Source organism: Mycobacterium sp. E1214, assembly GCF_001666755.1.
Lineage (GTDB): Bacteria > Actinomycetota > Actinomycetes > Mycobacteriales > Mycobacteriaceae > Mycobacterium.
The window spans coordinates 1-56,819 of sequence record NZ_LZJC01000048.1 but is presented as its reverse complement, the minus strand read 5'-3'; the positions used below and the strand labels follow the sequence as shown (position 1 = coordinate 56,819).

General features: G+C 69.6%; 52 protein-coding genes. 29 read left to right on the top strand and 23 right to left on the bottom strand.

Features of this window, described 5'->3' with window-relative positions:
• Positions 1-16: 16 nt before the first annotated feature.
• Both A5700_RS05630 and A5700_RS05625 read right to left on the bottom strand, forming a co-directional pair.
• Complete coding sequence (locus tag A5700_RS05630; RefSeq protein WP_068070265.1) at positions 17-313, bottom strand: hypothetical protein; 297 nt, start codon at positions 311-313, stop codon at positions 17-19.
• A gap of 303 nt (positions 314-616) precedes the next feature.
• The gene (locus A5700_RS05625; RefSeq protein ID WP_068070264.1) at positions 617-1,063 is read right to left on the bottom strand and encodes an Hsp20/alpha crystallin family protein; all 447 of its coding nucleotides are present in this window, start codon (positions 1,061-1,063) and stop codon (positions 617-619) included.
• Positions 1,064-1,280: 217 nt separating this feature from the next.
• Here A5700_RS05625 and nirB point away from each other — a divergent pair, with 217 nt between their 5' ends.
• Positions 1,281-3,899 carry a nitrite reductase large subunit NirB gene (gene nirB, locus A5700_RS05620; protein ID WP_082960495.1) on the top strand — a complete coding sequence of 873 codons (2,619 nt, stop codon included), beginning with the start codon at positions 1,281-1,283 and terminating at the stop codon, positions 3,897-3,899.
• 13 nt (positions 3,900-3,912) lie between these two features.
• Positions 3,913-4,269, top strand: a complete 357-nt coding sequence (gene nirD, locus A5700_RS05615; protein ID WP_068070262.1) for a nitrite reductase small subunit NirD — start codon at positions 3,913-3,915, stop codon at positions 4,267-4,269.
• Here nirD and A5700_RS05610 read toward each other — a convergent pair.
• The 7 genes from A5700_RS05610 to A5700_RS05580 all read right to left on the bottom strand — a co-directional run bounded on the left by A5700_RS05610 (position 4,266) and on the right by A5700_RS05580 (position 11,386).
• Positions 4,266-4,718 carry a hypothetical protein gene (locus A5700_RS05610; protein WP_068070261.1) on the bottom strand — a complete coding sequence of 151 codons (453 nt, stop codon included), beginning with the start codon at positions 4,716-4,718 and terminating at the stop codon, positions 4,266-4,268. The two genes, nirD and A5700_RS05610, sit on opposite strands and share 4 nt — an antisense overlap.
• A 31-nt stretch (positions 4,719-4,749) precedes the next feature.
• The gene (locus tag A5700_RS05605) at positions 4,750-5,493 is read right to left on the bottom strand and encodes a sirohydrochlorin chelatase (RefSeq protein WP_068204517.1); all 744 of its coding nucleotides are present in this window, start codon (positions 5,491-5,493) and stop codon (positions 4,750-4,752) included.
• Positions 5,484-6,635 carry a uroporphyrinogen-III synthase gene (locus tag A5700_RS05600; RefSeq protein ID WP_156671095.1) on the bottom strand — a complete coding sequence of 384 codons (1,152 nt, stop codon included), beginning with the start codon at positions 6,633-6,635 and terminating at the stop codon, positions 5,484-5,486. Before A5700_RS05600 ends, A5700_RS05605 begins: the two co-directional genes overlap by 10 nt.
• Before the next feature lie 89 nt (positions 6,636-6,724).
• Positions 6,725-8,152 carry an MFS transporter gene (locus tag A5700_RS05595; protein ID WP_068070286.1) on the bottom strand — a complete coding sequence of 476 codons (1,428 nt, stop codon included), beginning with the start codon at positions 8,150-8,152 and terminating at the stop codon, positions 6,725-6,727.
• A gap of 516 nt (positions 8,153-8,668) precedes the next feature.
• Positions 8,669-9,580, bottom strand: coding sequence for a biotin-dependent carboxyltransferase family protein (locus A5700_RS05590; protein ID WP_068070258.1), 912 nt, complete (start codon positions 9,578-9,580; stop codon positions 8,669-8,671).
• Positions 9,581-9,595: 15 nt separating this feature from the next.
• On the bottom strand, positions 9,596-10,270 hold the full coding sequence (locus tag A5700_RS05585; RefSeq protein WP_068070257.1) for an allophanate hydrolase subunit 1: 675 nt from the start codon (positions 10,268-10,270) through the stop codon (positions 9,596-9,598).
• A 111-nt stretch (positions 10,271-10,381) separates the two neighbouring features.
• Positions 10,382-11,386, bottom strand: a complete 1,005-nt coding sequence (locus A5700_RS05580) for an ABC transporter substrate-binding protein (protein ID WP_068070256.1) — start codon at positions 11,384-11,386, stop codon at positions 10,382-10,384.
• Positions 11,387-11,633: 247 nt separating this feature from the next.
• Here A5700_RS05580 and A5700_RS05575 point away from each other — a divergent pair, with 247 nt between their 5' ends.
• Positions 11,634-13,037, top strand: a complete 1,404-nt coding sequence (locus A5700_RS05575; RefSeq protein ID WP_068070255.1) for a NarK family nitrate/nitrite MFS transporter — start codon at positions 11,634-11,636, stop codon at positions 13,035-13,037.
• Here the strand turns inward: A5700_RS05575 and A5700_RS05570 are convergent.
• Complete coding sequence (locus A5700_RS05570; RefSeq protein WP_068204514.1) at positions 13,034-14,314, bottom strand: DNA polymerase domain-containing protein; 1,281 nt, start codon at positions 14,312-14,314, stop codon at positions 13,034-13,036. The two genes, A5700_RS05575 and A5700_RS05570, sit on opposite strands and share 4 nt — an antisense overlap.
• 58 nt (positions 14,315-14,372) lie before the next feature.
• Between A5700_RS05570 and fadD2 the strand changes: the two genes are divergently transcribed.
• A complete protein-coding gene (gene fadD2, locus A5700_RS05565; protein WP_068070285.1) occupies positions 14,373-16,061 on the top strand; it encodes a long-chain-fatty-acid--CoA ligase FadD2 in 1,689 nt (562 codons plus the stop codon).
• 15 nt (positions 16,062-16,076) lie between these two features.
• On the opposite strand, the gene A5700_RS05560 is transcribed toward fadD2, so the two are convergent.
• Entirely contained in the window at positions 16,077-16,433 is a 357-nt protein-coding gene (locus A5700_RS05560) for an ATPase (RefSeq protein ID WP_068070253.1), read from the bottom strand.
• 585 nt (positions 16,434-17,018) lie between these two features.
• On the opposite strand from A5700_RS05560, the gene A5700_RS26525 reads away from it, so the two are divergent.
• Positions 17,019-17,339 (top strand): hypothetical protein, encoded by a 321-nt coding sequence (locus tag A5700_RS26525; RefSeq protein WP_197504143.1) that lies wholly within the window; start codon positions 17,019-17,021, stop codon positions 17,337-17,339.
• 154 nt (positions 17,340-17,493) lie between these two features.
• Here A5700_RS26525 and A5700_RS05555 read toward each other — a convergent pair whose 3' ends face one another.
• The 3 genes from A5700_RS05555 to A5700_RS05545 are packed head-to-tail and all read right to left on the bottom strand — an operon-like array spanning position 17,494 to position 21,844.
• Complete coding sequence (locus A5700_RS05555) at positions 17,494-19,701, bottom strand: acyl-CoA dehydrogenase (RefSeq protein WP_068070252.1); 2,208 nt, start codon at positions 19,699-19,701, stop codon at positions 17,494-17,496.
• A gap of 50 nt (positions 19,702-19,751) precedes the next feature.
• A complete protein-coding gene (locus tag A5700_RS05550) occupies positions 19,752-20,735 on the bottom strand; it encodes a 2-hydroxyacid dehydrogenase (protein WP_068070251.1) in 984 nt (327 codons plus the stop codon).
• On the bottom strand, positions 20,699-21,844 hold the full coding sequence (locus tag A5700_RS05545) for an alpha/beta hydrolase (RefSeq protein WP_068070250.1): 1,146 nt from the start codon (positions 21,842-21,844) through the stop codon (positions 20,699-20,701). Before A5700_RS05545 ends, A5700_RS05550 begins: the two co-directional genes overlap by 37 nt.
• 168 nt (positions 21,845-22,012) lie before the next feature.
• Between A5700_RS05545 and A5700_RS05540 the strand changes: the two genes are divergently transcribed.
• Positions 22,013-22,594 carry a VOC family protein gene (locus tag A5700_RS05540; protein ID WP_068070249.1) on the top strand — a complete coding sequence of 194 codons (582 nt, stop codon included), beginning with the start codon at positions 22,013-22,015 and terminating at the stop codon, positions 22,592-22,594.
• A 33-nt stretch (positions 22,595-22,627) separates the two neighbouring features.
• Positions 22,628-23,176: a hypothetical protein gene (locus tag A5700_RS05535; RefSeq protein ID WP_068070248.1), complete on the top strand. Its 549-nt coding sequence runs from the start codon at positions 22,628-22,630 to the stop codon at positions 23,174-23,176.
• Positions 23,177-23,225: 49 nt separating this feature from the next.
• Here A5700_RS05535 and A5700_RS25960 read toward each other — a convergent pair whose 3' ends face one another.
• The gene (locus tag A5700_RS25960) at positions 23,226-23,405 is read right to left on the bottom strand and encodes a hypothetical protein (protein WP_156671090.1); all 180 of its coding nucleotides are present in this window, start codon (positions 23,403-23,405) and stop codon (positions 23,226-23,228) included.
• Positions 23,406-23,726: 321 nt separating this feature from the next.
• Here A5700_RS25960 and A5700_RS05530 point away from each other — a divergent pair, with 321 nt between their 5' ends.
• Complete coding sequence (locus tag A5700_RS05530; RefSeq protein ID WP_068070247.1) at positions 23,727-25,145, top strand: condensation domain-containing protein; 1,419 nt, start codon at positions 23,727-23,729, stop codon at positions 25,143-25,145.
• A 50-nt stretch (positions 25,146-25,195) separates the two neighbouring features.
• Positions 25,196-26,554, top strand: coding sequence for a hypothetical protein (locus A5700_RS05525; protein WP_068070246.1), 1,359 nt, complete (start codon positions 25,196-25,198; stop codon positions 26,552-26,554).
• On the opposite strand, the gene A5700_RS05520 is transcribed toward A5700_RS05525, so the two are convergent.
• Positions 26,555-27,229, bottom strand: coding sequence for a TetR/AcrR family transcriptional regulator (locus A5700_RS05520; RefSeq protein ID WP_068070245.1), 675 nt, complete (start codon positions 27,227-27,229; stop codon positions 26,555-26,557).
• Positions 27,230-27,308: 79 nt separating this feature from the next.
• Here A5700_RS05520 and A5700_RS05515 point away from each other — a divergent pair, with 79 nt between their 5' ends.
• The 4 genes from A5700_RS05515 to A5700_RS05500 all read left to right on the top strand — a co-directional run bounded on the left by A5700_RS05515 (position 27,309) and on the right by A5700_RS05500 (position 31,679).
• Positions 27,309-28,223 carry an oxygenase MpaB family protein gene (locus A5700_RS05515; RefSeq protein ID WP_068204511.1) on the top strand — a complete coding sequence of 305 codons (915 nt, stop codon included), beginning with the start codon at positions 27,309-27,311 and terminating at the stop codon, positions 28,221-28,223.
• A 75-nt stretch (positions 28,224-28,298) separates the two neighbouring features.
• Positions 28,299-29,891, top strand: a complete 1,593-nt coding sequence (locus tag A5700_RS05510) for a PPE family protein (RefSeq protein WP_068070243.1) — start codon at positions 28,299-28,301, stop codon at positions 29,889-29,891.
• A 45-nt stretch (positions 29,892-29,936) separates the two neighbouring features.
• Entirely contained in the window at positions 29,937-30,929 is a 993-nt protein-coding gene (locus A5700_RS05505; protein WP_068070242.1) for a permease, read from the top strand.
• Positions 30,930-31,679: a TIGR03943 family protein gene (locus A5700_RS05500; RefSeq protein ID WP_068070241.1), complete on the top strand. Its 750-nt coding sequence runs from the start codon at positions 30,930-30,932 to the stop codon at positions 31,677-31,679.
• A gap of 385 nt (positions 31,680-32,064) precedes the next feature.
• On the opposite strand, the gene rpsR is transcribed toward A5700_RS05500, so the two are convergent.
• From rpsR to rpmB, 4 genes are read right to left on the bottom strand one after another with little or no spacing between them, the layout of a single operon-like run.
• Complete coding sequence (rpsR, locus tag A5700_RS05490; RefSeq protein WP_068070239.1) at positions 32,065-32,322, bottom strand: 30S ribosomal protein S18; 258 nt, start codon at positions 32,320-32,322, stop codon at positions 32,065-32,067.
• A complete protein-coding gene (gene rpsN / locus A5700_RS05485) occupies positions 32,322-32,627 on the bottom strand; it encodes a 30S ribosomal protein S14 (protein ID WP_068070238.1) in 306 nt (101 codons plus the stop codon). Before rpsN ends, rpsR begins: the two co-directional genes overlap by 1 nt.
• A gap of 2 nt (positions 32,628-32,629) precedes the next feature.
• Positions 32,630-32,794, bottom strand: coding sequence for a 50S ribosomal protein L33 (rpmG, locus tag A5700_RS05480; protein WP_003873955.1), 165 nt, complete (start codon positions 32,792-32,794; stop codon positions 32,630-32,632).
• A complete protein-coding gene (gene rpmB, locus A5700_RS05475; RefSeq protein ID WP_068070237.1) occupies positions 32,794-33,030 on the bottom strand; it encodes a 50S ribosomal protein L28 in 237 nt (78 codons plus the stop codon). Before rpmB ends, rpmG begins: the two co-directional genes overlap by 1 nt.
• A gap of 102 nt (positions 33,031-33,132) precedes the next feature.
• On the opposite strand from rpmB, the gene mrf reads away from it, so the two are divergent.
• Both mrf and A5700_RS05465 read left to right on the top strand, forming a co-directional pair.
• A complete protein-coding gene (gene mrf / locus A5700_RS05470) occupies positions 33,133-34,326 on the top strand; it encodes a ribosome hibernation factor-recruiting GTPase MRF (RefSeq protein WP_068070236.1) in 1,194 nt (397 codons plus the stop codon).
• A complete protein-coding gene (locus tag A5700_RS05465; protein WP_068070235.1) occupies positions 34,323-34,586 on the top strand; it encodes a type B 50S ribosomal protein L31 in 264 nt (87 codons plus the stop codon). The genes mrf and A5700_RS05465 overlap by 4 nt, the downstream gene beginning before the upstream one ends.
• Positions 34,587-34,602: 16 nt before the next feature.
• On the opposite strand, the gene A5700_RS05460 is transcribed toward A5700_RS05465, so the two are convergent.
• Complete coding sequence (locus A5700_RS05460) at positions 34,603-34,800, bottom strand: transcription antitermination regulator (RefSeq protein ID WP_231973798.1); 198 nt, start codon at positions 34,798-34,800, stop codon at positions 34,603-34,605.
• A 98-nt stretch (positions 34,801-34,898) separates the two neighbouring features.
• Complete coding sequence (locus tag A5700_RS05455; RefSeq protein WP_068070233.1) at positions 34,899-36,047, bottom strand: GTP-binding protein; 1,149 nt, start codon at positions 36,045-36,047, stop codon at positions 34,899-34,901.
• Positions 36,048-36,452: 405 nt separating this feature from the next.
• Between A5700_RS05455 and A5700_RS05450 the strand changes: the two genes are divergently transcribed.
• The 14 genes from A5700_RS05450 to A5700_RS05385 all read left to right on the top strand — a co-directional run bounded on the left by A5700_RS05450 (position 36,453) and on the right by A5700_RS05385 (position 55,295).
• Complete coding sequence (locus tag A5700_RS05450; RefSeq protein ID WP_068070232.1) at positions 36,453-37,358, top strand: class I SAM-dependent methyltransferase; 906 nt, start codon at positions 36,453-36,455, stop codon at positions 37,356-37,358.
• A gap of 216 nt (positions 37,359-37,574) precedes the next feature.
• Positions 37,575-39,029 carry a PPE family protein gene (locus A5700_RS05445; protein ID WP_068204508.1) on the top strand — a complete coding sequence of 485 codons (1,455 nt, stop codon included), beginning with the start codon at positions 37,575-37,577 and terminating at the stop codon, positions 39,027-39,029.
• 451 nt (positions 39,030-39,480) lie between these two features.
• On the top strand, positions 39,481-41,334 hold the full coding sequence (gene eccA / locus A5700_RS05440; RefSeq protein WP_068070230.1) for a type VII secretion AAA-ATPase EccA: 1,854 nt from the start codon (positions 39,481-39,483) through the stop codon (positions 41,332-41,334).
• Positions 41,331-42,947: a type VII secretion protein EccB gene (eccB, locus tag A5700_RS05435; RefSeq protein ID WP_068070229.1), complete on the top strand. Its 1,617-nt coding sequence runs from the start codon at positions 41,331-41,333 to the stop codon at positions 42,945-42,947. Before eccA ends, eccB begins: the two co-directional genes overlap by 4 nt.
• Positions 42,944-46,903 carry a type VII secretion protein EccCa gene (gene eccCa / locus A5700_RS05430; RefSeq protein ID WP_068070228.1) on the top strand — a complete coding sequence of 1,320 codons (3,960 nt, stop codon included), beginning with the start codon at positions 42,944-42,946 and terminating at the stop codon, positions 46,901-46,903. The genes eccB and eccCa overlap by 4 nt, the downstream gene beginning before the upstream one ends.
• Before the next feature lie 11 nt (positions 46,904-46,914).
• Complete coding sequence (locus tag A5700_RS05425) at positions 46,915-47,223, top strand: PE family protein (protein ID WP_068070227.1); 309 nt, start codon at positions 46,915-46,917, stop codon at positions 47,221-47,223.
• Between the two features lie 2 nt (positions 47,224-47,225).
• Positions 47,226-48,698 carry a PPE family protein gene (locus A5700_RS05420; protein ID WP_068070226.1) on the top strand — a complete coding sequence of 491 codons (1,473 nt, stop codon included), beginning with the start codon at positions 47,226-47,228 and terminating at the stop codon, positions 48,696-48,698.
• Positions 48,699-48,788: 90 nt separating this feature from the next.
• Positions 48,789-49,082, top strand: coding sequence for a type VII secretion protein EsxS (locus A5700_RS05415; protein WP_068070225.1), 294 nt, complete (start codon positions 48,789-48,791; stop codon positions 49,080-49,082).
• A 48-nt stretch (positions 49,083-49,130) separates the two neighbouring features.
• Positions 49,131-49,421, top strand: a complete 291-nt coding sequence (locus A5700_RS05410) for a WXG100 family type VII secretion target (RefSeq protein ID WP_068070284.1) — start codon at positions 49,131-49,133, stop codon at positions 49,419-49,421.
• Positions 49,422-49,431: 10 nt separating this feature from the next.
• Complete coding sequence (locus A5700_RS05405; protein WP_068070224.1) at positions 49,432-50,319, top strand: ESX secretion-associated protein EspG; 888 nt, start codon at positions 49,432-49,434, stop codon at positions 50,317-50,319.
• Between the two features lie 84 nt (positions 50,320-50,403).
• Positions 50,404-51,822 carry a type VII secretion integral membrane protein EccD gene (gene eccD / locus A5700_RS05400; RefSeq protein WP_156671093.1) on the top strand — a complete coding sequence of 473 codons (1,419 nt, stop codon included), beginning with the start codon at positions 50,404-50,406 and terminating at the stop codon, positions 51,820-51,822.
• Positions 51,819-53,222 (top strand): type VII secretion-associated serine protease mycosin, encoded by a 1,404-nt coding sequence (mycP, locus tag A5700_RS05395; RefSeq protein ID WP_068070222.1) that lies wholly within the window; start codon positions 51,819-51,821, stop codon positions 53,220-53,222. The genes eccD and mycP overlap by 4 nt, the downstream gene beginning before the upstream one ends.
• On the top strand, positions 53,219-54,211 hold the full coding sequence (gene eccE, locus A5700_RS05390; protein ID WP_068070221.1) for a type VII secretion protein EccE: 993 nt from the start codon (positions 53,219-53,221) through the stop codon (positions 54,209-54,211). The genes mycP and eccE overlap by 4 nt, the downstream gene beginning before the upstream one ends.
• Positions 54,212-54,509: 298 nt before the next feature.
• Complete coding sequence (locus A5700_RS05385; protein WP_068070220.1) at positions 54,510-55,295, top strand: trans-aconitate 2-methyltransferase; 786 nt, start codon at positions 54,510-54,512, stop codon at positions 55,293-55,295.
• 9 nt (positions 55,296-55,304) lie between these two features.
• Here the strand turns inward: A5700_RS05385 and A5700_RS05380 are convergent, their stop codons facing one another.
• Positions 55,305-56,726 (bottom strand): sulfatase, encoded by a 1,422-nt coding sequence (locus A5700_RS05380; RefSeq protein WP_068070219.1) that lies wholly within the window; start codon positions 56,724-56,726, stop codon positions 55,305-55,307.
• Between the last annotated feature and the right edge of the window lie 93 nt (positions 56,727-56,819).

The window sequence follows — 56,819 nt, the reverse complement described above, 5'->3', positions numbered from 1 at the left end:
TGTTGCCGGCCGCTTATCAGGCCCGGTTGTGACCCCCGACACCTTCGTCGTCGACGTCGCGCCAGAAGGCGCTGTCGTACGGGGTGTCGGGGATGGAGATCTTGTCGCCGGATTGCTGCACGGTGGCGCGCGCCAGGTCCAGTTCGGAGACATCGGTGTCGAGCAGCTGGACGTCGCTGAGGATGCGGTCGGCGTCGATCACGATGCGGCGCATCGCCGGGCTGTCGCCGTAGCGCGACCGCAATGAGGTCACACACCGCCGCAGGCCGCCGATGAGGTCGTGCAGCTCGGCGAGTTCAGTAGTGGTGGTCAACGTCGGTCTCCTCGCGGTAACAGTGTCATGGATCACACGGCTGCCTCGATACTAACCATGTCGCCCGCGTTGTGTGGGCCAGGTCACGTGCAACCGTGCGAGGAGCAAAGCCGGTCGGCACGTCGCCGACGCCGGGTGTGCGGGCGCGGGTGCCGCGGAACCACCCGTCGCGGCAAACCCCCGGAAAGACGCGTGTCACGCCCTGCGGCGGCCCGGCGGGCGACCGAGCCGGCGACGGGCCTGGTGTTTCGACAGCCGAAAGCCCGGCGCAGCGCGGCGCTGCGCCGGGCTCGGCTCCCGCTCTTACTTCGTGATGGCGATCCGCTGGGCCTGCTGCCCGGCGTAGGCGCCGGCGACCCGTACGGTCAGCACCCCGGCGTCGTACGACGCGGTGACGGCGTCCCCGGTGACGTGGGCCGGCAACCGGAACGACCGGCGGAATGATCCGTACCGGATCTCCCGCAGCGTGCGGCCGCTCGCCTCCTCCGCGTGCTCGTCGCGGTGCTCACCGTGAACCACCAGTCGGGTTGCCCCGTGGCTCGAGTCGACCTCGACGGTGACGTCCTTCTCGACGTCGACGCCGGGCAGCTCCAGCCGCACGACGGCGTCGTCGCCGTCGCGAATGACGTCTGCCGCCGGGCTGAACCCGTTCGCGACGGGCTTGTTCCAGTCCGCGGCCGGGCCGAAGACATCGCGCAACCACCGGTCGGTGTCCCAGGCCGGACGCGACCACAGTGCGAGACTGCTCATGACGATCTCCTTACGCTTGCGTGTGAGTTGGCTGTGACCGACGCGGTGTCGATCCGCTACATCTACAAACATGAGCCGACCACGCTTAAGTTCTACCTCGGCGTTCGCCCGCGGCGAACGAATATTCACAAGGGTGGCTGTGAAGTGTGAGATCCTCGTCATAGGTCGGTCACATTGTGCGAAGTGACCGTAATTTCCCGCCGCTACCCTCAAAGCCATGGCTGCAGACGGGATTTCGCGCGCGCACTGTGCGCCTCGTCACATCATCGTAGTTGGTCATGGCATGGTGGGGCACCGCTTCGTGGAGGCCCTGCGCGCCCGTGACACCGAGGGATTGTGGCGCATCACGGTTTTCGCCGAGGAGGCCGACGCGGCCTACGACCGCGTCGGATTGACGTCCTACACCGAGAGCTGGGACCGCACGCTGCTGGCGCTGCCCGGCAACGACTACGACGGTGACGAGCGAGTTCGGCTGGTCCTGAACCAGCGGGTGATTGAAATTGACCGCGGGACAGAGTCGGTCGTGACCGCCGACGGTCAGCGGCACGACTACGACGCGCTGGTGCTGGCGACGGGGTCCTACGCCTTCGTCCCGCCGGTGCCCGGTCACGACCTGGCCGCGTGTCACGTCTACCGGACGCTCGACGACCTCGACGCCATCCGCACCGACGCGCAGCGGGCGGCGCAGACCTCGCACGCCGCCGCCGGCGTCGTGATCGGCGGCGGCCTGTTGGGCCTGGAGGCCGCGAACGCGTTGCGTCAGTTCGGCTTACGGACCCACGTCGTCGAGATGATGCCCCGCCTGATGGCCCAGCAGATCGACGAGGCCGGCGGCGCGCTGCTGGCCAGGATGGTCGGCGACCTGGGCATCGAGGTGCACGTCGGCACCGGGACCGAGGCGATCGAACCCGTCGAGCACGACGACGGCACCGTGTCGGTGCGGGTGCGGCTCAGCGACGGTGAGGTGGTGCACGCCGGCGTAGTGATCTTTGCCGCCGGCGTCCGCCCCCGCGACGAGATCGCCAGGGCCGCGGGCCTGGAGCTCGGCGAGCGTGGCGGCGTCATGACCGATTTGGCTTGCCAGACAAGCGATCCCGACATTTACGCGATCGGTGAGGTCGCCGCGATCGGCGGGCGCTGCTACGGCCTGGTCGGCCCCGGCTACACGTCGGCTGAAGTGGTTGCCGACCGGTTGCTGGACGGCGTCGCGGAATTTGGCGAGGCCGATCTGTCGACGAAGCTGAAGCTGCTCGGCGTCGACGTCGCGAGCTTCGGTGACGCCATGGGCAGCACCGAGAACTGCCTCGAGGTCGCGATCAACGATGCGGTCAACCGGACCTACGCCAAGCTGGTGCTCTCCGACGACGCCAAGACTCTGCTGGGCGGCGTGCTGGTGGGTGACGCCTCGTCGTACGGCGTGCTGCGGCCCATGGTCGGCAGCGAGCTGCCGGGGGACCCGCTCGCGCTCATCGCGCCCGCCTCCGGTGAGGCCCCGGCGCTCGGTGTTGGGGCGCTGCCGGACTCGGCGCAGATCTGCTCGTGCAACAACGTCACCAAGGGCGACCTGAAGTGCGCGATCGCCGACGGCTGCGCCGACGTGCCCGCGCTGAAGTCGTGCACCGCGGCCGGAACCTCGTGCGGGTCCTGCGTGCCACTGCTCAAGCAGCTGCTCGAGGCCGAGGGCGTGGAGCAGTCCAAGGCGCTGTGCGAGCACTTCAGCCAGTCGCGGGCCGAGCTGTTCGAGATCATCTCGGCCACCGAGATCCGCACCTTCTCCGGCCTGCTGGAGCGCTTCGGCCGCGGCAGGGGCTGCGACATCTGCAAGCCGGTGGTCGCGTCGATCCTGGCGTCGACCGGCTCCGACCACATCCTGGAGGGCGAGCAGGCCGCGCTGCAGGACTCCAACGACCACTTCCTGGCCAACATCCAGAAGAACGGCAGCTACTCGGTGGTGCCGCGGGTGCCGGGCGGTGACATCAAACCCGAACACCTGGTGCTGATCGGCCAGATCGCCCAGGACTTCGGCCTGTACACCAAGATCACCGGCGGGCAGCGGATCGACATGTTCGGCGCCCGGGTGGACCAGCTGCCGGAGATCTGGAAGCGGCTGGTCGACGGTGGCATGGAGTCCGGCCACGCCTACGGCAAGTCGCTGCGCACGGTGAAGAGCTGCGTCGGCACCGACTGGTGCCGCTACGGGCAGCAGGATTCGGTGCAGTTGGCCATCGATTTGGAGCTGCGCTACCGCGGGTTGCGGGCTCCGCACAAGATCAAGATGGGCGTCTCGGGGTGCGCGCGCGAATGCGCCGAGGCCCGCGGCAAGGACGTCGGTGTCATCGCCACCGAGAAGGGTTGGAACCTTTATGTCGGCGGCAACGGCGGCATGACGCCCAAGCACGCCCAGCTGCTGGCCAGCGACCTCGACACCGAGACGTTGGTCCGCTACGTCGACCGGTTCCTCATGTACTACATCCGCACCGCGGACCGGCTGCAGCGCACCGCGCCGTGGGTCGACTCGTTGGAAGGCGGCCTGGACCACGTGCGTGAGGTCGTGTGCGAGGACTCGTTGGGCCTGGCCGCGGAATTCGAGGCGGCCATGGAGCGGCACGTCGACAACTACAAGTGCGAGTGGAAGGGCGTGCTCGAAGACCCGGACAAGCTGTCGCGGTTCGTGTCCTTCGTCAACGCCCCGGACGCCGTCGACCCGACGGTGACCTTCACCGAGCATGCCGGGCGCAAGATTCCCGTGTCCATCGGCATGCCGAAGATCCGAGCGCAGTCCGCCGCCGGCGACACGAACCAAGGCGTCGCCGTGATCGACGAGCCGCGCCACTGAATCGGAAGGAATCATGACGCTCCTCAACGACATTCAGGTGTGGACGACCGCCTGCGCCTACGACCGGCTGATCCCGGGCCGCGGCGTCGGTGTGCTGCTCGACGACGGCGCCCAGGCGGCGCTGTTCCGGCTGGACGACGGCTCGGTGTACGCCATCGGCAACGTCGACCCGTTCTCGGGTGCGGCGGTGCTCTCCCGCGGGATCGTCGGCGACCGGGGTGGCCGGATCGCGGTCCAGTCGCCGATTCTGAAGCAGGCGTTCTCGCTGGAAGACGGTGAGTGCCTTGACGATCCGAGCTATTCGGTGCCGGTGTACCCCGCGCGGGTCACGGCCGACGGCCTGGTGCAGGTCGGCCGCGTCGCCGGTTAGCGGGTGATGTCGCCGACCAGGTAGCGCTGCATCGTCGGCCCGATGGCGTCGACGATCTGGTCCACCGACATCGAGTGCAGTGGCTCCGAGCGGATGCCGTAACGCATGATGCCCAGGCCGACCAGCTGCGAGGCGCACAGCGATGCCCGCATCGCGACCTTGTCGGCGCCCAAGATCTTCAGCAGCGGGCCGAACACCGGACCGATGAACATGTTCTGCACGACTTCGGCGGTCTTGGCCATGCCGGTGGAGGCGATCGCGCTGGCGGCGAACGGGCCGCCACCGGCGGCGTCCCAGGTGGTGATCAGCGTCCGCAGCGTGCGGCGGCCCACCTGATTGACGCCCCCGGTGACCATGCGGTCGATGAATTCCGGTGTGCCGAACGGCAACCGCAGCATCTTGGCGACGGGGTCTAAGAGCCCGTGCGACGGCTCTTCGCGGCGCGGCATGGTGCCAGGATCGCCGCTATCGCGGCAAAGATCAAGCGACCGCGCGGCGCGGCTGCCCGGACGCGTGCCGGGCCGTCGGGGCGAGGGCGGGCGGCATGGCGCGGCGAAAGCGGCTCGCGACGAGCCTAGCCAGCCCGGGGTGGGTGCTCAGCGGCTCGCTGACCAGATCCGCGCCGCAGTCGCGCAGCCGCTGCTGAAACAGCCCGTCGGCCAGCAGGTAGGAGGCGACCGCGACGCGCCCGCCGTGGCGCCGGGCCTGCGCGCGGGCCGCGCGAACCGCGTCGGCGACCGTCGGCTCACCGGTGGCGACGAAGCCCAGGCTGACGCGCGTGCCGGTCAGCGCCGAAAGCAGCGTGGCGGTGGTGTGCAGGTCGGCCCGCGCCATGTCGTCCGACGTTCCGGCCGCCGCGAGTACCACCGAATCGCCTGGGCGCCAACCGGATTCGACAAGCTTATCGCTGACGATGCGCGCGATCTGTCCGCTGGGCCCCAAGGCGGGAGTGACGACGACGTTGGGGTGCCGGCTCGCCTCGACATGGGCGGGCAGGTCGGTGCGCACGTGGTAGCCGCGGGACAGAAACGCCGGTACGACAATGGCGGGGCCGCCGCTGTTCCGCACGGAGCCGAGCACCTGGCTGGGGTCCGGACCCAGCACGTCGACGAAGCAGACGTGGACGTCGCGGCCGAGCAACGAACCGACCTGCGTCGCAAGCCCCTCCATCATCGCGACACCGCCGGGGCGGCGGGTGCCGTGCGCGGCGAGAATCAGCGCCATGGTGCACTCCCCAGGTCGTCGACGGCCAACCGGTAGCCACGCTTGACGACGGTCGCCACGATGTTCTTGTCGCCCAACGCCGTCCGCAACCGCAGCACCGCAGTGTCCACGGCGTGCGGGTCGTTGCTGTTGCCGGGTAGCACCCGGAGCAGGTCGTTGCGGGCCACCACGTCGCCGGGTCGCTGCGCGAGCGCCCGCAGCGTCGCCATGCCGGAGCCGGACAGCGCCTTGACCGATCCGTCCACCAGCACGCAGGTCCCGCGGATCTCGAGCTCGTGGCCGGCCGCGTTGACGGTGCACGACCGCCGCGGCGGCAGCTCCTGGGCGATGTGTCTGGCCAACGCGCCCAACCGCATTCGTTCCGGCGATGACGTCGGGATGCCGGCGCGCACCAACGGCTGGGAGGTCACCGGGCCGACGCACATCGCGTGGACGTCGGTGCGAAGCGCTTGCAGGAGGCGGTCTTCGATTCCCAGCTCGCGGCTGCGCTCGAGGACGGCCGCTCCGGCGGGGGCGGACGTGAAGGTCACCGCGTCGAACTGGCGCCGGGCAATGGAGGCGACGAGTTGGTCGAAGTCGCCGCCTGGCGGCGCCGGCTTCCAGCGGTACACGTGGATGGGCATCACTTCGGCGCCGGCCGCGCGCAGGCCTTCGATGAACTCCGGGAACGGATCCCAGCCGTCGGCGGCGCCGTGCAACTGCACGGCGATGCGCTTGCCGGCCACTCCCGAGTCGAGCAGGTAATTGAGGACCTCGCGCGATGACTCGGACTTCGGTGACCATTCCTCGTGCAGGCCCGTGGCGCGCAGCGCCCCGGTCGCTTTGGGACCCCGCGCCACGATCCGCGACTCGCCCAGCGACGCCAGCAGCTGCGTGGCCAGACCCCACCCGTCGGCCGCGGCGATCCAGCCCCGGAAGCCGATTCCGGTGTGCGCGACCAAGATATCGGGCGGCTGGGCGATCACCGCTTGGGTGTGGCTCTGCAACTCGTCGTCGTCGGGCAGCGCGATGATGTTGATGGCCGCGGCGCTGAAGACCTCCGCGCCGTTACGGCGCAGCAGCGCGGACAACTCCTCGGCGCGGTTCGCCGACGTCACGGCGATCCGATAGCCGGTCAGCGGCGCCGAGTCGGGCGGGGCCAGTTGTGGGGCCATATGAACTGTGTATGCCTGTGACGTTTCCGTTGCGTTACCGAGTAATTGCTGCGTCATTGCTCTCATTGCGAATCCGCTCACACCTGTGCCGGTTCGACTTCCGGCGCCGCGCTTAGCAACTGCGCCACCGCGGGCCGCCGCACGTATACCGTCCAGGTCAGGTACGCCGACACCACGTAGGACGCCAAGAACGCCCAGTAGGCCGACGTCTCAGTGCCCGTGCTCAGGTACGACTGGCGTAGCGCCAAGTTTATTCCGACGCCGCCGAGTGCGCCCACCGCGGAGCAGATGCCGATCAACGCGCCCGACTTCGCTCGTGCCCACTGCCGGCGCGCGTCGTCGGTCAGCGCCAGGGCGCGGCTGCGGGCCTCGTACACCGACGGGATCAGCTTGAACACCGAACCGTTGCCCATTCCGGACAGCACGAACAGCACCATGAAACCGGTGACGTACCCGACCATGCTGGTCGAATGCGCGGCCGCGTGGTGATCGTCGATGGTGCCGATGGCGACGAGCAGACCGGCGGCCGCGGTCATGCCGGCCAGCACCCACAGGGTGACGCGGCTGCCGCCCCGACGATCGGCCAGCCTGCCGCCGTAGATGCGCGCGACGGAGCCCAGCAGCGGCCCGATGAAAGCCAGTTGCGCGGCGTGCAGGGCCGCGTGCTTGGCGCTCTCCCCGTTGTCCATGAAGTTGACCTGCATGACCTGTCCGAAGGCGAACGAAAACCCAATCCACGAGCCGAAGGTGGCGATGTAGAGCAGGGAGATCACATAGGTGTCGCGCTCGGCCAGGATCGAGCGCATGGTGGTCAGCTCGGTGCCGTGACCGATGTTGTCCATGAACACGGCCGCGAGGACGCCGACAACGGCCAGTAACACGAGGTACACCGCACACACCCAATAGGGCGCCTCGTGCCCGGCGGTGGCCAGCACCAGCAGGCCGACCAGCTGGACGACCGCGACTCCGAGGTTCGCGACACCGGCGTTGACGGCCATCGCCGCGCCCTTGAGCCGCTGCGGGTAGAACGCGTTGACGTTGGCCAGCGAAGCCGCGTAATTGCCGCCGCCCAGGCCGGTCAGCGCGGCGCACAATACGAAAGGCCACAGCGGCAGGCCGGGGTTGGCCAGCAGCACGATGGTCCCGACGGTGGGAATCAGCAACACGAAGGCCGAGAAGGTCGTCCAGTTGCGGCCGCCGAATTTCGCGATCCCGAGCGTGTAGGCGATGCGGGCGGCTCCGCCGACCAGGGTGGCGACGGCGCCGAGCAGCAGCTTGTCGCCCGCGGAGAAGCCGTACACGGACTGCGGCATGAACAACGCCATGACGGGCCACAGGGTCCAGATCGAGAAGGCCACGTGGTCACCCGCGATGGTGCACAACAGGTTGCGGCGCGCGATGCTCTTGTTGCCGCCATCCCAGGCTGCCGCGTCCTCGGGGTTCCAGTCCGCGATGCGTCGGGCCCGGGCCGCCCGCTGGGCACGAAGCGCCTGCGCGAGCGTCATGCGGAACAGACCGTCCAGCAAAACGCCAGTGGCCGTACAGTTCTCACACCGCCGTCGGCGCTCACCTCGTAGGCCCGCATCCTGTTCCTCTCGTCACGCCACCCCTCGTCCGCGCGTCCCGACGTCGTCCGGCGCGCGACGTCGGGCATCGTCAGGGGAAAAGCGGATGGACTCAGGCAGCGACGCCTGGATGGACATTGTGCGGGCCGCCATGTGAAGAGGCTTGTCGCGCCGCCAATTTCGATATTCACACTTACGACGTCACCGGGTCAACTCGACGTTGCGGAAAACGGCTGGGGGTTGTTTACGAGTTATCTGCAAGGAACCTGAGCGAGTTGACGGGTTGGCAACATGCCTGGTCAGCGCCGTCACGAGTGCCCAACGGCGTGATCCGCGGTTGCTACGACGAATTCGCAGTGGGCGTGACTCGGCGAATGCAAGCGCAGTTGTTGTGAGCTGCAATACATTCGGTTAAACCAAATAATGCAGCCTTGTCGTCTGCGCTGGCGCGCCCGCTCACCCCAGGCCGGCGCTGCCGGCGTGCGACGGCACCGGTGTCGCCGCCCGGGGCCGCGCCCAGTGCAGTCGCACGGTCTGGCCGGGGCGCACTTGGGCGAGCTTGTCGACGTCCCGGTCGATCACGACGCCGATGACCGGGTAGCCGCCGGTGACCGGATGATCGGGACCCAAGATCACGGGCAAGCCGTTCGGTGGCACCTGGATCGCGCCGCGGGTGGTGCCCTCGCTGGGCAGCTGCCGGTCCGGGTAGCAGTGCTGCAGCGGTCGCCCGACGAGCCGCGCCCCCACCCGGTCGCTGCGGTCGGAGACCACCCAATCGGTGTGCACCAGCGCGTCGGGCTCCACGAACCAGCCGTCGCGTGGGCCGGGCACGGCCAGCAACTCGACCACGTCGCCGGTGATCGCCGCCACCGGCGCCTGGTCCAGCTCGGGGTAGTCGTCGCTGGGGTCGCCGATCGGCAGCCGGTCACCGGCGCGCAGCGGCGCCGGGCCGATGGCCGAGAGCACATCGTGGCTGCGGGAGCCCAAGACCGGCTCGACGTCGATGCCGCCGCGCACGGCGAGGTAGCTCCGCACACCCCATCGCGGCGCCCCGAGCGTGATCACCTGTCCGTCGTGCACGCGATGAATGCTGTTGGTGCCGAACTTGATTCCGTTGACGGCGGGGTCCCCGTCGGCGCCGGTGACGGCGATGTCGGCGTCGCCGCCGCGGACCCGCGCCGAGAAGCCGCCCAGGGTCACTTCGACGGTGGCGCGGTCGTCGGGGTTGGCCACCAGCCGATTGGCCAGCCGGTGGGCGCCGCGGTCGGCCGCTCCGGAACGGCCGACGCCGAGGTGCGCCAAGCCGGGGCGGCCGAGGTCCTGCAGAACGGCGGACGGCCCGGGACTGAGTACTTCGAGGATGGGCACGGCGGTTCCCTTCGCTCAGATGGCCCGAAACCGGACCCAGCCGCCTTGCGTCAGCAACGCCGGGTCGGGTCGTTCCAAATCCCACAGCGTCGCGTCGGTGTGACCGATGAGTTGCCAACCGCCCGGCGAGCGGCGCGGGTACACGGCGCTGAATTCGCCCGCCAGGGCCACCGAGCCGGCCGGCACCGCGGTGCGGGGCTCGGCCCGCCGCGGCACCCGCAGGCGCGGATCGCCGTCGACGAGGTAGGCGAAACCCGGGGCGAACCCGCTGAAACCGACTCGCCACGGCATCGCGGTGTGCGCCTCGATCACCTGCGCGACGGTCAAGCCGGTGTGCTCGGCGACGGCGGCCAGGTCCGGCCCGTCGTAGACGACGTCGATCACGACGTCGACGTCGGTGGGCGGCGCTGACGCCGACGCGGCGTCGACGTGCATCGTGCGCAACCGCTGCCGGATCGCCCCCTGCCGGCGGGCGTCGGCCAGCTTGACCAGCACCGTGCGGGCGGCCGGCACCACGTCGAGCACCCCGGGCAGCGCGGCGCTGCACAACGCGGCGGTCCACGCCAAAACCTCTGCGGTGCTTCCACATTGCAGCATCAGCGCCTGGTCGCCGTAGTCGAAAACCGTGTTGCCCACCAGCTCGCTGGGCAGCTGCTTGGGCACGTCGCTCGCCACGTCCGTCACGCTCATTACTCGACGGTAACCCCGCGCGCGGGGGCTGGGCGAGGCCCAGGCCCGGGATTTTCGAGCACTGCCAGAGCTGCCTTAGCGAACGCTCACACAGCGGCCCGGCGGCACGCCTCAGCCCAGAATCTTGCCGATGAGCGGGGGCAATTGGTCGGCGACCAACGGGTAGCTCAACGGCGAGGCGAACGCGATGGCCCCCGCTTGCTCCTTGGTGGTGAACAGGTGCCGGTTCTGCGCGGTCGCCTGGGACGCGGCCACTTCGGGGTCGGCCAGCACCGCCTTTTGGTCGTCGGGACTTTGGGTCGTCCAGATCACCACGTCGGCCGAATCGAGCACGGTTTTGATGTGATCGCGGGGGATGACGGCGCGCTGGCCATTGGCGAACGGCTTGATGCTGTCGGCGATGACCAGTCCCATCTGGTTCAAGAAGTCGGTGCGCCAGCCCGCCGCCGTCGCGACGACGCTGCCCTGCCACAGCGTGCCCTGCACGAGCAACGCCTTCTTGCCGGTCCACTGGCTGTTCTTCTTGCCGATCTCGGTGAACTTCTGGTCGACGGCGTCGATCAGCGATTTCATCTGGCCGGACTGAAAGACGGCCTGTCCCACGGTGCTGGCCTGGTCCTTCCACGGCTCGAAGAAGGCGTCGCCGCCCGACTGCGCGATGGTCGGGGCGATCGCGATCAGCTTCTGGTAGGTGTCGGAGTCCAGGCCGGCGTTGATCGCCACGATCAGGTCCGGCTTGAGTCGGGCGATCTGGTCCACGGGGATGCCGTTGTCCAGGTTGAGCACCACCGGCTGCGCCCCGCCGAGTTTCTGAGCGGACCACGGCCACACAGCGAACGGCTGGTCGCCGAACCAATTGGTCACCGCGACCGGGACCACGCCGACGGCCAGCAGGTCGTCCTGCTCGGTGTAGCCGGCGCTGACCACGCGCTTGGGCGGCTCCTTGATGACGGTCTCACCGAAGAGGTGGGTGATGGTGACCGACCCGGCGCCGGCGTTGTTCGCTGCCGGTTGCCGCGAGGAACATGCCGCCAAGCCCGTCGTTCCGGCGATCGCGGCGAGCCCGCTAGCCCCTGCGAGCTGCAAGAATCCCCGTCGACCCCAACCCTGTCGCATCGCGTGAGAGTATCGCGTCCCCGCCGCGCGCTCGCACCGCCGCGCTGTTGAGCCCGCTCGGGCCCGTGGCAAAGATCTGACAAACGGCCTCTGGCCGTTGCGATCTGGACGTATCGCGGCCGTAACTGCGCACGCCACCTCCGGTAACAGGGCGTCCCTACCGTCGAGAGGTCAGTGCACACGCCGAGGTGTCCCTGGTCTTTCCGGCCACGTTGCACACGCCTCGATCGACAGAAAGCCCCGACAGATGACCCTGACGACCACGCCCGTCCTGCAGCCCGCGCCGCCGCGCGGGCGCCACACGGGGCGGCACTGGATCGACGAGTGGCGGCCCGAAGACCCGACGTTCTGGGAGACCACCGGAAAACCGATCGCGCGGCGCAACCTGATCTTCTCGATCTTCGCCGAGCACATCGGTTTCAGCGTGTGGATGCTGTGGAGCATCGTGGTCGTCCACATGACCGCCGTCAGCGTCCCCGGGCACCCCGCTCACGCGGCCGCCTCCGGGTGGGCGCTGACGCCCAGCCAGGCGCTGTGCCTGGTCGCCGTGCCCAGCGGTGTCGGCGCGTTGCTGCGGCTCCCGTACACGTTCGCGGTGCCGGTGTTCGGTGGACGGAACTGGACGACGATTTCGGCGAGCCTGCTGCTGATTCCGTGCCTGTTGCTGGCGTGGGCGGTGAATCACCCCCACATGCCGTTCGGCCTGCTCGTGGTGATCGCGGCGACGGCCGGCTTCGGCGGCGGCAACTTCGCGTCGTCGATGTCGAACATCTCGTTCTTCTACCCGGAGAACGAAAAGGGCTGGGCGCTGGGCCTCAACGCCGCCGGCGGCAACATCGGCGTCGCGGTGGTGCAGAAGGTCATCCCCGCCATCGTCGTCGCGGGCGGCGGCGTCGCGCTGGCGCGCGCGGGCCTGTTCTACGTGCCGCTGGCCGTGGTGGCCGCGGTGCTCGCCTTCCTGTTCATGAACAACCTGAGCGAGGCCAAGGCCGACGTGAAGCCGGTGTGGCAGTCGCTGCGGCACCGCGACACCTGGGTCATGTCACTGCTCTACATCGGCACCTTCGGTTCCTTCATCGGTTACTCCGCGGCGTTCCCGACGCTGCTCAAGACGGTGTTCGGGCGCGGTGACATCGCCCTGACCTGGGCCTTCCTCGGGGCGGGCATCGGCTCGGTGCTGCGTCCGCTGGGCGGGAAGCTGGCCGACCGGATCGGCGGGGCCCGCATCACCGCGGCCAGCTTCGTGATGCTCGCCCTCGGCGCGGCGGCCGCGCTGTGGTCCGTCAACGCCAAGAACCTGCCAGTGTTCTTCGCCAGCTTCATGTTCCTGTTCGTCGCCACCGGCATCGGCAACGGCTCGACCTACCGGATGATTTCGCGGATCTTCAAGATCAAAGGCGAGTTGGCCGGTGGGGACGCCGAGACCATGGTGCAGATGCGGCGTCAGGCGGCCGGTGCGCTCGGCATGATCTCTGCCGTGGGCGCCTTCGGCGGGTTCATCGTGCCCCTGGCGTACGCCTGGTCGAAGTCGCAGTTCGGCAGCATCGAGCCGGCGTTGCGGTTCTACATCGGCTTCTTCCTGGCCCTGCTGGTGGTCACCTACGCCTGCTACCTGCGCAAGCACGACGCGATCACGCGCGCGGGCATCTAGCCCGGCGGTTTCTGCCGGCCGCCGTACCCGTCCCACGGGGAGTAGTCGGCGATCAGGTCCTCCTGCGCCGGCCGCTCACCCGCCGGCACGTGCTGCAGGTTGATCCGGATCCGGTACCAGATCGAACTCGGCCCACGCATGCCGTCGACCAACACGTCCACCGGTTCCAGGCGTGCGGCCGCGGCGGGGTAGCGGGCCCGCCAGGTGTCCAGCGCCGCCATCGCCTCGGCCTTGGTCTTGGTGCGGGCGATCTCGATCAGCGGCATCGTCGATTGGCGCCGGCCGCCGGCCGTGGCGGCGCCCTTGGGCGCGCGTTCCGGGGGACCCATCTCCTCGGCGAGGATCAGCAGCCGGTCGAGGTCGCCCACCGCTTCGGCGGAGTCCATGCCGGCCCACGGGTCCCCGATGTCGGCCAGCCGGGCGGGCACGGTGTCGATGGTGAACGCCTCGGGCCGGCACTCGGGCACCTCGTCCCAGCGCAACGGCGTCGACACCCGGGCGTCGGGGGTAGCCCGCACCGAGTAGGCCGACGCCACGGTGCGATCCTTCGCGTTCTGGTTGAAGTCGACGAAGACGCCCTCGCGCTCCTCCTTCCACCAGCGACTGGTGGCGGCCTCGGGTGCACGGCGCTCCACTTCGCGGGCCACGGTTTGCGCGGCCAGCCGTACCAGGCGGAAGTCCCATCGCGGCGCGATCCGGGCGTAGATGTGAAAGCCCCTCGATCCCGAGGTCTTCGGCCACGGGGTCAGGCCGTAGTCCTCCAACACCTCGCGGGCCACCTGCGCCACGTCCACGATGCCCCGCCACGTGACGCCGGGCATCGGGTCGAGGTCGATGCGAAGCTCGTCGGGGTGGTCGAGGTCGGCGGCGCGCACCGGATGCGGGTTGAGGTCCACGCAGCCCAGGTTGACCGCCCACGCCAGCCCCGCGGCGTCGTGGATTACGGCCTCGGCGGCGGAAGTGCCTCGCGCATAACGTAATTCGGCGACATCCACCCACTCGGGACGGTTCTGCGGCGCCCGCTTCTGGAAGACCGCCTCCTGCGTGATGCCCTTGACGAAGCGCTTGAGGATCATGGGCCGGCCGGCGACTCCGCGCAGCGCCCCGTCGGCGACGGACAGGTAGTAACGGACGAGGTCGAGCTTGGTGTAAGGACCGGCGGGACGCCCGGTGGTTTCGTTCGAGGCCGCGTGGGGGAACATCACCTTGTCCGGATGAGTGATGGTGACCTGGCGCCCGGCCACCTCCATCTCGACCGGACGCGACATGCGGTTCATGGTAATTCGCCAGACCTTTCTGGCCGCGCTGAGACGGACGTCACATATGGTGGATTTCATGCCTAATCTCCTTGGCCTGCCCGGTCAGGCCGCCAAAGCCGTATCGAAGGTTCAGCAGTACGTCGAGCGCGGCTCCGCCGAGCTGCACTACGTCCGCAAAATCTTCGAGTCGGGCGCATTCCGCATCGAGCCGCCGCAGAACTACGCGGCGATGGCGGCCGACATCTACAAGTGGGGCGAGTTCGGCATGCTGCCGGCGCTCAACGCCAGGCGGCACCCCGACAAGGCGGCGTGCATCGACGAGGACGGCGAGTTCAGCTACCGCGAACTCGACGAGGCGGCGCACGCGGTGGCCAACGGGTTGCTCGAGATGGGCGTCAAGGGGGGAGACGGCGTCGCCATCCTGGCCCGCAACACCCGCTGGTTCCTCATCGCCAACTACGGCGCGGCGCGGGTCGGCGCCCGCATCATCCTGCTGAACAGCGAGTTTTCGGGCCCCCAGATCAAGGAGGTGTCCGAGCGGGAGGGCGCCAAGCTGATCATCTACGACGACGAGTACACCAAGGCGGTCAGCAAGGCCGAGCCGGAGCTGGGCAAGCTGCGCGCGCTGGCAACCAACCCGGACAGCGACGAGCCGTCCGGCAGCGACGACGAGACGCTTGCCGACCTGATCGAGCGCAGCAGTTCCGAGCCCGCACCCAAGGCGACTCGGCACGCGTCCATCATCATCCTGACCAGCGGCACCACCGGCACGCCGAAGGGCGCCAACCGCAGCACCCCGCCGACGCTGGCCCCGGTTGGCGGCATTTTGTCGCACGTCCCGTTCAAGGCCGGCGAGGTCACCTCGCTGCCGGCGCCGATGTTCCACGCGCTGGGCTACCTGCACGGCACCATCGCGATGTTCCTGGGTTCGACGCTGGTGTTGCGGCGCAAGTTCAAGCCGCCGCTGGTGCTCGAGGACATCGAGAAGTACAAGGTCACGGCCATGGTTGTGGTGCCCGTGATGCTGTCGCGGATCCTCGACACCATCGAAAAGATGGACAAAAAGCCCGACTTGTCGAGCCTGAAGATCGTGTTCGTGTCGGGGTCCGCGCTGGGCGCCGACCTGGCCGAGCGCTCGCTCAAGGACATCGGCCCGGTGATCTACAACATGTACGGGTCGACCGAGATCGCCTTCGCGACGATCGCCGAGCCCAAGCACCTGGAGTTCAACTCGTCGACCGTCGGGCCCGTGGTCAAGGGCGTGCGGGTCAAGATCTACGACGACAACGGCAAGGAGCTGCCGCAGGGCGAGGTCGGGCGGATCTTCGTCGGCAACGCGTTCCCGTTCGAGGGCTACACCGGCGGCGGCAAGAAGCAGATCATCGACGGGCTGCTGTCCTCGGGGGACGTCGGCTACTTCGACGAGCACGGCCTGCTCTACATCAGCGGGCGTGACGACGAGATGATCGTCTCGGGCGGCGAAAACGTGTTCCCCGCCGAGGTCGAGGACCTGATCACCGGGCACCCCGACGTGGTGGAAGCCACCGCGATCGGTGTCGAGGACAAAGAGTGGGGTCACCGGCTGCGCGCGTTCGTGGTCAAGAAGGACGACGCGGACCTCGACGAGGACACCATCAAGCACTACGTGCGCGACCACCTGGCGCGCTACAAGGTGCCCCGCGAGGTGATCTTCCTCGACGAGCTGCCGCGCAACCCCACCGGCAAGATCCTCAAGCGCGAGCTGCGCGAGATGGAGATCGACTAGCCGATCCCGCCGGCGTCAGCGCCGGTCCTTGATGGCTCGGGTGATCTGGGCCGTCAACTTGGGATCGATCAGCAGCTGGTCGATGAGCGCGGTCAGCACCTCCTGACCGGTGACGCGGGCGACGCCGAGTCGGTCGGCGGCCTCACGCTGCCAGATGTCGAGGGCCCGGTGCGTGGCCGCCGGCAGGTCGACGGTTCGGCGCGTCCGCTGACCGCGGCCCTGCTGGCTGGGCGCCGGCTGGCTGACGATGCGTTGGGGCGCGCCCGGCTGGCGGACGCTGGTGAGGCGTTCGGTCGGCGCGGCGTCGCCGGGGGGTGTGGGAGCGCGAAACGATCCGGCGCCGGGCCCGCTGTGGCCGGTATTGAAGTTCACTTCGGTGGTCTTCCTCCGTGAGTGCCAATCAGTAAATCAGCGCTCGATCATTGTCAGTTGATACTGATTCTCTCACCGCCATGCGCGGAAGTCCCGTCGCCGGGCCGCGGGAGCGCGGCCGTCGCGCGGCGTCGTCCGTGCGCCCGCGGCGGCCCGGGCCATATTGTCGCGGCGCATATTTGCGTGCTCTAAACGCCTGGTGGAACGCTCCGCGGATCGTTATTGATAATTAGCTGAGCACCGGCCTCAACGTTTTCCGGGCACCACTACTACCAGCCATCCGGTGCGATTTCGCGGAACTCATGAAATGGTCAAATGGTGTTGTACTGATCTACGCAGATCGGCTCAGCAGATCAGTACAGTGCCTGTGAGCAGCTTATATGCGTCGATCCATCAGTAGTCACAGAGGTACGCAATTCACAAAAGTGAAAATGCAGAAATGGCTCAGAAGCGAATTCAGCGAAACGCTGTAACTTAATTCACAGCAAAATAAAGCCTGAATTATCTTGTTTGCGGCAAAACGTCGCAGTAGCGTTCTTGGCAAGCGCAGACGTTTCGACGACAGGCTTTCGGAAGGAGCCCAAGATGACGATCTCCACTCGAGCCCTACGCGGCGCCGCCGCCAGCGCGATGGGTGCGGGAGCGGTCGCCGGCGCGCTGCTTTTCGGGGTTGCTCCCGCAGCGCAGGCCGCTCCCGCGCCCACCACTGGCATCGCCGTGGCCGGCCCGCACGGCGGCCCCAGCATCATTCCCGACCGGCCCGGTTGGGGCGGCGGCCATGGCGGCTGGGGTCATGGTGGCTGGGGTCGCGGTGGCTGGGGCCACGGCGGCTGGGGCCACGGCGGCTGGGGTCGCGGTGGCTGGGGCGGCGGCCTCCAGCACCACTGGTGGAATTGGTGGTGGTGAGACACCACCTCATGAGCGCCGGCCAGCCTCGACGTGCCGACATCCCTAGGCTGGCCGGCTCCCAAAAGGGGGGAACCATGCCGATCTGACGCAAGTCAGGTCGGCATGGCCTTTTTGGTCTGGCCGTCGCGACGACTACGGATCGCGCGGACGACTACGGATCGCGCGGCAGGCCCAGCAGGCGTTCGGCGATGATGTTGAGCTGCACCTCGGACGTTCCGCCGTAAATCGTGGTGGCCCTGCTGGCCAACAGGTATTCGCCCCATGTCCCGGGCGGCTGGGCGGTGTCGCCGATCGCCGCGTCGACCCCGAAGGCCGAGACCGCGAATTCGGCGTAACCCTGCCCGGTGCGCATCGACAGCAACTTCGAGATCGCCGCCGACGGCATGGCGTCGCCGCCGGCCAAGGTCAGCAGCGTCGACCGCAGGTTCAGCACCTTGGCGGCGTGCCCCTCGGCGATCAGCTGCCCCGCGCGGTGCCGGGCAACCTGGTCGAAGTGTCCGTCGCGCATGAACTCGACGAACTGTGCCAGCGTGGCCAGGAAGTTGGCCTCGCTGCTGCCGATCGAGACCCGCTCGGCGGTCAGCGTGTTGCGGCTGACCTCCCAGCCCCGATTTACCTCGCCGAGCACGCACTCGTCGGGCACGAACACGTCGTCGATGTACACCGTGTTGAACAACGCATTGCCGGTGAGCTCACGCAGCGGCTTGACTTCGACGCCTTCGCTGTTCATGTCCAGCAGGAAGTACGTGATGCCGTTGTGTTTCGGCGCGCTGGAGTCGGTGCGGGCGAGCAGCGCGCCCCACTGCGACAGTTGCGCGGCGGTGGTCCAGATCTTCTGGCCGGTGATGCGCCAACCCCCGTCGGTTCGGGTCGCCTTGGTGCTGAGGCTGGCCAGGTCCGAACCGGCGCCCGGCTCCGAGAACAGCTGGCACCAGATCATCTCGCCGCGAAACGTCGGCGGCAGGAAGCGTTGCTTCTGTTCCTCGGTGCCGAACGCCACGATCGACGGGATGATCCAAGTCGCGATGCCCGTCTGTGGTCGCTTGACCCGGCCGGCGGTGAACTCCTGGGCGATGATGATCTGCTCGACCGGGCTGGCGGCGCGGCCCCACGGCTTCGGCAGGTAGGGCAACACCCAGCCGCCCTCGGCGATCGCGACCTTGCGCTGGTCGCGGTCCAGCGCCTTGAGAGCCGCGACCTCGGTGCGGATCTCGTCGCGCAGCTTTTCCGTGTCGGGATCGAGGTCGATGTCGACCGCCCGCATGCCGCTGGTCGTCGCGGTGTGCAGCACCTTCTGCGGATATTCCGAACTGCGCCCGAACGAGGCCGCCAGCAGCAGCGCCCGCCGGTAGAACACGTTGGTGTCGTGCTCCCAGGTGAAGCCGATGCCGCCGTGCACCTGGATGCAGTCCTGCGCGCATCGCTGCGCGGCGGTCGGGGCCAGCGTGGCCGCCACGGCAGCGGCGAACTCGACGTGTGAACCGGCAGTGTCCCAACCGTTTTCACCGGCCTCGTCGAGAGCCCGGGCGGCGTCCCACACCGCGGCGGTGGCCCGCTCGGTGTCGGCGATCATCTCGGCGCACTTGTGCTTGATCGCCTGGAACTGCCCGATCGGCCTGCCGAACTGCTCACGAATCTTGGCGTAGTGCGAGGCCGTGTCGGTCGCCCAGCGGGCGACGCCGATGGCCTCGGCGGACAACAGCGTCGTGATCAGGGCCTGCGCGGTCGCTTGGCTCAGGTTCGTCAGCGCGGCGTCCGCACCGACTTCGACGGCGTTGGCGCGCACGTGCGCGACGGGCCGCAGCGGATCGATGCTGCGCACCGGCTCGAATTCGAGCTGTTCGGCGGGCAGCACCACCCACTCGACGCCGCTGTCGATCGCGACCGGAAGCACCAGCAGCGTGGCCTGCCCCGCGGCGGGGACCGCGCGAGCCTCCCCGCGAATCACCAATTTGTCGGCGTGCCGGGTCGCGGTGAGGCCGGATTCCAGGGCGTAGCTGGCGATAGCCGCACCCGACGCCAGCTCGGCCAGCACCGTGGAATCCGGGTCGTGCGCGCTGATCAGCGCGCTGGCGATCGTCGACGGCACGAACGGTCCGGGGACCGCCCCGTAACCGAATTCCGCCAGTACGATGGCCAACTCGAGGATGCCGAATCCCTGTCCGCCCACGGATTCGGCCAAGTGCACGCCGTGCAGGCCCTGCTCGGCGGCGGCGCGCCAATACGCCGGGGGATTCACCAGCTCGTCGAGCGGCGCGTCCATCGCCGCGTGCAGCGCCTCCGACGGCGCGATCCGCGCCACCAGCGACCGCACGGAGTCGGCCAGGTCTTGATGCTCAGAAGAAATCGCGATCGGCATTGGTCGCCTTCCATTGCGTGCGGACGCCGTTACGGCCAGCACCTTCCAAGCTAACAACCGGTCGGTTGATTGACGACATGGGCCAGCGGCTCCCCGTCGTGCAGGCGCCGGCAATTGGCGACCGCCTCGGTGAGGTAGCGCCGCATGGTGTCGGCGGTGTACCACGTGACGTGCGGGCTGAGCACGACGTTCGGCAGGGCGAGCAGGGGGTTGTCGGGTGCCACCGGTTCGACCTCGAAGACGTCGAGGCCCGCGGCCGCCAGCCGGCCGTTCCGCAGTGCCTCCACAAGGGCCGCCTCGTCGATGACGGCCCCTCGAGACGTGTTGACCAGCACCGCGTTTGGCTTCATGCCTGCCAGTGCATCCCGATCGAGCAGGTGCCGGGTCCGGTCGGTCAACGGCAGGTGCAGCGACACGATGTCGCTGGTCGCCAACAGGTCGGGCAACCGCCGCCAACCGGGCCGCCCGTCATCGCGGGTGCTGGTGTGCAGCACAGTGGCGCCCATCGCGGCGACGATGTCGCCGACCCGTTTGGCGATGTTGCCGTAACCGATCAATCCGACGGTGCAGCCGCCGACGTCACGCACGGTCTCGCCGAGTTGCGGGTCCGTCGGCCAGCCGTCGCCCCGGCGGATGGCGGCGTCCAGCGCCGGCAGCCTGCGCAGCGCCGCCAGCATCAGCAGCACGGTGCCCTCGGCCACCGAGGGGGCGTTCGCGCCCGGCATGTTGGCGACGGAGATGCCCAACTCCGTGGCGGTCGCCACGTCGATCGTGTTCACCCCCGCGCCCAGCTTGTGCACCAGCCGCAGGCGGTTTCCGCGGCGCAGGTCGGCGCCGGACAGCGGACGCAAGACGTGCCAAATGACCTCCGCCTCGGGCAACTCCGCGTCGAACAGCTCTTGCGCGTCTTCCGGGCACCACCGGATGTCCAGCCACTCCCGTTCTCCGGCAAGGAAATCCAGCACTTTGGCACCGGGGACGAAGTGGGCGAGGACTCTCAAGGATTGTTTCGAAGCCACCGCTTGCTGATCCATCCTGCAATGATGTCGGCCTGCTCGCTGCGAGCGCCCGGCGTGGTGAAGTAATGGTCGGTGTCGATCGACACCTGCGTCTTGTCGGCACCGGCGAGCGCGGAGTACAGGCGGCGTGCGTCCGACGGGAAGACGCCGGTGTCGGCGTCGGCGTTGATCACCAGGGCCGGACAGTCGATGCGGGCCAGGTGGGGTTCGGCCCGTGTCTGCGCGACCCGCAGGCTCCACATGCCCAACCAGTTGCGCAGCGTGCAGGCGGCGGCGATGCCGTGCGCCGAGCGGTTGGCCTTGGCCGGAACCCCCGCATAGCAGGTGTTCGGCGCCCGCTTGGTCGGTTCGATGCTGGGATCGACCATGCGGGGGTCGGCCCAGGTGCGCATGACAGAAAACGGGCGATCCGAAAAGCCCGCCGTCCGAACCCTTTTCAGCTCCTTCTCGGCCCAGTCGGTGATGGCGTGGTTGCGTGCCACCTGGCCTCGGCGGTAGTTCGCCAGGAACTCCGGGGAGTAGGGCGGCCCGTTGCACTGGTTGAACAGGTCGAGGCCGTCGTCGGTGGCCACCGGGTCCCGCTCGTCGGTGACGGCCGCGTCCATCCAGGCCGTGAGCACATCCGGGCGTCCGAGGTGGGCGGCGGTGGCGACGTAACCGTCGGCGGGCGGCAGCTCGGTCACCCCGGCCGCCGGGCGCATGCCGTCCAACGGCGTGACGTTCGGGGCCACCGCCTGCGCCTGGTAGGCGGCCATCAGCGAACCCCCGCCCGAATTTCCCAGCAGCACAATGGCATCCACCTTTTGAACCTCGCGCAGCCACCGTACCCCCACCCCGATGTCCACCAATGCGTGGTCCAGCAAGAAGCTTGTTTCGAAGCCGCGGAACCGGGTGTTCCAGCCGAGGAACCCGACGCCGCGGGTGGCCAGGTAGTCGGCGAGATAGTGCTCGGAAAAGTCGATTTGGTAATGCGTGGCGATGACGGCAACCTTGGGCTTGCGTCCCACCCCGCGGTGGTACAGCCCCTGGCACGGGTGACCGCCCGCCCCGGCGCGCCCGGCGGTCGGCGACGGTAACCCGACGAACTCGCGGACGACCCCGGCGGCACCGCTGCGACGAGTCACTGGCGCGGTCCTCCTTTGCGGCGGGCGGCCCGGCGGCAACCGCCGGCGCGACCCCGGGCCCCGGCGTCGGGCGCACCGGGGCTGGCCGGGGCCAAGACTGATGATGTTAAATTCACATTCAGGTCTTGGCCAGGCTCGCCGGGCCCGGTGCCGGGGAGGAGACGCACGATGATCAAGCCGCATTACACGAACACGGAATTCGAACTCGGCGGGATCAATCACGTCGCCCTGGTGTGTTCGGACATGGCCCGCACCGTCGACTTCTACAGCAACGTCCTCGGTATGCCGCTGATCAAGTCGCTCGACCTGCCCGGCGGCCAGGGGCAGCACTTCTTCTTCGACGCGGGTAACGGTGACTGCGTCGCCTTCTTCTGGTTCGCCGACGCGCCGGACCGGGTCCCCGGAATCTCCTCACCGGCCGCGATACCGGGCATCGGCGAGATCACCAGCGCGGTGAGCACCATGAATCACTTGGCGTTTCACGTCCCGGCCGAGAAGTTCGACGCCTACCGCCAGCGCCTCAAAGACAAGGGGGTCCGGGTCGGCCCGGTTCTCAATCACGACACGAGCGAATGGCAGGTGTCCAAGACGCTGCACCCCGGGGTGTACGTGCGCTCGTTCTACTTCTTCGATCCCGACGGCATCACCCTCGAATTCGCCTGCTGGGTCTCCGAGTTCGACCCGACCGAGGCGCGGGCCGTACCCAGGACCGCCGCGGACCGTCGCCCGCCGGTGACCGCGAGCTCCTGAGCGCCGGCCCGCCGACGCGGGACAATGAGTGTGATGACCGACGGCATCCTGACCGACGCGCAGATCGCGGCCCTGACGCCCGCGCAGCGGCGAGACCTCATCTCCCGGCTGGAGCAGCCCCTCGGTGACCTGGTCGATCCGGCGCTGCTGGCCCGGCTTCGCCGCATCCGGTTGAGCCTGATGATCGGCGGGTCGGTCGCGATGATCCCGTGGCTCGGATATTTGTCCGTCACACTGCCGGAGAACTACGTCGCGCACAATTGGCAGGCCACCTGGGTGGGCTTCGACATGCTGCTGGTGGTGTTCATGGTTGCCACCGCGGTGTTCGGTTATCTGCGCCGCCAAGTCGTGCTGTTCGCCGCTTTCACCTCGGGGGTGCTGCTGATCTGTGACGCGTGGTTCGACCTGATGACGGCCGGCCCGCGCGACCTCTGGCTCTCGCTGTGCACCGCGCTGCTCATCGAGTTACCGCTGGCCTTCTTTTTGATCTCGGGCGCGCTGCGCATCCTGCGGCTGACCATGATGCGGTTGTGGATGCTGCGCACCGGCATGCGGCTGTGGCACCTGCCGCTTTTTCCCTGAATTCGGCGGATCTCCGGCGCGAAACGCGAACCACGTCAACGGATGTCGGTCATTCAGCTGCGCGAGCATCGGGCGCGGGCGGCGCCTGCACGCCCCACAGGATCCGGTACAGGCGCGGCCCGGTGTGCCGGCTGGCGGCCAACAGTCGGTCGACGAGCAACGACAGCGGACCCGTAACGGGGTACTCCGAACCGAGGGGGCTACGACGACGGTTTACCTGACGGGCCATGGATGTTCATCTTAGGCAACCGCGCTGTCCGCGCCGCCTGGCCGACACCGAGCGACCGAATAACGGTACGCGGGTCCCGTGATGTTCGCGGTGGAATGTGAATGTTCCTAAAAAGGCGCGAATTTCACATGCGTCCATTACCGTCCCCCTCAGCGACATCGGGGGCGCTATGGACGCGGTGAGCATCAACTTCTCCACTGGCCGCTCGTGACGAGATTCCCAGCCCGAACGGAATCGAAACCACGACAGCAGCTTTCCGCGCAATGTTCCCCCCGCCATGGCGCGCACCGAACCACGGATCAGGAATCTAAGGACTCGACAATGGTCGCACTCGGAAACATTAGCGAATGGCAACCACCGCACGGTCTGCTGACCACGTGGCTGGTGACGCCCGAGGCGCAGGAAGCGGCGCGCAATGCACCGCGCAGCAATGCGGCTGCGAGTTACCAACAGACCCAACATCTCTGGACGGCGTTTCACGGCAAGACGTTGAACAGGCAGCTGCCGCGCCTGATGGTCGTCGCGTGGGACATCCCGGGGGAGTGCGGCTTCTCGGCGATGACCGCGGCGATCAACGCACACGTGCGCAGCCAGGACACCTATCACAGCTGGTATGAATTCATTGACGGCATGCTCGTCCGTCACGCCGTCCATCCGGAAGTCATCGAGCTCGCTCCGGTGTCGTTCGGGACCATGAGCCCCGAGCAGGCCCGCGAGCACGCCCTGACCACCACCCCCGAAACGCTCGGGTGGGGTTGCTTCACCTACGGGATCGTTCAGGGAGCCGACCACTTCACGTTCTACGCCAGCGTCGACCACCTGCACATCGACGGCCTCTCCGCCGCGCTCATCTTCCTCGACATCCAACTCGCCTACCAGGAGCTGGCGCTGGGGGCGCATGGTCGGCGCCCGACCACGCTGCCGGAGGTCAGGAGCTACCGCGATTACACCGCCCGCCAGCGCGGAAACGCGGCCAGCCTGACCCTGTCCTCCCCGGAGATCAAGGACTGGATCGAGTTCGCCCGCGAGACCGAGGGGGACTGGCCGAGCTTCCCGCTGCCCCTGGGCGACACGTGGGCCAGCTGCAAGGGGGACCTGGTGACGGTCGAACTGCTCGACGCGGCGGGCACCGAGTCGTTCGACGCGGCCTGCGTCGCGGCGGGCGCCCGGTTCATCGGCGGGGTGCTGGCCTGCACGGCGCTGGCTGAACACCAATTGACCGGCAAGGAAACATTTTTCGGGTTTACAGCCAAGGACACCCGCTCACCGGGCATCGACTCCATGACGGTGGGATGGTTCGCCAGCCTCATCCCGGTCACCGTGCCGACCGGAGGCGACTCGTTCCCCGAGGCGGCGCGGGCGGCCCAGAAGTCCTTCGACGCCGCCAAGGACCTCGCGGCCGTACCGGTCGAACGGGTCCTGGAGTTGGCGACCCCCGACGAACTCGGCATCACGCTGCCCTCGCAGCTGCCGATGATGGTGTCGTTCCTCGACTTCCGCAAGATTCCCCTGGTCGGCCTGTGGGCCGAGATGAACTTCGGCACCTACGGCGACAGCCTGTCCGCCGGCGGGATCAACATGTGGATCAACCGGCACGTCGAGCGGACCACCGTGACGATTTCGTTCCCCGACAACGACGTCGCGCGCGAGTCGGTGCATCGCTACATCGCGACGTTGCGCCAGGAATTCGCGCGCGTCATCGAAACCACCCCCGACCAGCCCGACGTGGTCGCGGCCTAGGTAGATCACGATCGGGTGCGGGCGCGCGCCCCAGCAAGGAGCCGTCGACGATGAGCAACGTCCTGGACTTGGCCGACCAAACGCTGTTCCTCGGCGAGCGGGCGACCGGCGCCACCAGCCTGCTGCAGTGCATCTGGGTTTACGACCGCGATGTCGATCTCGACGGCGTCCGCACGTTCCATCGCCTGCTGCGGCGAGGGCGGCTGTCGCGGCGCATCGAGCGCTCCCCGTTGCCATTCGGCCGGCACCGCTGGGTCGCGCCCCGCGACGAACCCGAGCTGGTCATCGCGGCGCCCCGCCCCCGCGATGCGTTCGAGGCGTGGTGCCGCGAGCAGGGCGGCCATCAGCCGGACGCCGAACGCGGGCCCGGCTGGCACCTCGCGGTGCTGCCGTTCACCGAGGGCGGCGGAGCGGTGAGCCTGGTTGTCACTCACTGCCTCACCGACGGTGTCGGGTTGTGCGAAGCCCTGGCCGATGCGGCCGGCGGCATCGAGCAGCCGGTCGCCTGGCCCGCCGCCGCGCGGCGGACGCGTTCCACCGCGCTGCGCGAGGACGCACGCCAGGCCGCGAGCGACGTGCCCGGCGTCGGCCGGGCCGTGCTGGCGGCCGTGCGGCAGGCGCGCGCGAGCCGTGTCGGCGCCGCACCGGTCGCCCCGGCACGCGCTCGACCCGCCCCGCCCGTCGACCCGGATCGACCCATCGCGCTGCCGATGGCCACCGTCTTCATCGACGCCGACCAGTGGGACGCCCGCGCGAACGCGCTCGGCGGAACCAGCAACGCGCTGCTGGCGGGGCTGGCGGCGCAGCTGGCCCACCGCGTGGGGCGGGTGGCGGCGGACGGCTCCGTCACGGTCGGCATGCCGCTCAACGAGCGCACGCCCGGGGACACCCGCGCCAACGCGGTCATCAATGTCGACGTCGTCGTGGACCCCGTTCCGGCGCCGCGGGACCTGCGCCCGATCCGCGCCGCGATCAAGGCGGCGTTGATCGCCCACAACGACGCGCCCGACCAGCGCTGGGAGCTGCTGCCGTTGGTCCCGTTGATACCGAAATGGGTCTTTCGGCGGTTGATCAGCGTGATCACCGGCAGCGCCACCACCGTCGTGTCGTCGAACCTCGGCGTGATTGCCCCGCAGGTGAACCGGCCGGACGGGACCGAGGCCGACTGCTTCGCGATCAAGTCCGTCTACCCGGGCGTCACCGCAGGCACGATGCATTGCACCAACGGGGCACTGGCGTTGTTGTCCGGGCGGCTGAACGGGCGGGTGTTCGTCTCGGCCCTCGCCTACGAGTTGGGCTGCCATAACTCCAACGAAGCACTGCGAGAAGCGCTTTCGAGTACTCTGAGCGACTTTTCGCTGGCGGCGACCAGCGACTGGAGCCCACCGCGTGTGAGCGTGGGCGGGTAGTCAGTCGCGGACCGTGGCGTCGACCGCGGTGTCGGTGATCCGGTAGAGGTCGGGCTCGGCGAGTTCGTCGATCAACGCCGCCAGTTGGTCGACGAGCTGCTCGGGTTCCAGCCGGACGAAACCGGCCAGCCAGGCGCTGATGGTCTGCCCGACGCCGCCGACCACGAAATGCGCCGCGGCCTTGATCCGGTCGTTCGCCGGCATCCGCAATGCGTTACCCACGTGTTGCCCGGACAGCATCGCGAACAGGGCCCGCGATTCGGCGCGCTTGCGCACCACCACGGGATCGGCGAGTTGGGTGCTGAACAGCAGCCGGCCGAGGCGGGCATCGTCGGCGATGGTCCGCACGATGTTGGCCATGCCCGCGCGGGTCTGTTCGTGCGGCGGTACGGCGGCCACCGCCGCCTGGGTGGTGGCCGCCAGTTCCGCGGCGACCCAGTCGAAGACGGCAGCGACAAACTGGTCCTTGTCGGCGAAGCTTTCGTAGAAGTAGCGCGCGGCGAGTCCCGCCTTGCGGCACACGCCGCGGACGGTGACCGCCGCCATGCTTTGCTGGTCCGCCCCGAGAAGATCCAGCCCGGCGGCGAGGAGCCGGTTGCGCCGAGCGGCCAGCCGTTCGGTGGCCTCGACCCCGCGATAGGGCCGCGCGCTGGGCGTCTCGCTCATACCAACCATCTTGACACCACGCGTGCACCGCGACACTATCAGGAAACGAGCGTTCGCACATTAGCGGGCTGCGGGGAAGGACCCGATCATGGCAATCCGACAGCCGGTCGACCCACCGATGCGGCACGTCGAACGCCCCATTGCCGACCCGCCCCGGCCGCCGCGCCGCACCGGCCGCGGCCGCCGCGCGTTAGGCATCGACGAGGGCCTGATGGGCATCGCCTTGCTCGCCGGACCGGCGAACGTGATCATGCAGCTGGCGCAGCCCGGCGTCGGATACGGCGTCATGGAGAGCCGCGTGGAAAGCGGTCGCGTCGACCTGCACCCGATCAAACGGGCTCGCACCACCTTCACCTATCTCGCGGTGGCGACCAACGGTAGCGATGCCCAGAAGGCCGCCTTCCGTCGTGCGGTGAACCGGGCGCACGCGCAGGTCTACTCGACACCCGACAGCCCGGTGAGGTACAACGCCTTCGACCCCGGCCTGCAATTGTGGGTGGGCGCCTGCTTGTACAAGGGCGGCGTCGACATCTACCGGATGTTCATCGGTGAACTCGAAGGTGCGGACGCCGACCGCCACTATCGCGAGGGCATGGCGCTGGCCACCACGTTGCAGGTGCCCGAGCACATGTGGCCGCCGGACCGGGAGGCGTTCGACCGGTACTGGCGGGAGTCGCTGGCAACGGTGCACGTCGACGACGCCGTGCGCGAGTATCTGTATCCCATTGCGGCGAACCGCATCCGGGGCCTGCGGTTGCCTGGCCCCGTCCAACGTGTGACCGAGGGCCTCGCGCTGCTGATCACCACCGGCTTCTTGCCCGCGCGGTTTCGCGAGGAGATGCGCCTGCCGTGGGATGCGACCCGGCAACGACGCTTTGACCGGATCATCGCGGTGCTGGCCGCGGTGAACCGGCGCCTGCCGCGGTTCGTCCGCCACTTCCCGTTCAACGTCTTGCTGTGGGACGTCGACCGCAGGATCCGGGCGGGGCGCCCGTTGATCTGAGCGCCGCCGTTGTGTTGATAACGACAATCATATTCATTAAGCTCCTCAGGATCAGCCCAGCCCGAGGAGTTCGTTATGACGGCGCCCATATGGATGGCCTCACCCCCGGAAGTGCATTCGGCGCTGCTCAGCAGCGGCGCGGGACCCGCCTCGTTGCTCGCGGCGGCAAGTGCGTACTCCGATCTGAGCGCCGAATATGCTTCGGCAGCCACACAATTGAGCGCGGTGTTGGAGGCCACGCAGGCGGGTGCCTGGCAGGGGCCGAGCGCGGAGTCATACGCGGCCGCGCACGCGCCTTACCTGGAATGGCTGGCCCGGTCCAGCGCCGACAGCGCCACGGCGGCGGCCCAGCACGAGGTCGCCGCCGCCGCCTATACCAGCGCGCTGGCGGCCATGCCGACGTTGCCCGAGCTGGCGACCAACCATGTGGTGCACGGCGTCCTGGTGGCCACCAACTTCTTCGGGCTCAACACGATACCTATCGCGGTCAACGAGGCCGACTACGCGCGGATGTGGGTGCAGGCGGCCACCACGATGACCACCTACCAAGCGGTTTCCACCGCCGCGGTGGCGGCCACGCCGCAGGCCGACCCGGCGCCGCCGATCGTGAAAGCCGATGCCGCGAGCGACGATTCGGGCGACGACGATCCGTTCCCCGACCCGACGCAGGACAACCCGTTTAACGAGTGGCTCGCGCAGATTCTTCGAAACTTCGGTATCAACTGGAACCCGGCGCAGGGCACGGTGAACGGGCTGCCTTACGACTCTTACGCCGACGCGGGACAACCGATCTTCTGGGTCGTTCGCGCCCTCGAACTGCTCGAGGATTTCGAGCAGTTCGGCTACTACCTGGTGCACAATCCCGCGTTGGCGTTCCAGTACCTGGTCAGCCTCGAGATGTTCGACTGGCCGACCCACATCGCCGAGATCGCCAGTTGGTTGGGCACACAACCGGCTCTGTTGCTGGCCCCGGCCCTGCTGGCGATCGCCCCCCTCGGGGCGCTCGGCGGTTTCGCGGGCCTGGCAGGGCTTGCCGCGCTGCCGCAACCGGTGCCGGTTGCGGTACCCGCGCCCGTCGCGCCCGCGCCCACTCTGGCGCCCGTGCTCGGCCACACCCCCCTCGCGGCGCCGGCCGCGGCTCCCGCATCGGCGCCGGCGCCCGCGCCCGCTCCCGCGGCCACTACGGTGGCGAGCGCGGCGCCGCCGGCGCCCCCGCCGGCCGCGGGGCCGGGCTTCTTCCCGCCCTACGTCGTCGGTCCGCCGGGAATGGGCACCGGTTCGGGCATGGCCGCCAGCGCGAGCTCCAGCGCCAGACGCAAGGCGCCCGAACCCGATAGCGCCGCGGCCGCCGCCGCAGCGGCGGCGCAGGGCGCGGCGCGGGCGAAGCGGCGACGGCGCCAGCGGCAACGCGATCACGCGGACGAATTCATGGACATGAACGTCGACGTGAATCCGGACTGGGGTGGCCCGGGCGACGAACCGGCGGCCGCCTCCGACCGCGGAGCCGGCACGCTGGGATTCGCTGGAACTGCGCGCAAGGCGGCGGCCGGCGCGGCGGCGGGCCTGACGACGCTCGCCGGCGACGAGTTCGGCGGCGGCCCCACGATGCCGATGATGCCGGGTACCTGGCAAGACGACGCCGACGGCGAAACGACCCGCGACCGCTAGCACGTCTTGACCGGACAACGCGCGCCCGCGCGGAATAATGGTGCGGTGCCGACGCTGAAATCCGGGCGCAGTCTGCGGCCGGGGTCCATGGAAGTCCTTGTCGGCCTCCTGCTGATCTGTGCGCTGTCGGCGACGACGCTGCGCGCCACGGTCCTCGACAGCGCCGCGCTGTCGACCGTGGGGACGGTGTTCTGCGGGGTCTTCGTGCAGGCTGTGCCGTTCCTGGTTCTCGGTGTCGTGGTCAGCGGCCTGATCGCGGCGTTCGTCTCGCCGCAGCGCCTGGCCCGCTGGCTGCCCCGGCGCCCAGGGCTGGCGGTGCTCGCCGCGGGCATCGGCGGGGCGGCGCTGCCCGGCTGCGAGTGTGGCTCGGTGCCGTTGGCGCGGCGATTGTTCGGCGACGGCGGGGCGACGGGCGCCGCGGCGCTGGCGTTCATGCTGGCCGCGCCGGCGATCAATCCCGTTGTCCTGGTGGCCACCGCCGTCGCGTTTCCCGGTGCGCCCGAAATGGTGCTTGCCCGCGCGGGCGCTTCTCTGTTGACGGCGGTGGTGATGGGTTGGGCGTGGGCGCGTTGGGGCCGTGCCGAGTGGATCACGCGCCGGTTGCCCAGCGGCACCGCCGCGGACGCATCCCGATGGGTGGTGTTCACCGAGGCCGCCCGGCACGACTTCGTCCAGGCCGCCTCGTATTTGGTGGTGGGCGCCGCGGCGGCGGCGGTGTTGCATGTCGTGGTGCCCGCGTGGGTGTTCACGCACCTCGCGTCCGACATGGCCTTGAGCGTGGCGCTGATGGCCGCCCTGGCCGTCGCGCTGGCCCTGTGTTCGGAGGCGGACGCGTTCGTGGCGGCCAGCCTGACGATGGTGCCGCTGTTGCCGCGGCTGGTGTTCTTGGTGGTCGGCCCGGCCGTCGATGTGAAGCTGTTCGCCATGCAGGCCGGCATGTTCGGCCGGGCGTTCGCCGCGCGTTTCGGTCCCGCCACCTTCGTGGTCGCGGTGGCGAGCGCGTGCGCGATCGGGTGGCCCCTGCTGGGTGGTGGGTGAATGAGCCGCGAAACGGAGAACACCGTCCTGCTCCTGGTCGGCATCAGCGTTGCCATGATCACGGCGTCCGGCGCCTTCACGCGGTACGTCAAACCCGGGCTGCTGCCGTGGCTGGTCGCGTCGGCGGTGTTGCTCATCGGGCTCGCGCTGGTCGTGGTCATCGGTGACATCCGGCGCGGCGCCCCGCGGGCGGCCGGAGCGACCCAGGACGCCGCCCACGAACACGGCCATGCCCACTCCCACCGCGGCCGCATCGGGTGGCTGCTCGTCGTCCCGGTCCTGGTGTTGATGTTCGTGACGCCGCCCGCGCTACGGCCCTCGGCCGCCGCCCCGGCCGTGACGTCGGTGTCCAACGACGTTTTGAACCGGGCCTATCCGCCGCTGCCGCCGGGCGCCGCGCCCGAGGTGTCGCTGCCGGAGGTGCTGATGCGGGTGGCTCACGACACCACCGGCTCGCTGACGAATCGGACCATCACGGTCACCGGCTTCGTGCTCAACGAGCGCGACGGCGTCGACCTCGGCCGCATCGTGATCATCTGCTGCGCGGCCGACGCCCAGCTGGCCCGCCTGCACGTGCGGGGACCGCTCGCGGGCCGAGCCGCCGGCCTGCCGGACAACACGTGGCTTCGGGTGCAGGGCCGGGTCCAGCCGATGCCGCGGCAGCAGCACGGCGTGACGACCCCGACGCTGGAGGTCACCGCGGTGACCCGCATCGACGCCCCGCCGAACCCCTACGCCTATCCGCGCTGACCCTAGTTACTTCCAGCGGCACGGGTCCACTGCTGATGACGCGCGAGTGACGCGGGCACCGGACAGCTTTCCCACTGCCCGCGCGCCAGCCAATCACCGAGCGCCGCGGCGCCCGCGCTGTCGACGATGGGGCCTACCCAATGCGGCGGCCCGCACGCCGCTCGGTCGTCGGTGCACGGTTGCACCACGGCCATGACACCGCACCCGGTCGGGCGGGACGCGCACGTCAGTGGACCGAGCATGCAGGCGGCCGAGACCAACATGCTGTGCGGGCACCGCCGAATGGCGGGCCGCAGTTCGTCGATCACCGAAAGCCCCTGTTGGGCAACGCAACTGGCACAGACGACGACGGTGAAGGGGCGGTCGGTACCGTTGTGCGCGGACGTCAATGCACGCCACCGGGGTAGGGCAGCAGGGCCATTTCGCGCGCGTTCTTGATAGCGGTCGCGACCTGACGTTGTTGCTGCACGGTGAGCCCGGTGACCTGGCGGGAGCGGATCTTGCCGCGCTCGGAGATGAACACGCGTAGCGCTGCGGTGTCTTTATAGTCGACGGCGGTCAACCCCAGGTTGGTCAGGAGATTCCTTTTGGGCGAGCGCGCCGGCGGGGCGGGGCGACGGGTGCGCTGGGCTTTCTTTGGCATCACCAGCTCGCTTTCCGCACGCCGGGAAGCATTCCGGCATGGGCCAATTCGCGCATCCTTACCCTCGACACCCCGAATTTGCGGAGGTGCCCGCGCGGCCGTCCGTCGACGGCGTCGCGGTTGCGCAGTCGCACCGCGCTGGCGTCGCGCGGCTGCCGCGCCAGCTCGGCCTGCGCGGCGGTCCGCTGTGCATCGGAGCTGCCCGGCGAGCGGATGATGGCCTTGAGTTCGGCGCGGCGTTCGGCGTGGCGCGCCACGATGGCGCGTCGTTGCTCGTTGCGGACGATCTTGGATTTCTTGGCCATCCTCAGCGTTCCTCGCGGAATTCGACGTGTCGGCGGATCACCGGGTCGTATTTACGCAACACCAGCCGGTCGGGGTCGTTGCGCCGGTTCTTGCGGGTGATGTAGGTGTAGCCGGTGCCTGCCGTCGACCGGAGTTTGACCAACGGCCGAATCTCGTTGCGCGCCATCAGATTTTCTCACCTTCCCGGCGTAGCCGGGCCACGACCGCCTCGATGCCGTCGCGATCGATGACCTTGATGCCTTTGGCGCTGACGCGCAACCGGATTCGGCGGTCCTCCGAAGGCAGGTAGTAAGTCTTGACCTGAATATTGGGTGACCAGCGCCGGCGCGTGCGGCGGTGGGAATGCGACACCGAATTACCGAACCCCGGCTCGCGGCCGGTGACCTGGCAGTGGGCGGACACCGCGATCCTCCTCTGCTTATTGAAAATGATTTTCGACAAGGACTGGTGGAGACGGTACCGTAGATCCCGTCCAGATGAAAACCATTGTCAATAAGGAGTGCGATGCGGACGCCCGTCATCCTGGTGGCCGGCCAACAGGGCACCGACGCGGTCGTGGGCGAATTGTTACGCACCCCGGGGACGCTGGTGGTCGAGCATCGCTTCGACGGCCACGTCGTGCGCCGGACGACGGTCGCCCTGCAGCGTGGCGTCCTGACGACCGCGGAGTGCGGCTTGGAACTCGCGCACGGCTGCGTGTCCTGCACGATCCGCAACGACCTGTTGATCCTGCTGCGCCAATTGCACCGCCGCGACGACGTGCGGCGAATCGTCGTGCACCTGGCGCCCTGGTTGGAACCCGAACCGATCTGCGTGGCCATCAACCACGTGCGGGTCCGCGTGGCGCCGGGTTACCTCGACGGACCCGCGGCCCTGGACGTGTCGATCGCCGCGGTCGTGACATGCGTGGATTCATCGACGTGGCTGCGCCAGGCCCGCGGCGACGACGAGCTCGACGACGGCCGTACCGAGGCTCAGGTGGTGGTCGGACAGGCGGAATTCGCCGACGTGGTCGTGCTCAACCGGGCCGAGCCGTTCGTGGCCGCGGTGCTGCGGCGGCTGGCGCCGCGCGCGCGGATCCGTGTCGGCGCCAACGGGATCGAGAACGCGCTGCGCAACCTGTACCGCGATGCGCGCCAGGGCCGCAGCGACGATCCGCACGGCCGGTTGCTGGCCGGGCAACCACCGCTGGATTCCCGCGGGCCGATCGGACTGGTCGAGTTCTCCGCCCGCCGCCCGTTTCATCCCCGGCGCCTGCACGACTGCCTGGACCTGTTGCTCGACGGTGTCATCCGGACCCGCGGACGGTTGTGGCTGGCAACTCAAGCCGACCACGCCATGTGGCTGGAATCGGCCGGCGGGGGATTGCGAGTCAACTCCGCCGGTAGGTGGCTGGCCGCCGCCACCGACGCGGAGCTGGCCGAGGTGGACGCGGAGCGGCGCGTCTTCGCCGAGCTGACCTGGGATGAGCGTTACGGCGACCGCCATACGGCGATGACGGTGCTGGTCTGCGGCGCGAACGCCGCCGACATCCTCGACGCCCTGGGCGACGCGCTGCTGACCGAGGAGGAATTCGCGGCGCCGGAGCGCTGGCCCGGCTACGAAGATCCGTTCGGCGACTGGCACGAAGACCCTTGCGACGCCCGAGCAGAGGCCACCGACAACGCGGCAGGCCACACCGAGAAGGGGGACCTATGAAGCCCGACGTGCATCCCGATTACCACCCGGTCGTCTTCCAGGACGCCACCACCGGGACGATGTTTCTGACTCGCTCGACCATCACCAGTTCGCGCACCGTCGAGTGGCCGACGCCGGATGGGGTGCGCACCTATCCGCTGGTGGTGGTCGAGGTGACGTCCGACTCACATCCGTTCTGGACCGGCAGCCGCCGCATCGTCGACAGCGCCGGCCAGGTGGAAAAGTTCCGCCGCCGCTACGGCGGCCGCGCCCGCGAGTGACGCACCGGCCGGCCCGTCAGGGTGGCGCCTCGCGCGCGGGCAGGGCCAGCACGGTGGCCCAATGCGCGTGCGCCGGACCTGCGCCCGGCTCGGCCGGGCCGGCGACCGTGTCGAGTAACGCCCGTGACACGCCACCGATCCCGATTCCGGTGGTGTGCACGGCTTGTGCGATCTCTTGCAGCGCATCCTCCGCCGAACAGCGCCGGATGCCCATGAGAGCTCCAATGGCCTGATCGATCTCGCGGCGGGACCGATGGTCGCCGGGCCGGGGGTGCGGGTGATGGTGATGGTGATGCACTGCGTCCCCCGGCGTCACTTCGCGTGCGTGTGGACGACGTCCCAGCGCGGCAGCGGATCGGGGTAGGAGGCCCATCGCCGTGGGCCTTCGGCCAGTTCGGCGTCGCTCAGCAAGGCCGCTCGCAGCAATGCGAGCACCTTCTCGCCGTCGAGCCGCACCCCGATGAACACGATCTCCTGTCCAGGCCGGAAGTCGGCGGTGGACCAATACTGCGCCGGCTCGATCGTCAGGTTGGGGCCGGCCTGAGACCAGACGGCCAGCAGGTCGGGCCGGCTGGCGATCCAGCAAAATCCCTTGCTGCGCAACACGCCTTGCAGCTCGGCGAGCGCCGCGTGCAGGCGTTGCGGGTGCAAGGGCCGCCGCGCGCGGAAGGTCACGCTGCCGATGCCGTACTCCTCGGTCTCGGGAACGTGCCCACCGGCGATCTCCTGGTCCCACCCCGGGGACCCGGCGGCCAGGTCCGGATCGAACAGGCCGGTGTCGAGCACCTCCGGCAACGCCACCCGACCGTGGTCAGTGCGCACGATCTTGGCCGACGGATTCAGGCGGCGCAGCGTTGCCGCCACCATGGTGTTGGTCTTAACGGTGGCCAGGTCGGTCTTGTTCAGCAGGATGACGTCGGCGAACTCCACCTGGTCGACCAGCAGGTCCGCGATAGTGCGCGGGTCGCCGTCGCCGGCCTCGAGGTGGCGGTCCGCCAGCGCCTCGCCGCGGGCCAGTTCCGGCAGGAACGTCGACGCGTCCACCACCGTGACCATGGTGTCCAGCCGCGCCACCTGGCTCAGGCTGAATCCGTCGTCGAATTCCCAGCTGAAGCTGGCGGCGACCGGCATGGGTTCGGAGATGCCCGTCGACTCGATCAGCAGGTAGTCGAACCGGCCCTCGGCCGCCAACCGGGCGACCGCTTCAATGAGGTCCTCCCGCAAGGTGCAGCAGATGCAGCCGTTGGTCAGCTCGACCAGCTTCTCCTGCGTACGGTCCAGGTGGCCGGTCCCGGCGACCAGCGCCGCGTCGATGTTCACCTCGCTCATGTCGTTGACGATCACGGCGACGCGGCGGTCGTCCCGGTTGGCCAATACGTGGTTGAGCAGAGTGGTCTTTCCCGCGCCGAGGAAGCCGGAAAGCACGGTGACGGGAATGGGTGGGCGGCTGGAAGAGGGCATCGCTTAATGATAATGATTTTCATTAAGGCGTAAAGGGCCCGCGCGGTAGGCCTTTCGGGTGCGCGATCAGGCGTGGCCGCGCAGCGACTGATGGCGGGCTCGGCGAAGCGCCGAGCGGCCGACGGATTCCGGCGTCCGGGCGCTCGCGCGTGACGTGGTGGTGCGTGTGGGCCCAGCTCCGGTCGAGGAAGGTCTTGACCGGCTGCGGCCGCAGCACCAGGCAAGTGACGGCTCGATGGTCGATGGCTCCGGCAAACGTCGTCGGGGCCGAGCCGACTGGCGAAGCCGCACCGAAGCACAGGATGACCGACCGGCGCCGGGCGTTCGCCGCTCGAACGGCGGCTAGCCAGTGCCGTTGCGCGGCAGGGAAAGCGGTTGATTCCGGTCATCGGTACTGTGGGTCGGGTGCGAAGCGAAGGTGACACCTGGGACATCACAACGAGCGTCGGATCGACCGCGCTGTTCGTCGCGACGGCGCGGGCGTTGGAGGCGCAGAAGTCCGACCCGCTGGTCGTCGACGAGTACGCGGAAATCTTCTGCCGGGCCGTCGGCGGCCCCGCGGCGGAGGTGCTCGACGGCAAGATTCCCGATCACCAGTTGAAGACCACCGACTTCGGCGAGAACTTCGTGAACTTCCAGGGTGCTCGCACCAAATACTTCGACGAGTATTTCCGCCGGGCGGCCGACGCCGGTGTCCGCCAGGTCGTCGTATTGGCGGCCGGGCTGGACTCACGTGCCTACCGCCTGGATTGGCCGGCCGGTACGACCATCTTCGAGCTGGACCAGCCGCAAGTCCTCGACTTCAAACGCGAGGTGCTGGCCGGTGTCGGTGCCACGCCGCGCGCCGAGCGCCGTGAGATCGCCGTCGATCTGCGTGACGATTGGCCGCAGGCATTGCGCGACAACGGGTTCGATGCCGGCAAGCCTTCGGCGTGGATCGCCGAGGGGCTGCTCATCTATCTCCCGGCCGACGCTCAGGAGCAGCTTTTCACCGGGATCGACAGCCTGGCCGTACCCGGTAGCCATGTGGCCGTCGAGGACGGCGCACCCATGCCCGACGAAGCCTTCGAGGCCGCGCTCGCCGAGGAACGCGAGGCCATTGCCCGCGGTGAGGGGCGGGTCTTCTTCCAGCTGGTTTACAACGAACGGATCGCCCCGGCCGCCGACTGGTTCAGCACCCGAGGCTGGAAAGCAGTCGGCACGCCGTTGGCCGATTATCTGCGCCAGGTCGGCCGCCCGGTGCCCGGCCCGGACACGGAGGCCGGCCCGATGATCGCGCGGAACACGCTGGTGAGCGCGGTTAAGGGCTGAGACCGTACGTCCGGTCGTCGTGAGTTTCCCCTGAACTGACCGCTTGCGGGAACTTTTTCGCCCCGCCAACCGACCATTGACGGGCTGACTGGCGCGCCGTCGCCCGGCCTGTCATCACTGGTCTCACTCGGCGAGGAGTCCTGGCGTGATGCCACGCGTTCGGGAAGAAATAGTTCGTGAACTGGCTGCGGGACCCCCGCGGGCCGGCGCGCGCGCATGACTGCGCCGGTGTGGATGGCCTTCCCGCCGGAGGTGCATTCCACGTTGCTCAGCAGCGGCCCCGGGCCCGGTAGCCTGCTGGCCGCGGCCGCGTCATGGACGGCGTTGAGCGAGACCTATGCCTCGGTGGCCGACGAACTCGGCGAGACCCTGGCCGCCGTTCAGGGCGGCGCGTGGGACGGCCCCACCGCCGACCGGTACGTCGCGGCTCACGTGCCTTATCTGGTGTGGCTGACGCGGGCCAGCGCCAACAGCGCGGCCGCGGCCACCGAGCACGAGGCTGCGGCCACCGCCTACACCACGGCGCTGGCCGCCATGCCGACCTTGCCGGAGCTGGCCGGCAATCACGCCCTGCACGGGGCCTTGGTGGCGACGAACTTCTTCGGCATCAACACGATTCCCATCGCGGTCAATGAGGCCGACTATGCGCGGATGTGGACTCAGGCGGCCACCACGATGACGACGTATCAGGCGGTCGCCACGTCCGCGCTCGCCGCGACGCCGCAAACCGATCCGGCGCCGCAGATCGTCAACGCCGACAGTGCCTCGGACAGCGGTGACAGCGGCCCGCTCGACATCGTCGACGACGATTCCGGTGACCCGTACGACCTGAGCTGGTGGATCAACCGCTTCCTGGAGATTCCGGAAACCCTGGAGCGCGACATCGGCTTGATCGAACGCAATCCGGCGGCGGGGTTCGCGCAGCTGTTTAGCGACATCATCGGCCTCACCGTCGATGAGATCGGCCATGCGATCGAGGTATTTCAAGCCTTTCCGCAACTTCTGGCGCTTCCGATCTTGGTTCCTGTCGGGGCCGGGGGAGGCTTTGCGGCTCTGACCGCGCTGGCCGCGATCCAGCCGCCGGCGAGCCCCGCCCCGGCCATCGCCGCCGCCCCCACGCCGCAGGCCCACGACATGCCGGCGGTGACGGCCAGCCCCGTCGCGGCGGGCGTCGCGGCCCCGGCGCCGTCCGCGGCCCCCACCTCGGCCCCGGCGCCCACGCCGAGCACGGTGTCCGCGAGCGCCGGCCCGCCACCACCCACGGGCGTCGAGGGCGCCGCGTACCCCTATCTGATCGGCGGCCCCGGGATCGGCGCCGGCTCGGGCATGGGCGCGGGGGCGCAGCGCAAGGCCCCGGAGCCCGACTCAGCCGCGGCCCCCGCGGCCGCGGGAGCGTCGGCCGCCGAGCGGCAGCGTGACCGTCGGCGCCGGCGGGCGAGACTGCAGCAGCACCAACGCGGCTACGAATACGCCGACCTCGAGTCCGATGATCCGCCGGAGCGCGAGGCGTCCGACGCTGTGGCCTCGGAGCGCGGGGCGGGTGCGTTCGGCTTCACGGGGACGGTGGCGCGTGGGACCGCAGAGGCGTCCGGGTTGGCCACCCTCGGCGTCGACGACTTCGCGGGTGGGCCGTCGGTGCCCATGGTGCCGAGGACATGGCCTGGGTCCTGACGAGGTGCCGGGGCGCGAGCCCGGGAACTTTCGCGCCCCGGTGCCCGACTAGTAGCTGGGTGCCCGCCTGAGCGGCCATCGGCAGAGCCGGTCGGGCTCAATCGAGTGTTGAAGGAGTCGCCGCATGGCCGCGTCGGTGGGGATGTGGCGCCGCTTGGCGGGTGAATGCCGCAGGCCGACGGGCCGGCGCACATGGTGGCCGGCCCCGCATTGCTAATGAAAACCATTTTCGATAAGGTCGCCTGTCGAGAGTGGCTGGCGAGCGGGTCATCGACCCGCTGCGGTCGGCGTTCACGTCGGAAATGCGGCCAGTTGGGGCACCGGACGCCGTCATCGGCGGTCCGGGCGGGGAGGAACTGCGTGATCAAGGCCGGAAGTGCGCCGCACCACTTAGGATATGCTAACTTCAGCCCAGCCAGCTTAGGGGAGACTACGTTTAGGAGAAGCGGCCGTGGAACTCGGTGACACGGGCATGCTCACAGCTCAGCCTGTCAATTCTCGGGCGGACCTTCGAGTTGACGGTGACGTCGTCAGCCGGTTTGCCACGTGTTGCCGCGCGCTCGGCATCGCCGTGTATCAACGCCAGCGGCCGGCTGACCTGGTCGCGGCCCGATCCGGTTTCACCGCGCTGACCCGCGTTGCCCACGATCAGTGCGACGCCTGGGCGGGGCTCGCCGCCGCCGGTGACACGTCCCTGCGGGTCCTGGAGGCGGTGGCCCGTACCGCGGGCACCGCCGGCACGCTGCAGCGTCAGGTCGACCTGGCGCCGGGATCGTTGAGCTTCCGCTACGACACCGGGCTCTACCTGCAGTTCCGTGCCGGCACGCCCGACGAGTTCCACTTGGCCCACGCCGCGGCGCTCGCCTCGGCGGGGCGTTTCGCCGAGGCCAACGAGATCGTCACCGCCCTGACCGCTCGTCGCCCCGGTTGGCGCGAGGCGCGCTGGGTCACCGTCGTCGTCAACTACCGGGCCGAGCGCTGGTCCGACGTCGTCAAGCTGCTCACCCCGATCGTCAACGACACCGATCTCGACCCGGCGTTCTCGCACGCGGCCAAGATCACCCTCGGCACCGCCCTGGCGCGGCTCGGCATGTTCGCCCCGGCCCTGTCCTACTTGGAAGAGCCCGAGGGTCCCGTGGCCGTCGCGGCAGTCGACGGCGCGCTCGCCAAGGCGCTGGTGCTGCGCGCGCACGTGGACGAGGACTCGGCCAGCGAGGTGCTGCAGGACCTGTACGCGGCGCACCCGGAGAACGAGCAGGTCGAGCAGGCCCTCACCGACACCAGTTTCGGCATCGTCACCACCACGGCGGCCCGTATCGACGCCCGCACCGATCCGTGGGACCCCGAAACCGAGCCCAGCGCAGAGGATTTCGTCGACCCCGCCGCCCACGAACGCAAGGCCGTGTTGCTGCACGAGGCCGAACGGCAGCTGGCCGAGTTCATCGGTCTGGACGAGGTAAAGAACCAGGTCTCGCGGCTGAAGAGCTCCGTCGCCATGGAATTGGTGCGCAAGCAGCGCGGCCTCGCGGTCGCCCAGCGTGCCCACCACCTGGTGTTCGCCGGACCGCCCGGAACCGGTAAGACCACCATCGCCCGCGTTGTGGCCAAGATATATTGCGGCCTTGGCCTTTTGAAACGAGAGAACATTCGCGAGGTGCACCGCGCCGACCTCATCGGCCAGCACATCGGCGAGACGGAGGCCAAGACCAACGCCATCATCGACAGTGCGCTCGACGGTGTGCTGTTCCTCGACGAGGCCTATGCGCTAGTCGCCACCGGGGCCAAGAACGACTTCGGGCTGGTGGCCATCGACACCCTGTTGGCCCGCATGGAAAACGACCGCGACCGGTTGGTCGTGATCATCGCCGGCTACCGGGCCGACCTGGACAAGTTCCTCGACACCAACGAGGGTCTGCGGTCCCGGTTCACGCGCAACATCGACTTCCCGTCGTACGCGGCACCGGAACTGGTCGAGATCGCCACCAAGATGGCTGAGCAGCGCGACAGCGTCTTCGAGCCGGCCGCGCTCGCCCACATGGAGGCGTTGTTCGCCAAGCTCGCGACCGAAACCACCCCCGACGCCAACGGCATCTCACGGCGCAACCTCGACATCGCCGGCAACGGCCGATTCGTGCGAAACATCGTCGAACGCTCCGAGGAAGAACGGGAGTTCCGGCTCGACCATTCCGAACACGCCGGAACCGGCGAATTCAGTGACGAGGAGTTGATGACGATCACCGACGACGACGTCGAACGGTCCGTCGAGCCGCTGCTGCGCGGTCTGGGGTTGTCGGTGCCGGCATGACCAGTCAAGACCCGGACAGCCGTCGCTCGTTCGCCTCCCGCACGCCGGTAAACGACAACCCCGACAAGGTGGAGTACCGCCGCGGCTTCGTGACCCGCCACCAGGTCAGCGGTTGGCGATTTGTCATGCGCCGCATCGCTTCCGGCATCGCGCTGCACGACACCAGGATGCTCGTCGACCCGCTGCGCACGCAGTCGCGTGCGGTTCTGATGGGCGTGGTGCTGCTGGTGACCGCCCTCGGCGGTTGCTTCGTGTTCTCGTTGATCCGGCCCAACGGGACGGCGGGCAGCAACGCCGTCCTGGCCGACCGGGACACCGCGGCCCTCTACGTCCGCGTCGGCGACGACCTGCACCCGGTGCTCAACCTCACCTCAGCCCGGTTGATCGTGGGGCATCCGGTCAACCCGACGACGGTGAAAAGCACTGAGCTGGACCGCTTTCCGCGCGGGAACCTGATCGGCATCCCGGGTGCCCCCGAGCGGATGGTGCAAAACCCCGGGCGGGACGCGAACTGGACCGTGTGCGACAGCATCGGTGGAACCGCGCACGCCGTGCACAGCACCGGCGTGACCGTCATCGGCGGCCGTCCCGACAGCAGCGGCGCGCGCGCCGCGGACTTGGGTTCCCGGCAGGCCATCCTGGTGCAGTCCCCGGGCGACGACAAGGGTCCCATCAGCTGGTTGCTATGGGACGGCAGGCGTAGCCAGATCAACCTCACCGACCACGCCGTGACTACCGCACTGGGGTTGGGGCAGAACAACTCCGAGGTCCCCCCGCCGCGGCCTATCGCGCTCGGGCTCTTCAACGCGATCCCCGAGGGGCCGGCGCTGACGGCCCCGGGCATCCCGAACGCCGGCGCCCCGGCGCCCTTCGCCGTGCCGGCGCCCATCGGTGCGGTGGTGGTGTCCTACGGTTTGGACCAGAGTTCCTCGGGGGCGCCGCGCTATTTCGCGGTGCTGCCGGACGGCCTGCAGCCGATCTCGCCGGTGCTGGCCGCGATCCTGCGCAACACCAACTCCTACGGCCTGGATCAGCCGCCGCGGCTCGGCGCTGACGCGGTGGCCAAGCTGCCGGTCTCACGGCTGCTCGACACCTCTCGCTATCCCGACCAGCAGGTCACCCTGGTGGACGCCGCGAAAGACCCTGTCGCATGCGCCCATTGGAGCAAGGCCGCCGGTGCGGCGACGAGCTCGCTGAACCTGCTGGCCGGTTCGGCGCTGCCGGTCCCGGAGTCGATCCACACCGTCGACCTCGTCGGCGGTGGGGCGGCGGCCACGGCCACCCGGGTCGCGCTGCCCCCCGGAACGGGTTACTTCACTCAGGTCGCCGGTGGTGGCGCGGGTGCGCCCGGCGCCGGATCGCTGTTCTGGGTTTCCGACACCGGTGTGCGTTACGGCATCGACAACGAGGCGGAGAACGCCGCCACCGGGCACGGCAAAACCGTTGAGGCACTTGGGCTGAGCGGTTCGCCCCTGCCCGTTCCGTGGTCGGTGCTGTCGCTGTTCGCCGCCGGACCGACCTTGTCGCGCGCCGACGCGCTACTGGCACACGACGGCTTGACGCCGGACAACAACCCGGGCCGTCCCGTCGCGGCCGAAGGAGCCCCCCGATGAGCCGACTCATATTCGAAGCCCGCCGCCGCCTAGCTCCCCCGGCCGCCCGCAAGGGGACCATCACCATCGAGGCCCCGCCGGAGCTGCCCCGGGTCATCCCGCCGTCGTTCCTGCGGCGCGCGATGCCCTACGTGCTGGTCATCCTGATCGTCGGCATGGTGGTGGCGCTGTTCGCCACCGGCATGCGGATGATCTCCCCGCAGACGCTGTTCTTCCCGTTCGTGTTGCTGCTCGCCGCCACCGCGATGTACCGCGGCAACGACAACAAGACGCGGACGGAGGAGGTCGACGCCGAACGAGCCGACTACCTGCGCTACCTGTCGGTGGTGCGGGACAACATCCGCACCCAGGCGGCCCAGCAGCGCGCTGCCGCGCAGTGGTCCCACCCCGAGCCGGCGGAGCTGTCCGCGGTGCCCGGGTCGCGGCGCCAGTGGGAGCGTGACCCCCACGACCACGACTTCCTGGTGCTTCGGGCGGGCCGTCACCAGGTGCCCCTGACCACCACGCTGCGGGTCAACGACACCGCGGACGAAGTCGACCTGGAACCGGTGTCGCACAGCGCATTACGCAGCCTGCTCGACACGCACCGGATCGTGCGGGATGTGCCGACGGGCATCGACCTGAACAAGGTGTCGCGGATCACCGTCCTGGGCTCGGCGGACGAGGCCCGCGGGGCGCTGCGGGCGTGGATCGCCCAGGCCGTCACCTGGCATGACCCGACGGTGCTCGGGGTCGCGCTGGCCACCCGGGACCTCGAGGACCCCGACTGGTCGTGGCTGAAGTGGCTGCCGCACGTAGACATTCCCGGTGAGATCGACGGCGTCGGCCCGGCCCGCTATCTCTCGACCGACGCCGACGACCTGGTCGGCCTGCTGGGGCCGGCCCTGGTGGACCGGCCGGCGTTCACCGGCGAGTCGGGCGATGCGCTGCGCCACCTGCTGGTCGTCATCGACGACCCGGACTACGACGTCAACGCTTCGGCCTTGGCGCTGGGCCGGGCGGGGGTCACCGTCGTGCACCGCTGCGCCACGGCGCCCCACCGCGAGCAGTACTCGGACCCGGAAAAGCCGATCCTGCGGGTCGGCCAGGGGGCGATCGAACGCTGGCAGACCGGAGGCTGGCAGCCCTACATCGACAACGCCGACCAACTCGGGGTGCCCGACGCCGCCCACCTGGCCCGTCAGCTGTCGCGCTGGGACTCCAACCCGACGCACACGGGCCTACGGTCGGCGGCGACCCGCGGGGCGAGCTTCACCACCCTGCTCGGGATCCCGGACGCCTCGCAGCTCGACGTGCCCGCCCTGTGGGCCCCGCGCCGGCGCGAGGACGAGCTGCGCGTGCCCATCGGCGTCACGGCCACCGGTGAGCCGCTGTACTTCGACCTCAAGGACGAAGCCGAGGGCGGGATGGGGCCGCACGGCCTGATGATCGGTATGACGGGGTCCGGCAAGTCTCAGACCCTGATGTCGATCCTGTTGTCGCTGTTGACCACTCACTCGGCCGACCGCTTGATCGTCATCTACGCGGACTTCAAGGGCGAGGCCGGCGCGGACAGCTTCCGCCACTTCCCGCAGGTCGTCGCCGTCATCTCGAACATGGCGGAGAAGAAGTCGCTGGCCGACCGGTTCGCCGACACGCTGCGCGGGGAGGTGGCCCGCCGCGAGACGCTGCTGCGGGAGGCCGGCCGCCGCGTGCAGGGCAGCGCGTTCAACTCGGTCGTCGAATACGAGGCCGCCGTCGCGGCCGGGCATGACTTGCCGCCCATTCCGACGTTGTTCGTCGTCGCCGACGAGTTCACCCTGATGCTGGCCGATCACCCGGAGTACGCCGAGCTGTTCGATTACGTTGCGCGCAAAGGCCGGTCGTTCCGCATCCACATTTTGTTCGCGTCGCAGACGCTGGACGTCGGCAAGATCAAGGACATCGACAAGAACACCTCCTACCGCATCGGGTTGAAGGTGGCCAGCCCCAGCGTCTCTCGCCAGATCATCGGCGTCGAGGACGCGTACCACATCGAATCCGGCAAAGAGCACAAGGGCGTGGGCTTCCTGGTGCCCGCGCCGGGCGCCGCCCCGGTGAAGTTCCGCAGCACCTACGTCGACGGCATCTACGAGCCTCCGCAACGGCCGAAATCCTATGCGGTGCCGTCGATCCCGGAGCCCAAGCTGTTCTCGGCCGGCCGGGTCGAGCCGGATCAGGACACGGTGGTCCCGCTGGAGGTGGACGAGGAGCTGGCCGGCCCGCCGCGCAAGCTGATCGCCACGATCGGTGACCAGCTGGCCGGCTACGGCCCGCGGGCGCCGCAGCTGTGGCTGCCGCCGCTCGACGAGCCGATCCCGCTGACCTCGGTGCTGGCCCGCGCCGGGGTGCCGCAGCGCCAATGGCAGTGGCCGCTGGGCGAAATCGACAAGCCGTTCGAGATGCGCCGCGACCCGCTGATCTTCGACGCCACCTCGTCGGCCGCCAACGTGGTCATTCACGGCGGCCCCAAGTCGGGGAAGTCGACCGCGCTGCAGACGTTCATCCTGTCGGCCGCCAGCCTGCATTCGCCGCGCGACGTGACCTTCTACTGCCTGGACTACGGCGGTGGGAAGCTGCGGGCGCTCGAAGACCTGGCGCACGTCGGCAGCGTGGCGTCGGCGCTGGAACCCGAGCGGATCCGGCGGACCTTCGGTGAGCTCGAGCAGCTGCTGCTGTCGAGGCAGCGCCGCGAACAGTTCCGCGACAGGCACGGCGCGGCCCCGGACGACGGTTTCGGTGAGGTGTTCCTGGTCATCGACAACCTCTACGCGTTCGGCCGCGACAACACCGACCAGTTCAACACGCGAAACCCGTTGTTAGCCAGGGTTTCCGAGTTGGTGAACATCGGTCTGGCCTACGGCATCCACGTCGTCGTCACCACTCCCAGCTGGCTCGAGGTGCCGCTGGCCATGCGCGACGGGCTGGGCCTGCGGCTCGAGCTGAAGCTGCACGACCCGCGCGACAGCAACGTGCGGGTGGTGGGCGCTCTGCGCCGGCCGGCCGAGGCCGTGCCGCACGACCAGCCGGGCCGCGGCCTGACCATGGCCGCCGAGCACTTCCTGTTTGCCGAGCCGCAGCTGGACCAGGTTTCCGCCCTCAACGCCCGCTACCCGGGCGTGACGGCGCCGCCGGTGCGATTGCTGCCCACCAACCTGTCACCGGCGGCGGTCGGCGCGCTGTATCGCGGCCCGGAGCAGGTGGTCATCGGTCAGCGCGAGGAGGATCTCGCGCCGGTCGTCGTCAACTTCGCCGACCAGCCGCTGTTGATGGTGTTCGGCGACAGCAAGTCGGGCAAGACGACCTTGCTGCGCCACATCATTCGGACGGTGCGCGAGAACTCGTCGGCCGACCAGGTGGCGTTCATCGTGCTGGACCGGCGGCTGCACCTCGTCGACGAGCCGTTGTTCGCCGACAACGAGTACACCGCCAACGTCGACCGCATCATCCCCGCGATGCTGGGACTGGCCAACCTCCTCGAGGCGCGGCGGCCACCGGCCGGCCTGAGCCCCGGCGAGCTGTCGCGGTGGAGCTACCAGGGCCACACCCACTACCTGATCATCGACGACGTCGACCAGATCCCGGATTCGCCGGCGCTCAGCGGCCCCTACATCGGCCAGCGACCGTGGACCCCGTTGCTCGGGATCCTCTCGCAGGCGGCCGATCTGGGGCTGCGGGTGATCGTCACGGCGCGCGCCACGGGATCCGGGCACGCGCTGATGACCAGCCCGCTGCTGCGCCGCCTCAACGACTTGCAGGCCACCACGCTGATGCTGGCGGGCAACCCGCAAGACAGCGGCAAGATCCGCGGTCAGCGCTTCGGCCGGCTTCCCGCGGGCCGCGCAATCCTGTTGGGCGACAGCGACAGCCCGACGTACGTGCAGTTGGTCAACCCGCTCGTCGGGGAGGCCGCCATGTTTGGTGAAACGCAACAGTAAGGGGAGAGATCATGACGTTGCGAGTGGTTCCCGAAGGACTGGCCGCCACCAGCGCCGCCGTGGAGGCGCTGACGGCGCGGCTGGCGGCGGCGCACGCCGCGGCGGCCCCGGCGATCACCGCGGTGGTGCCGCCCGCGGTGGATCCGGTGTCGCTGCAGACCGCCCTCGGTTTCAGCGCCCAGGGCCAGGAGCACGCCGCCGTGGCCGCGCAGGGCGTCGAGGAGCTGGGTCGCGCCGGCGTGGGCGTCGGCCAGTCCGGGGTCAGCTACCTCGCCGGTGACACCGCGGCCGCCGCGAGCTACGGGTTCTCGGGCGCCTAGTTATGACGTTTCCCATCTGGATGGCATCGCCGCCGGAAGTGCATTCGGCGATGCTGAGCGGGGGACCGGGGCCGGGGCCACTGTTGGCCGCCGCCGGCGCCTGGACCTCGCTCAGCACCCAATACACAACGGAGGCCGCCGAACTCAGTGGGCTTCTCGGATCGGTGCAGTCCGGCGCGTGGGATGGGCCCAGCGCCGAGCAGTATGTGGCGGCGCACCTGCCGTACCTGGCGTGGCTGCAACAGGCCGGCGCCGACAGCGCCGGCGTGGCCGCGCAACACGAGGTGGCTGCGGCGGCGTACACCGCTGCGCTCGCGGCCATGCCGACGCTGCCGGAGCTCGCCGCCAACCACACCGTGCACGGTGTCTTGCTGGCGACCAACTTCTTTGGCATCAACACCATTCCGATCGCGGTCAACGAGGCCGACTACGCGCGGATGTGGACGCAGGCGGCCACCGTCATGAGCACCTACCAGGCCGTGTCCGGGTCGGCGTTGGCCGCCGCGCCGCGCACGGTGATGGCGCCGGCCATCGTGAACCCGGGCGGTAACGCCGCTGACGCCGCGCAAAGCACCTCCGACATCGGCGACTGGATCCAGAACTTCTTCAAGCAGCTGTCCCAGTTCCTGCAGGACTTCTTCCAGAACATCTCCAAGATGCTGCAGGACTTCTGGTCGAACCTGCCGGCGTTTCTCGCGGCCAACGGACCGCTGCTGTTCTTCGTGGCCTACCAGGTGTTCTTCAACGCCGTCGGGTGGCCGACCTGGGGTGCGCTCCTCACCGCACCGTTCCTCATCCCGCTGATACTCGGGATCGGGCTCAGCACGCTGATCACGCCCCTCGACATCGCGCCCGAGGAGGCGGCCCCGGCCGTCGTGCCCCCGGTCCTGGCGTCGAGCAAGCCGTCGATGTTGCCCGCGGTCGCGATGGCCCCGACTCTGGGCACGGCGCCGAGCGCTCCCGCCAGCACCCCCGCCAGCGCCCCGGCCCCCAGCACGGCGCCGGCGCCGGCACCCGCCACCGGCACGTTCGGCTATCTCGTTGCGGCGGGCGGTGATCCGGAGACCGGCGTCGGGCCCACCCTCGGCGGCCGCGGCGGTGCCAAGGCCCCCGCGGCGACTGTCCCGGCGGCGGCCGCGGCGGCCTCCAGTCGGGCCGAGGCGCGCGCCCGGCGCCGCCGGCGCGCCGAAATGCGCGACCACGGCGACGAATTCCTGGACATGGACTCCGACATCGGTGTGCCGCCCGACTTCGGTGAGGAGGACCAGCTGGCCGCCGTCGCCTCGGCCGCGGGCGCCGGGACGCTCGGCTTCACCGGAACCGCGCAGCGGCACACGGGATTCCGGGCGGCGGGACTGACCAAGCTGTCCGGCGACGAATTCGGCGGCGGGCCCCGCACGCCCATGGTGCCCGGCACCTGGGAGCGGGACGACGACGACCCGGCAGCCCCGACCGAAGCTGGGAAGGGGGAGTAAGGACTTCACCACGATGCACCCCGACTTCTCGACCCCCACCAAGCCACTGGCCCGCACCGGGCCGCGAGAGACCGAGAGAAAGGAATCACCATGAGCATGCTGGACGCTCACATCCCGCAGTTGGTTGCCGCGCAGTCGGCGTTCTCCGCCAAGGCCGCGTTGATGCGCAGCACCATCAGCCAGGCCGAGCAGGAAGCCGTGTCGGCGCAGGCGTTCCACCAGGGCGAGTCCTCGGCCGCGTTCCAGGCCGCGCACGCCCGGTTCGTCGAGGTCGCCGCCCGGGTCAACACGCTGCTCGACATCGCCCAGGCCAACCTCGGCGACGCGGCGGGCACCTACGTGGCCGCCGACGCCGCGGGCGCCTCGGGTTACACCTCGTTCTGACCCGATTTCTGATTCCGACTAAGCAGCCAACTCGCGAAAGGACTTGTGATGTCACAGATTATGTACAACTACCCGGCGATGCTGAGCCACGCCGCGGACATGACGGCCTATGCCGGCACCATGCAGGGGCTCGGCACGGACATCGCCACCGAGCAGGCGACGCTGTCGTCCGCCTGGCAGGGTGACACCGGAATGACCTACCAGGCGTGGCAGGCCCAGTGGAACCAGGCGATGGAGAGCCTGGTGCGGGCGTACCAGGCGATGGCCAGCACGCACGAATCCAACACCATGTCCATGCTGGCCCGTGACCAGGCCGAGGCCGCCAAGTGGGGCGGTTAGTCCGAGCCTGATGGAGCCAGCACCGAACGCCGTCGAGCTGACGGTCGACCACGCCTGGTTCATCGCCGAAACGATTGGGGCGGGCAGCTTTCCGTGGGTGCTGGCGATCACCTCGCCCTATCGTGACGCCACCCACCGCCAGGCGTTCCTCGACCGGCAACGCGCCGAGCTGGCCGAGCTGGGCCTGGTATCGCCGGACGGCCAGATCAACCCCGCGGTCGCGGAGTGGATCAAGACGGTGTGCTTCCCGGGGCGGTGGCTGGACCTGCGCTTCGTGGGCCCGGGCAAGGACTCCGCCGAGGCCGGCGGCGCCGGTGAACTGCTGCGCGGCATCGTCGCGCAGCGCACCGGGGCCGCCGGTCTGAGCAAGACGGTGGTCGCGCTGCGCAACGCGCAACTGGTCACCTTCACCGCGATGGACATCGACGATCCCCGCGCGCTGGTCCCGGTCCTGGGCGTCGGGCTGGCGCAGCGGCCCCCGGCCCGCTTCGAGCAGTTCAGCATGCCGACCCGCGTCGGGGCCCGGGCCGACGAGCGGTTGCGCTCGGGCGCCGCGCTCGCGGAAGTCCTTGACTATCTGGGCATTCCGCAATCGGCGCGGTCGGTGGTGGAATCGGTGTTCACCGGCCCGCGCAGCTACGTGGAGGTTGTCGCCGGCTGTCATCGCGACGGCCGGCACGCCACCACCGAGGTCGGCATCAGCATCGTCGATACGACCGAGGGACGGGTACTGGTCAGCCCGTCGCGGGCCTTCGACGGCGAATGGGTATCGACCTTCGCCCCCGGGACCCCGTTCGCCATCGCCGTAGCGATCGAACACCTGACCGCCCTGCTGCCCGACGCCGACTGGTTCCCCGGCCACCGGCTGGCCCGAGACTTTTCCGCCCAATACTCCTAACCGCACACGAGATAGAGAAGAGAGCACGATGTTCCAGGTACCGTCCCAGCGCAGTTCGGGGATCCGGTGACGTCCGGCACCGTCATGCCGATCGTCCGCGTGGCAATCCTCGCGGACAGCCGGTTGACGGAGATGGCGTTGCCCGCCGAACTGCCGCTGCGCGAAATCTTGCCCGCGGTCCAGCGGTTGGTAGTCCCGGCGGTCGCCAACGGCGACCCGGAGGACGGCGCCCGCGGCGCCGCCGAGGTCGGTGGCGCCGCGCAACTGAGCCTGGCGCCCATCGGCGGGGCGCCGTTCAGCCTCGACGCCAGCCTGGACACGGTCGGGGTCGTGGACGGTGACCTGCTCGCGCTGCAACCGGTGCCCGTCGGCCCGGCCGCGCCCGGCATCGTCGAGGACATCGCCGACGCCGCCATGATCTTCTCGACCTCACGGCTCAAGCCCTGGGGCAGCGCGCACATCCAGCGATTCGCGCTCGCGGCCACGGTCGTCGTCGCCTTCCTCGCCACCGGTCTCGCGGTCACCTACCGTGCCGCCACCGGCGCGCTGGCGGGGCTGGTCGCCGTCAGCGCCATCGCGGCGCTGACGGCCATCGTCGGCCTGCTCATCACGCCCCGCTCGGCTCGCGCCGGGACGGTATTGACGATCGCCGCGCTGGTGCCGATCGGGGCCGCACTCGCCCTGGCCGTGCCCGGGCGGTTCGGTCCGGCACAGCTGACGCTGGCCGCGGCCGGCGTCACGGCGTGGTCCGCGATCGTTCTGATGGCGCCCAGCGCCCAGCGGGAGCGCGTCGCCGCCTTCTGCACCGCCACCGCGGTCGTGGGGGCCGGGGTGCTGCTGGCCGCGGGCTCCGAATTGCTGTGGCACGTATCAGTATTGGGCATCGGCTGCGGGCTGATCGTCGCGGCGCTGCTGGTCACCATCGAGGCCGCGCCGCTGTCGGCGCTGTGGGCGCGTTTCCCCTTGCCGGTGATCCCGGCGCCCGGCGACCCCACCCCGTCGGCGCCCTCGCTACGGGTGCTCGAAGACCTGCCGCGGCGGGTGCGCATCAGCGACGCCCATCAGAGCGGTTTCATCGCCGGGGCGGTCCTGCTCAGCGCGCTGGGTTCGATCGCGATCGCCCTGCGCCCCGAAACCCTCAGCGGCGCGGGCTGGTACGTGGTGGCTGCCGTCGCGGCGACGTCGGTGCTGCGCGCCCGGGTGTGGGACTCGGCCGCCTGCAAGGCGTGGCTGCTGTCCCAGCCGTACCTGGTCGCCGGCGTGCTCCTGGTGTTCTACACCGCGACAGGGCGATTTGCGGCGGGCCTGGGCGCCGCGCTGGTGCTCGTCGCGCTGCTGCTGGCCTGGATCGTGGTGGCGCTCAACCCGCAGATCGCCGAGCCCGAGACCTACTCGCTGCCGGTGCGCCGGCTGCTGGGTTTCGTGGCGGGCGGGCTCGATGCGTCGCTGATCCCCGTCATGGCCTTCCTGGTCGGACTCTTCGGCTGGATCATCGATCGATGATTCGATCCGGATTGGCATGTGCGACGGCGGCATTGGTGGCTGCGCTGTGGACGTGCCCGTCGGCGGTGGCGATCCAACAGCCCAAGATCGATCCGGGTGTGCCGCCGCCGAGCGGGGCGCCCGGCCCGGTGCAACCGATGGAACAACGCGGTCCGTGTGGTTCCCCCGGCGTGCTCGCGGGCAGTGACGTCAACGCCGTGACACCCAGCCAGGCGACGCTGAATCTGCCCGCGGCATGGCAGTTCTCCCGCGGCGAGGGGCAACTGGTGGCGGTTCTCGACACCGGCGTGCGGCCGGGGCCGCGGCTACCCAACGTCGACCCCGGGGGTGACTTCGTCGAAACCACGGACGGCCTGACGGACTGCGACGGGCACGGCACGCTGGTCGCCGGGCTGATCGCCGGCCAGCCGGCGCCTGGCGGCGAGGACGGCTTCTCCGGCGTGGCGCCGGCCGCCCGGGTGGTCTCGATCCGCACGACGTCGGCTCGATATTCGCCGCGCACGCCCGGTGGCGATCCCACGGTCGCGCGGGCCACCCAAGAGGTCGCGACGCTGGGCCGTGCGATCGTGCACGCGGCCGACCTCGGGGCAAGGGTGATCGACGTCTCCGAAATCGCCTGCCTGCCCGCCGACCGTCCCGTCGATCAGGCCGCGCTCGGCGCGGCGATCCGATACGCAGCGGTGGACAAGGACGCGGTGCTGGTGGCCGCCGCTGGAAACAGCGGGCCCACCGGGGCGTTCGGCGGCGGCACGTCGTGCGAGTCCAATCCCCTCACCGACCTCAGCCGCCCGGACGACCCGCGGAACTGGGCCGGCGTCACCTCGGTCTCCATCCCGTCGTGGTGGCAGCCCTACGTGCTCTCCGTGGCGTCGCTGACCGCGGACGGTCAGCCCTCGAAGTTCACCACGGCCGGCCCGTGGGTCGGCATCGCCGCGCCGGGCGAACGCATCGTGTCGGTCAGCAACGCCGACGGCGGGGGGCTGGCCAACGGGTTGCCCGACGAACACCAGCAGCTGGTTCAGTTGAGCAGCACCAGCTACGCCGCCGCCTACGTGGCCGGGGTCGCCGCGCTGGTCCGCAGCAAGTACCCCGACCTGCCCGCCACCGCGGTGGTGCACCGGCTGACCGCGACCGCCCACAACGGCGCGCGGGCGCCCTCGAACGTGGTGGGCGCCGGCAGCGTCGATCCGGTCGCGGCGCTGACCTGGCAGTTACCCGCGGCGAACCAGCCCGGCGCCGCCACAGTGAAGCCGGTCGCCGTGCCGCCGGCACCGGCGCCCAAGGACGCCACCCCGCGCACCGTCGCGCTGGCCGGCACCGCGGTGCTGGCCGTGCTGGTCGCACTCGCCGGCGCGGTCACCGCGCTCGCCGCTCGTCGACGAAAGGACATCACCCCGTGAGCTCGCAGCGCTGGATACCCGTTCCCGGGAGCGGCCGCATTACCTTGGCCCTGTTGGCTGTCATCCCCGCGGTGCTGGCTTACCCCTGGCGGTCGACGCGCGACTACTGGCTGATCGGCATCGCCGTCTTCGCCTTGGTCGTGCTGTTCGGAGCCTGGCGCGGCTTGTATTTCACCACCATCGCGCGCCGCCGCCTCGCGATCGTCGGGCGCGGAAACTCGTCGAACGTGGACGAAGCGGATTCGACGGCGTCCGCCACCGCACTGCTACGCGTCGGCGCAGCGGACACCGGCGCCGACGTGCTGCCGTTGCCGCTGATCGCCCAGTATCTGGACCGCTACGGCATCCGCGCGGACAAGATCCGGATCACCAGCCGCGACAACGCCTCCGATGCGTCTCGGCGGGACACCTGGATCGGTTTGACCGTATCGGCTGTCGACAACCTGGCCGCCCTGCAGGCACGCTCGCCGCGCATCCCGCTGCACGAGACGGTTCAGGTCGCCGCCCGCCGGCTGGCCGATCACCTGCGCGAAATCGGCTGGGAGGCCACCACCGTCACCCCCGACGACGTTCCCCGGCTGTTGACGTCCAACGCCCGCGAGACGTGGCGCGCCGTGCAGCGCGGCGGGTCCGACTACGTCGCGGCCTACCAGATAGCGGTCGACGACTCGCTGCCCGCAACGCTGGAGGCGATCCGCTCGTACCCCGCCCGCGAAACCTGCACGGCGCTCGAGATCGCCGGTGTGGGAGCCGGTCGCACCGTCGCCGCGGCGTGCGCCTTCCAGACCGACATGGCCCCGGACGGTTCGGCGCCGGCGGCCGGGGTGACCCCGCAACGCGGGAATCACCGGCCCGCGCTGTTGGCGCTCGACCTGCTGTCCACGCGGCGGCTCGACGGGCACACCGCCGCGCCGGCCGGGCTGCTGGAGCGGCTGGACTGGCCCACCCTGACCGGCGGCGCGCACCGGGCGGCGGCCGAAACGGCCTAGGACGTCGCCGCGCACCCGGCCTTCGCCCACCCGCGCAGGCGGTCCGGCGGTCGCCGGGAATGCTCTGGGGGCGATCGCTGGATCCCGACGCGTGCACTACCATCCGCTGGCGGGGGGACCACGCCGAGTGGGGGTCCGTCGCGCCCAGGACGCGATGGTCAGACCGGCGGCGCCACCGATCCCGGCGTTTCCTCCGCCGCGACGACGCGCCCGCGCGACCAGGCGGTCCGCGGGGGCATACGGTAATACCGTTCGCTGACAGCCGAGCAACGGTGGCGCGCCGGGCAGGAGGACCGACATGTGGGATCCCGATGTGTATCTGGCCTTCGCCGACCACCGTGGCAGGCCGTTCTACGACCTGGTATCGCGCGTGGGGGCCGAGCGGGCGCGGCGCGTCGTGGACCTCGGCTGCGGCCCGGGCCATCTGACGAAATACCTGGCGCGGCGCTGGCCGGACGCAGTGGTCGAGGCGCTGGACAGCTCCCCGGAGATGGTGGCCGCCGCCCGGGAACGCGGGGTCGACGCCACGCTGGGCGACGTACGCAAATGGGAGCCGAGCCCGGATACCGACGTGGTGGTCAGCAACGCCGCGCTGCACTGGGTGCCCGAACACGCCGACCTGCTGGTCCGATGGGCGGCTCAGCTGACGCCCGGCTCGTGGATCGGCGTGCAGATGCCGGGCAACTTCGAGTCACCGTCCTACGCGGCGGTGCGCGCGCTGGCGAGACGCGAGCCGTACGCAAAAGTTCTGCGCGACATACCGTTTCGGGTGGGTGCGGTGGTGCAGCCGCCGCTGCATTACGCCGACCTGCTGCTGGACGCCGGGTGCAGGGTGGACGTGTGGGAGACCACCTACCTGCACCAGTTGACCGGGCAGCATCCGGTGCTGGATTGGATCACCGGCACGGCGCTGGTCCCGGTGCGCGACCGGCTTGACGACGAGGATTGGGACCGATTCCGCCGGGAACTGGTGCCGCTGCTGCGCGACGCCTATCCGCCGCGCGCGGACGGCACCACCATCTTCCCGTTCCGGCGGGTGTTCATCGTCGCCGAGGTCGGCGGCGCGCGCCGCGCGGCGGGATAGTCGGCGCCGTCACCGCTCGGTGGACCGGCCTTCCTCGATCCCGCGGTCGGCGGCGATCGCCGAGCGCGAGCTGGGCTTCGCGTGGTGAATGTGCTGATAGGTCTCGGTGTACCGCGCCGAGATGCGGGTGCCTGCGAAATCGGAGGGAATGACGTCCCCGGTTCGCTGACGCCAATCATGCAGGCGCACAGCGAGATCGGCGGCGATATCGTCGGCGCTCGGGTCGCCCGCGGCCAGCAGGTTGGTGGTCTCTTCGGGATCGGCGCGCAGGTCGTAGAGTTCACGCTCCGGGCGCGGCGTTGTGACGTAGGGCGCCACGGCCAACCCCGACGGGCTCTGCTCGATGTCGAGGGGCAGGTCCAAAAGCGGCCGGGGCACGTAGTTCTCGATGTAGCTGTAGTCCTTGGTCCGGATGGCGCGGATCGGGTCGAAGGAATCGTGGTAGGTCTTCGTCGTGTAGACATAGTCGCGCGGCGGCCCGGCCGACGAGCCGGAACCCCGCAGCCCGTCGGCGTGCGAGACGCCGTCGACGTCGGCGGGCACGGCGATGCCCAGCAGCCCCAGCAGCGTCGGCACCAGGTCGACGCCGCTGAACAATTCGTCGTACACGCGGCCCCCGCCGGGCCGGCCGGTGGGGGGACGAACGATCAGCCCGATACCGGTTCCCGCGTCGTAGAGCGTGGACTTCGCCCGCGGGAACGCCGGGCCGTGATCGGTGAAGAACACCACCCAGGTCGTGGCGTCGTGCCCTGTTTCGGCAAGCGCGTCCAGCAACCGGCCCACCGCGGCGTCGGCCGTGCTGATCGCCCCGTAGAACGCGGCGAGGTCGTCGCGCACCTCGGGGGTGTCGGGAAGATACCCGGGCGGGTCGACCCGCGCGCTGTCGGCCGGGACGTATCGCTCCGGTGGATAGGGCCGGTGCGTCTCGAAGAACCCGGCGGTGAGCAAGAAAGGTTGTTGCGCAAGGCTATTCGCGTCGTCACGCAACCACGCCTCGGCCTTGTCCGTGACGTAGTCGCAGTAGGAGTTCGACACGTCAAATTCGTCGAATCCCAACCGCTTCGGGTAAGACGTCTCATGCTGCATACCGAAAAGCGCCGAGTAGTAGCCGGATTCGCCCAGGATCTCCGGGAGGGTCCGCACGCCGTTGCGGTATTCCCAGCCGTGGTGGGCCAAGCCGATGAGGCCGTTGCCCTGCGGGTAGCGGCCGGTGAACAGCGAACCCCGCGACGGCGAACACAGCGGCGCCGTCGCGTGGGCCCGGGTCAACAAGATGCCCTCGGCGGCAAGCTGGTCCAGCCGCGGGCTCGACACGTCGGCGTGGCCGTAGGCGCCGAGCTGCCGCCCCAGGTCGTGCCAGTGCACGATCAGGACGTTGTCCTTCCGGTCGGCTGGCTGGCCCACGCTCGCGCCCGGCGTCACATCCGTCACCTCTTCAACTTGCCTTGCGACGGGCGACGATACCGCAGGCCGGCCGCACGGTCCCGACGCACCGGCGCGTCACGACGTGGCGTCTGGGGTGGG

What these genes read in the sequence shown, in the direction of transcription:
- A5700_RS05625 (WP_068070264.1), bottom strand. Translation starts at nt 1,063, where the DNA reads ATGAGCAGTCTCGCACTGTGGTCGCGTCCGGCCTGGGACACCGACCGG.
- nirB (WP_082960495.1), top strand. Translation starts at nt 1,281, where the DNA reads ATGGCTGCAGACGGGATTTCGCGCGCGCACTGTGCGCCTCGTCACATC.
- nirD (WP_068070262.1), top strand. Translation starts at nt 3,913, where the DNA reads ATGACGCTCCTCAACGACATTCAGGTGTGGACGACCGCCTGCGCCTAC.
- A5700_RS05610 (WP_068070261.1), bottom strand. Translation starts at nt 4,718, where the DNA reads ATGCCGCGCCGCGAAGAGCCGTCGCACGGGCTCTTAGACCCCGTCGCC.
- A5700_RS05605 (WP_068204517.1), bottom strand. Translation starts at nt 5,493, where the DNA reads ATGGCGCTGATTCTCGCCGCGCACGGCACCCGCCGCCCCGGCGGTGTC.
- A5700_RS05595 (WP_068070286.1), bottom strand. Translation starts at nt 8,152, where the DNA reads ATGACGCTCGCGCAGGCGCTTCGTGCCCAGCGGGCGGCCCGGGCCCGA.
- A5700_RS05585 (WP_068070257.1), bottom strand. Translation starts at nt 10,270, where the DNA reads ATGAGCGTGACGGACGTGGCGAGCGACGTGCCCAAGCAGCTGCCCAGC.
- A5700_RS05580 (WP_068070256.1), bottom strand. Translation starts at nt 11,386, where the DNA reads ATGCGACAGGGTTGGGGTCGACGGGGATTCTTGCAGCTCGCAGGGGCT.
- A5700_RS05575 (WP_068070255.1), top strand. Translation starts at nt 11,634, where the DNA reads ATGACCCTGACGACCACGCCCGTCCTGCAGCCCGCGCCGCCGCGCGGG.
- A5700_RS05570 (WP_068204514.1), bottom strand. Translation starts at nt 14,314, where the DNA reads ATGAACCGCATGTCGCGTCCGGTCGAGATGGAGGTGGCCGGGCGCCAG.
- fadD2 (WP_068070285.1), top strand. Translation starts at nt 14,373, where the DNA reads ATGCCTAATCTCCTTGGCCTGCCCGGTCAGGCCGCCAAAGCCGTATCG.
- A5700_RS26525 (WP_197504143.1), top strand. Translation starts at nt 17,019, where the DNA reads ATGACGATCTCCACTCGAGCCCTACGCGGCGCCGCCGCCAGCGCGATG.
- A5700_RS05555 (WP_068070252.1), bottom strand. Translation starts at nt 19,701, where the DNA reads ATGCCGATCGCGATTTCTTCTGAGCATCAAGACCTGGCCGACTCCGTG.
- A5700_RS05550 (WP_068070251.1), bottom strand. Translation starts at nt 20,735, where the DNA reads ATGGATCAGCAAGCGGTGGCTTCGAAACAATCCTTGAGAGTCCTCGCC.
- A5700_RS05540 (WP_068070249.1), top strand. Translation starts at nt 22,013, where the DNA reads ATGATCAAGCCGCATTACACGAACACGGAATTCGAACTCGGCGGGATC.
- A5700_RS05535 (WP_068070248.1), top strand. Translation starts at nt 22,628, where the DNA reads ATGACCGACGGCATCCTGACCGACGCGCAGATCGCGGCCCTGACGCCC.
- A5700_RS25960 (WP_156671090.1), bottom strand. Translation starts at nt 23,405, where the DNA reads ATGGCCCGTCAGGTAAACCGTCGTCGTAGCCCCCTCGGTTCGGAGTAC.
- A5700_RS05530 (WP_068070247.1), top strand. Translation starts at nt 23,727, where the DNA reads ATGGTCGCACTCGGAAACATTAGCGAATGGCAACCACCGCACGGTCTG.
- A5700_RS05525 (WP_068070246.1), top strand. Translation starts at nt 25,196, where the DNA reads ATGAGCAACGTCCTGGACTTGGCCGACCAAACGCTGTTCCTCGGCGAG.
- A5700_RS05520 (WP_068070245.1), bottom strand. Translation starts at nt 27,229, where the DNA reads ATGGTTGGTATGAGCGAGACGCCCAGCGCGCGGCCCTATCGCGGGGTC.
- A5700_RS05515 (WP_068204511.1), top strand. Translation starts at nt 27,309, where the DNA reads ATGGCAATCCGACAGCCGGTCGACCCACCGATGCGGCACGTCGAACGC.
- A5700_RS05510 (WP_068070243.1), top strand. Translation starts at nt 28,299, where the DNA reads ATGACGGCGCCCATATGGATGGCCTCACCCCCGGAAGTGCATTCGGCG.
- A5700_RS05500 (WP_068070241.1), top strand. Translation starts at nt 30,930, where the DNA reads ATGAGCCGCGAAACGGAGAACACCGTCCTGCTCCTGGTCGGCATCAGC.
- rpsR (WP_068070239.1), bottom strand. Translation starts at nt 32,322, where the DNA reads ATGCCAAAGAAAGCCCAGCGCACCCGTCGCCCCGCCCCGCCGGCGCGC.
- rpsN (WP_068070238.1), bottom strand. Translation starts at nt 32,627, where the DNA reads ATGGCCAAGAAATCCAAGATCGTCCGCAACGAGCAACGACGCGCCATC.
- rpmG (WP_003873955.1), bottom strand. Translation starts at nt 32,794, where the DNA reads ATGGCGCGCAACGAGATTCGGCCGTTGGTCAAACTCCGGTCGACGGCA.
- mrf (WP_068070236.1), top strand. Translation starts at nt 33,133, where the DNA reads ATGCGGACGCCCGTCATCCTGGTGGCCGGCCAACAGGGCACCGACGCG.
- A5700_RS05465 (WP_068070235.1), top strand. Translation starts at nt 34,323, where the DNA reads ATGAAGCCCGACGTGCATCCCGATTACCACCCGGTCGTCTTCCAGGAC.
- A5700_RS05460 (WP_231973798.1), bottom strand. Translation starts at nt 34,800, where the DNA reads ATGGGCATCCGGCGCTGTTCGGCGGAGGATGCGCTGCAAGAGATCGCA.
- A5700_RS05455 (WP_068070233.1), bottom strand. Translation starts at nt 36,047, where the DNA reads ATGCCCTCTTCCAGCCGCCCACCCATTCCCGTCACCGTGCTTTCCGGC.
- A5700_RS05445 (WP_068204508.1), top strand. Translation starts at nt 37,575, where the DNA reads ATGACTGCGCCGGTGTGGATGGCCTTCCCGCCGGAGGTGCATTCCACG.
- eccB (WP_068070229.1), top strand. Translation starts at nt 41,331, where the DNA reads ATGACCAGTCAAGACCCGGACAGCCGTCGCTCGTTCGCCTCCCGCACG.
- eccCa (WP_068070228.1), top strand. Translation starts at nt 42,944, where the DNA reads ATGAGCCGACTCATATTCGAAGCCCGCCGCCGCCTAGCTCCCCCGGCC.
- A5700_RS05425 (WP_068070227.1), top strand. Translation starts at nt 46,915, where the DNA reads ATGACGTTGCGAGTGGTTCCCGAAGGACTGGCCGCCACCAGCGCCGCC.
- A5700_RS05420 (WP_068070226.1), top strand. Translation starts at nt 47,226, where the DNA reads ATGACGTTTCCCATCTGGATGGCATCGCCGCCGGAAGTGCATTCGGCG.
- A5700_RS05415 (WP_068070225.1), top strand. Translation starts at nt 48,789, where the DNA reads ATGAGCATGCTGGACGCTCACATCCCGCAGTTGGTTGCCGCGCAGTCG.
- A5700_RS05410 (WP_068070284.1), top strand. Translation starts at nt 49,131, where the DNA reads ATGTCACAGATTATGTACAACTACCCGGCGATGCTGAGCCACGCCGCG.
- A5700_RS05405 (WP_068070224.1), top strand. Translation starts at nt 49,432, where the DNA reads ATGGAGCCAGCACCGAACGCCGTCGAGCTGACGGTCGACCACGCCTGG.
- eccD (WP_156671093.1), top strand. Translation starts at nt 50,404, where the DNA reads ATGCCGATCGTCCGCGTGGCAATCCTCGCGGACAGCCGGTTGACGGAG.
- mycP (WP_068070222.1), top strand. Translation starts at nt 51,819, where the DNA reads ATGATTCGATCCGGATTGGCATGTGCGACGGCGGCATTGGTGGCTGCG.
- A5700_RS05385 (WP_068070220.1), top strand. Translation starts at nt 54,510, where the DNA reads ATGTGGGATCCCGATGTGTATCTGGCCTTCGCCGACCACCGTGGCAGG.